Origin of the sequence: Nocardia sp. NPDC047648 (genome assembly GCF_040642815.1) — a bacterium.
Lineage (GTDB): Bacteria > Actinomycetota > Actinomycetes > Mycobacteriales > Mycobacteriaceae > Nocardia > Nocardia gamkensis.
The window spans coordinates 133814-191484 of record NZ_JBEYSX010000010.1; the positions used below are offsets into that span (position 1 = coordinate 133814).

Here is a 57671-nt window from a genome sequence, read left to right on the forward strand (position 1 = left end):
GATCAGCGGAGTGCACGGATCAGCGGAGTGCACGGATCAGCGGAGTGCACGGATCAGCGGAGTGCACGGATCAGCGGAGTGCACGGATCAGCGGAGTGCACGGATCAGCGGAGCACACAGATCAGCGGAGCACACAGATCAGCGGAGCACACAGACCAGCGGAGCACACGGACGAGCGCGCACGAGCAGAGATCGCAGAAGGTGAAGAGCGCGCCCGGGTGAAGGGCACGTACGAACGAAAGTCGCGAAAGGGGCAGGGCGCGAGAGGGCGAGGGTGCGAATGGGCGCAGGGGCAGCGATGGCGGGCAGTGGGGTGGGCATACAACACGAGGATGCGGCTGTGCCCGCGATAAGCAAGTCTTCTGAATGGACAGGCAGTCGGGCCCGAAGTGGTTGCCCTCCCCCGGAGCAAACGCCACGCTGGAGAATGGTTGTTTGCCGGCGGCGCAACCAGCGCACCCAGTCGCGAACGGTAGGCCATCTGCGGGCGCTGCGTGCGCAAGCTTGGAGACTGCGGCACACGATGATTCACGTGAAACATCGGCTGTGTGGTGATGAGCAGACGGCGGAACCGTAGTGGCTGATACCTCCCTTCAACTCGGATCGTCGACGGCCGATCTTCCGTTGGCGATGCGGCTGCGTATGCTCCAGCCTTCCCGGCGTAGCACTTCTCCGCCTCTGCCACACTCGATCGCTGCCGCATCCCAAGCGGAACGCCGATGGCTTAGTACAGCGCGCAATGGAGCACTCGCCCGTTTCCGCTCAGCAGCCCCAGCACGACGCGAGCACGATTCAGGCACCCGACACCGGTGCACTCCCAGGCATAGTGGAATCCCCTGTCCGTGATCGCCATCGGCCGCTGCAACGTTCATCGCTTCGTCGTCCGCCACCTTCGTGACCTGGCGGCGGCCCATCCCGCAGAACGAAGAAGCATCCGCTGGAGGGGAGAACGCTCGTCGAGGCGGCCGCAAGCAGGCTGGCCAAACCGTCGCTGCATCCCAGCTGTCCGGACTTCGATGCTCAGTCCGCCGCGTCGGGTCGAACCGCCCCGCCCCTGATTCGCGGCCAATGTTTCATGTGAAACAGCGCGCGTGGCGGAGTGAATTCGTGCGGATTCGCGTGTCGCTTTGCGCCTCGCCGCGATTCAGCTTTCTTAAACCGCTCAGTGCTGGCAAGCTAGTGACCGTCGGGCGTGAGCGTAGGTGCCACGGAGGGATCTGGTTGTCACAGCGGCGAGGAGCTCCGCTCGGTCGATCGGGCGCCGCGGACCCGGTTGTGCATCGTGTTCGATCCGACAAAGGCTGTTGCTGGCACGGCGCCGATCTGTCCTATCGCGCGTACGTGTTCTGAAGTTTCTCGGGTTAGGAGCTGTCTATGTCGAGCGGTCCGGCGAATGTTTCACGGGAAACAACGTCGCGCGTGCCGGGGATGCTGGACTCCAGCAATTTCGACGCGGAGGCATTCGGAAATACGCCGTTCGGGCACATCTCCCCCAGTGAGACCCCGATCGCTGCCGAAGCGCAACGTGCAAGTCAGGTCCTCCATCCAGGAAAGGTGACTGTGCCGAAACCGCACGAGCAACGCATCATCACGATCGCCAATCAGAAGGGCGGGGTCGGGAAGACGACCACCACCGTGAATCTGGCGGCTGCCCTGGCGCATCAGGGGATGACGGTTCTCGTGATCGATCTCGACCCGCAGGGCAATGCCAGCACCGCCCTGGGTATCGAGCACCATTCGGGCGTCCCCTCCAGCTACGAGTTGCTCATCGGCGAGGTCTCGGTGAGAGACGCGATCCAGACGAGCCCGCACAGTGAGCGTCTCCTGTGCATCCCCGCGACCATCGATCTGGCGGGCGCCGAGATCGAACTCGTGTCGATGGTGGCCAGGGAGGGTCGGCTGAAAGCCGCGATCCAAGAGGCGAACATCGCCGGATACGACATCGATTACGTGATGATCGACTGCCCGCCTTCCTTGGGTCTGCTGACCGTGAACGCGCTCGTCGCGGCGAAGGAGGTGCTGATCCCGATCCAGTGCGAGTACTACGCGCTGGAGGGCGTCGGTCAGTTGCTCCGCAATATCGGACTGGTGCAGGCGCACCTGAATCCGGAACTCCACGTCTCGACCGTGATCCTCACGATGTACGACGGTCGCACCAAGTTGGCCGACCAGGTCGCCGAGGAGGTCCGCGGGCACTTCGGCGATGTCGTGCTGCGGTCGGTGATCCCGCGCAGTGTGAAGGTGTCGGAGGCGCCGGGTTACGGCATGACGGTGCTCGATTATGATCCAGGCTCCCGGGGCGCGATGAGCTACCTGGATGCCGGACGCGAGATGGCGGCCCGCGCGGTCCCGCGCGTCGCCGCGACGAAGTCGGCGGAGTGACTCGCCGGGCCGGGTCGGCACCCGGCACAGTCCGGTTTGGTGGCGGAACGAGGAAGGGGTCGGTAGACCTATGAGTCAGGCGAAGAAGGGTGGGCTCGGGCGCGGTCTCGCCGCGCTGATTCCGACGACACCGACGGCCGCTCCAGGCCTCAGCAGCGCCGCTGCGAGTGTCATCGGTCTGGATCCGGTCGGGCCGCAGCCCCCTTCCACCTATCTGCATCGGGTACCGGATCCGGCCGACGACGCCGAACTCGAGGCCGGCGGAGCCATCTACCGGGAGATCCCGCCGGACCAGATCGAGCCGAATCCGAAGCAGCCGCGCACGGTCTTCGAAGAAGACGCCCTGGCCGAGCTGGTGCATTCGATCCGCGAATTCGGTCTGATGCAGCCGATCGTGGTGCGCCGGACCGAGCCGGGCGTGGACCGCTATCAGCTGGTCATGGGCGAGCGGCGCTGGCGAGCATGCCAGGAAGCGGGCCTGGCCGCCATTCCCGCGATCGTCCGGGAGACCGCGGACGAGTCGATGTTGCGTGACGCCCTGCTGGAGAACATCCACCGGGTGCAGCTGAACCCGCTCGAAGAGGCGGCGGCCTACCAGCAGCTGCTGGAGGAATTCGACGTCACCCACGAGGAATTGGCATCGCGAATCGGCCGCTCTCGACCGGTTGTGACGAATATGATCCGTCTACTGAAGTTGCCGATCCCGGTGCAGCGCCGGGTCGCGGCGGGCGTACTGTCCGCCGGGCACGCGCGAGCACTGCTCGGACTCGAAGCGGGTGCGGACGCTCAGGAGGTGCTCGCCGCCCGAATCGTCGCCGAGGGACTCTCGGTCCGGGCCACCGAGGAAGCTGTCATGCTGGCGAACCGAGAGCAGGACGCGGCCGCGCCCTCTCCCGTCGTCCGTCGCAAGCCGATCGAGATGCCAGGCCTACAAGCCGTGGCCGATCGGCTGTCCGGCTCCTTCGACACCCGGGTCCTCGTGAGTATGGGCAAGCGCAAAGGCAAGATCGTCGTCGAGTTCGGGTCGGTCGAAGACCTCGAAAGGATCGTCGCCCTGATGGAGCAGAGCGCGCCCCAGGTGTGACAGAAGTGACGAAATTAAACTTGTGTTTTCGATAGGTAGCGGGTTCCCGGCCGAAACGTCACTGTGACGGCGGGGTTTCGCGCGGTCGTGGAGCGCGGGTCGCTCCCGGCGAAGCGACACAAGTTCTTTTGACCAACAGCACAGCGACATGGAATGAGGCGGGTTCCCCTTGATCGCTTATTCTTGCTGGCGAGCAGACTTTGATGCGACGTGAGCGTGGATGAATCGGACAGCTGGAGGCTGAGCAGAGCGGTGTCGACCAGCGTCACAGCACTAACCCTCGGCGGACTGGAAAAGCTTCCCGCGCATGCGCGGCGCTGTGTCTTCTGGGAAATGGACCCCGCGGTGGCGGAGGACTCGCGTAATTTCAGCGATCCGGTGTTCGAGAAGGAAGCCTGGCTGTCCACGGTCATGCTGGAGTGGGGTTCGTGCGGACAGGTGGCGAACGTCGACGGCAGCGTCGCCGGCTGTGCCTTCTACGCACCGCCGAGGGTGGTACCTCGGGCCGCGCTCTTCCCCACCTCCCCCGTAAGCCCGGACGCGGTCCTGCTGACCACGCTGCGGGCCGAATTTCCGTATCAGGGCGTCGATGTAGCCCACCGCCTGGTCCAGGCCGTGGTAGCCGATCTGGTGCGCCGTGGCGTGCGCGCTCTGGAAGCGTTCGGTATCCGTACCGACCCTGCGACGCAGGCACTCGCGGAGCGATCCGGCTCGATGACCTTGCTCGAGCGGATCGTCGCGCCGATCAAAGGGGCGGGCGCGACGACCGAGTGCTCGCCCGAGAGCTGCATGATCGATGCCGACTTCCTGGAGGATGTCGGCTTCGAGGTCGTGGCCCAGCACCACCGATTCCCCCGCTTGCGGTTGGAACTCGACTCCGACCACGGCTGGAAGGAAGACGTCGAACGGGCGCTGGATCAGCTGCTCGCGGCGGCATCGATGACCGCGCCGACCCGCATCGGGGCGCGCTGACACAAACGCCGAAACGCCCCCTGCCGAGGAGTCGGAAGGGGGCGTTTCGTTGCGAGAAAGCCGAGGCTACATACGGTCGGCGGCGGCCAGTTCTTCGGCCAGCAGCTCGGCGAACGTGTAGGTACCGGTCGGCTGGTCGTCCTGTCCGAGCAGGTACAGCCGCTTCACCGAGATCAAGATGGCTTCGGCGATCACGTCGCGCATACGCGGGTTGGTGAGCACCGAGGCATCGTATTCGTTGGTCAGATAACCGATGTCGACCTGCACGGTGGGCATCTTGGTGAGACGCAGCAGATCCCAGGTTCGCGCATGGGTTCGGCAGTCCTGCAGAGAGGTTCGGGCGACGACCTCCCGCTGGATGAACCCGGCCAGCACCTGCCCGATCATGGACACCGAGCCGTGCGAGTTGCCGAAGTAGAACCCGGCCACACCGTTGGCCAGCGGGCTCGGGTTGGTGGCGCAGCGCAGCGAGATCATCAAGTCGGCGTCGAAGGCGTTGGACGTGTCCGCGCGTTCGGCGTCGGTGGGATTGGCGCCCCACGGACGCGACAGGAAGGTCTCCATGCCCGTGGCCGCCATCCGCCCTTCCAGACGGCTGGCCAGGTCCCACAGGATTTCCGACTCGTAGACCTCACCGTATTCGGAGGGCACGGCGCAACCCTTGTCGGGACCACCGAGACCCGGATCGATGACGATCCGCTTGCCCGTCAGCTGGGGCCCCGCCCGGTGCACCACCTCTTCCTCGGCGATCCGGTGCGGATTGCCTCCGGTGACCCTGGCGCCGAGCAGATCCAGCGAGCGCAGGGTGTCCGGACCGCAGATGCCGTCGGCGGACAGCCCGATCTCCCGCTGGAAAGCGGTCAAGCCGTCATGGGTGTGCGGACCGAAGTAGCCGTCGACACGGTGCACGTAGAAGCCGAGGTCCTGCAGCCTGCGCTGAAGCGTGGCCACATCGTCGCCGTACAGCGGCGCGGACAACTGGTAGATCAGCGTGCGCGCGCCGAGCCGGTAGGACGCTTCCTTCAGTGCCCGGTAGGTAGCCGGGCCGACCACGCCGTCCACGAGCAAGCCGCGATGCTGCTGGAATGCGCGAACCGCGGAGTCGAGGTGGTGGTCGAAGGAGACCTCGGTGTCCTTCCAATACTCGCGCGTGTCCGCGTGGTCGGTAGCGATATGCGCGTGTAGGAACCCGAGGCTTGCCAGGGTGCTCCGAACCTCTGCTACGGCTGGACCGGAATCGCCGTGACGAAGTCGGTGCATGCGTGAGAGCCCTTTCCTTCCGTCAAACCCGCGGGTACCCACTCATGCGATGGGATACACCTTCGCACGACCGGAACGTCGGTCGATTGTCTCAGACCCGGACCGGGTTTCGACAATCCCCGGGTCCAGGCATCGTACGGCGCGTCGTCGGATCGCGCCGTCAGATGACGTCTTCGAGTTCGCGCAGAAGAGCCGCTTTGCCCTTCGCCCCGACGATCTGCTTGACCGGCTTACCGCCGCGGAACAGCATCATAGTGGGCAGCGAGAGGATCTGATAATCGCGGGCGGTGCTCGGGTTGGCGTCCACGTCCACCTTCGCGACGGTCAGCTTGTCCGCGTACGCGGCCGCGATCTCCTCCAGGACGGGCGCGACCATCTTGCACGGTCCGCACCAGTCCGCCCAGAAATCGACGAGGACGGGCTTCTCACTCAACAGCACATCGTCGGCGAAGGACGCGTCGGTGACGGTGACCGTGTTGGCGGACTCGGGCATGGGTGTTCTCCTTGCGATACAGCGAGATGAAAGGTGTTGCTCGTTCGCGCGAGCTCAGTTGGCGGGGACGGTTACCGACTCACCCGCGTGGGCGAGGGTGTTCGCGGTGATGTCGCCCTGGTCGGCCAACCAGCGCTCGGCGTCGATGGCCGCCCGGCAGCCCGTGCCCGCGGCGGTGATCGCCTGGCGGTAGGTGTGGTCGACGAGATCGCCTGCGGCGAAGACGCCGGGAATCTCGGTGGCGGTGGTCGGGTGCTGCACCAGTACATAGCCCTCGTCGTCCAAGGCGACCTGGCCCTTGACGAGTTCGCTGCGCGGGTCGTGGCCGATCGCGACGAACAGGCCGGTGGCGGCCAACTCGGAGGTCTCGCCGGTCCTGGTGTCGCGCAGGGTCAGGTGGGTGACGCTGGTCTCACCGTGCACCTCGACCACTTCGGCGTTGAGCGCGAACTTGATCTTCTCGTTCGCCTTCGCCCGCTCCAGCATGATGCGGGAGGCGCGGAACTCCTCGCGGCGGTGCACGATGGTGACGCTGGCGGCGAACTTGGTGAGGAAGGTCGCCTCTTCCATCGCGGAATCGCCGCCGCCGACCACCACGATGTCCTGGCCCTTGAAGAAGAAACCGTCGCAGGTGGCGCAGGCGCTGACACCGCGGCCGAGCAAGCGCTGTTCCCCCGGAACGTTCAGGTAGCGTGCGGCCGAGCCCATGGCGAGGATAACGGCGTAGGCCTCGAAGGTTTCCCCGCCGACCACGACCTTCTTGATCGGGCCGGTCAAGTCGACGGCATCCACGTCCTCGGTGCGGATATCCGCGCCGAACCGCTTGGCCTGCTCGCGCATCTCCTCCATGAGATCAGGGCCCATGATGCCGCCGCGGAAGCCGGGGAAGTTCTCGACTTCGGTGGTGGTCATCAGCGCGCCGCCGAACTGGGTCCCCTCGAACTGCAGCGGTTGGAGCTCGGCACGGCCCGCGTAGACGGCGGCCGTGTAACCGGCGGGTCCGGAGCCGATGATGATCAGGTCGCGAACTGGCGTGCCGGTGTCGTTTCTTTGCTCGCTACGCTCGCTCATGGGGCCCTTCCGGGAAGATTCGATCGGACGTGTCGGTCAACAACAGGGTAATGGCTGTTGTTCCCGGCTTGTCCGGGTCACACCCGTGTGCGTGGCGCAGATCGCAAGGTCAGCCGATGTCCTGCAATGCCTTGCGCTGTGGGTCGCCGGTGCCGCAGCCGGTGCCGACCACCAGCGCGGTGATCTTGGGCGGCTGCGGGCCGTTGAGCAGGATGAGCACCGCGTTGCCGCCCTGGAATCTGATGTCGGTCGAACCGAGCACGGTGCGGTCGAGACCGTTCGCCCGGACACAACGTTCGAGCGCTTCCGGGCCCGCCAGCGATCCGGTGACATTGTTCCTGCCGAGCGCGCTGAGGGCCATGGTGGCGCTGAGATCGTCACCCCAGTCGTCGTTCACCGGCGTCGGTTGTGCCGTGGGCGCGGGGGCATCGCCGTCGAAGGACGTCGAGAACCAGGCACCGGCGCCCGCCACCGTGACGATCGCCGCGGCCGCCGCCGCGAGCCAGCGGGATCTGCCGCGCCGATGCTCATCGAGAACCACCGGCGCGGTATCGGAAACCTCTGCTGCCGCAGCGGATTCGCGCGCCCGGGCGGGGGAAAGCTCGTGAACCGTGGCGTTCTCCGCGGGCGGTTCCAGTTCATCGATGAACAGAGCGAGCCGGGCCGCCACGTCCTCCGGCATCGAATGGATGATGTGCTCATCCCGGCCGAGAGCACGCAACTCGGTGGTGACCTCGTCCAACGCGTCCAGGTACCGCACTGCCTCCGGGTCGCGCGAGACCGCGGGCCACAGCTGCTCTTGCTGCGCCGATGTCACATTGTCGGCATGCAGGTCGGCCAGCAATTCGGGCGTGAACGGAGGCTGCGGCACCGACCGGGTAGCCATCGCACCTCCGTTGTTCGCATCTGACATCGCGGGGATCCCCTCGCCGACGGGACCTGCCTCTGAATCGTTCAGTGGTTCGTCACTATTAATGACGCATCCCAACTACCTCCGGTTCCCCGGATCACGCAGATAATCCAATTGCTCTTTCAGCCGCTGCCGCCCGCGCGCGCACCTGCTTTTGATCGTTCCCTCCGGTACACCCAGCAACGCGGCCGCCTCGGCCACGCTATACCCCTCCATATCCACCGCGACCAACGCCGTCCGCTGCTCCGGCGGCAACGAGAACAACGCACGATCGACGACCATCGACATCTCTACCGCCGCCATCTCATCGCGCTCATCCCTCGGCTCGGGCATCGACTCCGGCGACAAAGACAACGCGCGCCTGGTCTTGTTGCGACGAATCCGATCCAGGCACGCGTTCACAACGATCGCATGCAACCAACTCCGCACCTGGGACTCTGCCCGAAACGCCCCCGCGGTGCGATGCGCCGACAACAACGCGTCCTGCAACGAATCAGCAGCGTCCTCACGCGTATACGACGTGCGCAACGCCGTCTGCCACAGATGATCGTTATGCCTGCGCAGCAACTCGGCGAACGCATGCCGCCGACCACTCACATGCGCCTGCAACAACTCCACATCGGTGCACTCACCGAGCACGAGGGAACGCTCGTGACACATCACCGGCCGCGACGCCCCCCTGCCCAGCTCCTCGTTCACTTCGGACGACAATGCCAACCCCTTGGACGGCCCTCACGGCGGCAACGGGCATGGTTGACCATCACCGAGATCTCGCAGCATCCAGGGCTGAAACGCCCGCACCTGGAACTCCCCTGCTGAGAGCGCTCCAAGATCATATCGTCCGTAACGTTTTGGCAGCAACCAGATGAGCGGCCGGCGTACGGCGGAATACGCGACGATCGACGTCGCGCAACGAGTGGCCCGCACGAAGGAATGTGCGGCAGAGGTGGAGCCGGGCTAGGGCGCGGCGTCGAAACGGATGTCGGCGATAGCCGTCTGGAACTGTCCTCCGGAATTCCCCAGTCCGGTGATCCAGACGAGAACGTAACGTGCGGCTTGGTCGGCGCGCACCGGGATGTCGGTGACGCCGTTGTCCAGCCGGGCGGAACCGATCAGCTGGGTCTGATCCAGCGTCGGCGAGCCGGTGGGCGAGGTGCGGATCTCCACCGACGTGCCCGCGCTGGGCGAGTTGATCGAGACATTCGTGAGCTTGGCGGGGGCGGGCAGCGTGGCCAGCAGCCCGACCCCCTTCTTGAGCGCCGGGAACTGCTGGAAGTACTGATCGGTGCGCCACTGGGTGCCCGGATCGTTGTCCAGCACCGCCTGGACGTTGGCCACGCCGTCGGCGGTGCCCTCCGGGGAGAACACCGACACCCCGGTCACCGGAACCGGCACACCGGTCGACGTGAGGTTCGGGCCCGCGGCCGCCGGCGTCGGAACCGGTTGATTGTTCGTGGTCAGGCCGATATTGCGCTGTTCGTTCAGCGGCGCATCCGAAGCGGTCGGCGCGAAGAAGCTGACCATCCACCAGATGACGACGCCGACCACCAGCGCGGCGAGGATGCCGAGACCGACCATGATCCACATCATCCGCTGCGAGCGCTCGCGTTCGGCCGCGAGCAGTTCGGGATCGGCGAGCGAGTCGTCCATGTTCGCGGGCGCGCGTTGGCCGAGCCGGAGCACCGGAATGAAATCGGTCTTCTGATCGACCACCGACGCCTGTTCCAGGACATGCTGGACCGTCGCCGCCGTCCGCACGCCCTTGTTCGACTCCAGGGAGCGCACGGCGACCGCGGAGATCTCGAACGGCACCTCGGGACGGATCTGGCGCGGCTCCACCGGAGTGCCGTCCGGGCCGAAGTCGGCGAACCGGAGCCCGCCGACGGTCGCCGCGGATCCGCTGACGCCGCCCGAGCGGATCGGCCAGCGGGCGGTGATCAGCGCATACAGCATCGCGCCGAGACCGCGCACGTCGGACTGCGCGTCGGAGTCGGACAGAGTGCCGGGGAAGGCGAGCACCGCATCACCCGAGGCGCTGATGCGCACCCGGTCGGGATGATCGATGGACAGCGAGCCACCGCCGCGGTGAGCCAGCTCGGCCGCCGAGGCGAGGGCGCGGATGGCCCGCGCCGCGCCGATCGGTGACGGCACCGTCTCGGCCATCTCGCGCAGCGAGCGACCCGGCGTCCACTCCGCCACCACGATGCCGCCGGAGCTACCGCGCACGACGTCCAGAACGCGGGCGAGGCCCGGCGAGTTGATCCGGCCGAGGCGCAACGTCCGGGACAGGATCGCCTGAGGACCGTCCTGCCCGGAGTTCTCCGTCGCCTTCTGGTCGGCGTCGACGAAGGTCAGCGCGACCTCGCGATCGAGTTTGATATCCAGCGCCTGCCAGAACTTCAAGCCGCGGGCGCCGCCGTGGCCCGCCAGCAGACGGTAACGCCCGCCTGCCACCGAAGCGCCCGGAATGAGCTTGGGGCCGCGCGGAATCCGCCGTGCACCCAAGTTCTCGCCGCCCATCGGCGGCATCTCCGGCGAGCCGACCGGGATCATCCCGGTGTCGTACATCGGATCCCTTGGCGGCAGCTGATTCTCCTGCGGTCTCGCCGCGTCCTGTTCCGGCGGAGCCGTACCCGGCTCCTTGTTCGCGTACGCGGGATCCAACGGCTCCCCCGCGGTCGGCGGTACATCGGTGGACAGTCCGCCGGGCGTGGTCGCAGAAGAATCGGCGGCCGGGACGCCGCCCACCGCGTCGTCGCTCACCCTCGGTCCTCCTTCGCCCTGATATGTCGAGGTTCCGGCGAATTCGCCACTTGTGCTTCTCTGCCGAACAGGGTACGGGAACTCACCCATGCCGGTGCGGTCAACGGCATCGGCTCGGATTACCGGCAACACCATGGTCTGGGCGTCCATGTACGGATCGAACCGCGGGTACGCCAAGTAGGGGTCGGGCCTGCGGAGCACCTGCGTGACATAAGGATCTTCGACCGGGCTCTCCAGGTCGAGATCCGGCGCGGGCGGGGTCCAGCCGAGCCGCCGGGAGATGGCCACGGTGATCGCCACGATCTCCGGGATCCCGGCGAGTCGCATCAGGCCGAAGGCCACCGCGAACATGACGACCGCCGTGATCGCCACCCGGATCAGCGATCCCGGGCCGTGGAAGGACGCGGTCAGTCGATCCAGGCCGAGTACCCGATCCACGATCCACATCACCGCGCCGCCCGCGAGTGACGCAAGCACGACACGGGTCACTGTGCGGCCGACATTGGCCATCCGGAGATCACCGAGGCTGCGGTGCAGCAGCCAACCACCCACCACGGCGCCGACCGTGAACCCGAGGCCGTTCGCGACGCCGAGCGCGATCACCACGTGCTCCGCGTCGGTGATCACCGGGGCCAGCGCGGAGAAGACGATCTTGGCGGCGGTGATGCCGAGGATGATCCAGGTCGGAATCCACGCCTGCTCCCTGGCGTAGAACACCCGCAGGTGGATCAGCACCAGCGAGTACGGGATCAGCGCGAACGCCGACCAGCTGACCGCGAGGCCGAGGCGTTCGGCGTCGGAGCCGAAGTTGCCGTAGCCATAAAGCGCTTGCCCGACCTGGGGACCGGCCAGCGTGAGGAAGGTGACCACGGGGACCAGCGCGATCATGGTCAACCGGGTGGCGGCGGAGAGATCGTCGACCACCGCGGGCGTGTCGTCGGCGGCGGCGTTGCGGCTCAGCCGCGGCATGATCGCGGTGAGCACCGTGACACCGAGCACGCCGTACGGCAATTGCAGCAGCAGCCACGCGTTGTTGTAGATGGCCGGACCCGCCGCGTCGGCATGCGACGAGATCCGCGTGGCGAACACGAAGCCGGCCTGGCTGATCAGCACGTACAGGATGATCGCCGCGCCCATGCCGCCGAACTGCTTGAGGCGAGCGTCGACCCCCCACAGCGGGCGCAGGTCGATGCCCGCCCTGCGGATGGCCGGAAGGAGGCTGACCGCCTGCACCACCACGCCGACCGTGACGCCGACGCCGAGCACCAGCAGCTTCGGGTCGCTCATGCGGACCGGATCCAGCGTGATCTCGCCGGGCATGAGGACGTACAAGCCGAGCACTGTGAGCACGACCACGTTGTTCAGCACCGGTGCCCATGCGCCGGGCTTGAACATCTGCCGGGTATTCAGGATCGCGGTGAGCAGCGCCGACATGCCGTAGAACAGGATCGCGGGCAACAGCAGGAACGCCAGCGCGGTGGTGAGCGCGGTGTTGACCTTGCCGTCGTCGGACAGGAAGACATGGGTGGTCAGCACCGGCGCCGCTGCCGTCGCCAACAGCGCGGCGGTGGCCAGGACTACGAAAGCCGCGGTAACCAGGCGCCGGACGAAGGCTGCACCACGATCCGGATCCTCCTGTTCCGCGCGCACCAGCGTGGGCACCACGATGGCGGTGAGCACGGCGCCGAGCACCAGTTCCGCGATCATGTTCGGAATCTGGCTGGCTACGGTGAACGCGCTGGCGATGGCCGGGCCGAGCACCGTCAGCAGCAGCAGTTGCTTGCCGAATCCGGTGATCCTGCTGATCAGCGTCGCGAACGCGATCGATCCCGAGTCGCTGAGCAGCCGGGAGTTCGCGCTCTGCTTGGCTTCGTCCGCCTTCGGCGGCTCCGCGGTGTCGGTGGCCGCGGGCCACTCCCTGGTCCGCGGGCGATCCGGTTCGGCGGGGTCGTGCCGGACCGGGCCGGCAGGCCGTTGCCGCGGCGGTGGCGGGAATTGCTGTGGCTGCGGCGGGGCGTAGCGCGGCGGCGGCACGCGGTCGGACTCCGGCGTGGCGACCGGGATCGGCCCGGAGCGGGGCGGGCGCGGCGCGGCGGGGATCGGACCCGACTGCGGGGGCCGAGGCACCGCCGGGATGGCGCCGGATCGAGGCGGACGCGGCACGGCCGGCATCGCGCCCGACTGCGGCGCGCGTGGTGGCGCCTGCCGAGGAGCGCCGCCGGGAGGGCCGGAAGGCGCAGGTCCCGGGCGAGCCGGACCGGGCGGAACCGGGCGCGGTTGACCGGGCCCCGCCGGTGGCGGCGGAGCGGGATACTGCCGTGGGTTCGGGTTGGGCACCGGGCCGGGGCGCGGCGGTGGCGGCACGGGCGGCCTCGGCTGCGCGCCGGGCGGTGGCGGCGGAGGCATGCGCTGACCCGGCCGCGGCTGCGGTGCGGCCGGCGGACGACTGATCCGCGGCACCAGCGGTGCCTGTTCGTCGTTGTACGGGCCGCCGTTCACGTCCGGATGGTCGGCTTCGGCCGGAGCCGGGCCGCGTTCCCACGGCGCGACCGGCGCTCGGCGCACCGGCGGACCGTCGAACCGGTCGCTTGGTCGAGGGCGATGAGCCGATATGTCATCGTCGCTCATCATGCCTCCTGTACCAGCCGGGATATCCGCACCCCCATCGGTGCGGTGAGCCGCGGCTCGCCGCAAAGTTTCGCCGTGGTCGGCGAACATTCTGTCAGTGGCTCCCGTCCGGACCGGACCGGCTCGGGAACACCGTGATTGTCCTCCACCGTGCCACACGACACCGCACTGCACCACATCAATGCAGGTAGCAGCGGTTTTCGTGACCGGATCGAAGCGGGATCGCTCACCGCGTCTCCTGCAACTGCTCCTGCTCTTGTTCCTGCGCCCGCAGCACGCGCAGGCGCGCACGCCGATAGCGGTTGACCCGGCGCCTGGTGCCCGGATCGAAACCCTCGTCGGCCGGATCCGGCTGTCCGCGGAACCGGCGCCACAAGCGGCGACCGGCCAGCAGGAGCAGCAGGAGTGCGGCGCATCCGGTAATTATCGCCAACGCCTTGCCGTAGGCATTCGAACGCACCGAGACCTGGGTGGGATTGCCGAGCGCGACGCCCTCCGGTGTGGTGAGCGAGATCGGGATGACCAGGTTGCGGCTGTCGCTCACCTCGGTCGGGACCTGGAAGGAGCGCGACCCGTTCGCCGGGAGTTGCTGCTCGCCGGGATCGGTGATCTTCGTCTCGGCCGGCGCCTCGATCCGGAATCTCACCCGGATGGCCACCGGCAGGTCGTTGCGCGCGACCAGCAGCAGTGGGCTCTGCTCGGAGGCGAGCGTGTACACCCCGCCCGGCGGTAGCACGGTGACCGAGCGATAGAGCTTGTCCATCGTCCGTGTGTTCTGGTCCAGCCGCCGCTGGGCGAACGTATCCGCCGGCGCGGCATCGCCGGCACGCCGATCGGAGAGGCTGAGCACCCGCAGCAGATCGTCGCGCAGCGGCGTGAGGAAGTCGTGCGGCGTCGGTTCGGCCTCCGGCACGTCCACCAGCGCGCGCATCATCTCGGTGATTCGACGGCTCTGCTCGCGCGCGGGCGGCAGGAACCGGTCCGGCACCGCGTCCTGCGCGGCCTGCGACAGATAGTCCAGCGCGTAGGGCTGCGGGTCCGGCGGCAACGCCACCAGATCGTGGAACGGCCGCGCGGTGGCGAGATTGCCGCGCAGCAGCTGGTCGACCTGACGCAGCAGCGCGGTCGCCTCGTCCCGGTTGGCACCCCACTGTTGTGGCGGGACCAGCAACAGCGAACGGCTCGCCTCCGGGTGCAGCGCGCTCCACGAAATCGCCCCGAGAGCGTCCTGCAGGCGGGCCGCACGCGAGTCGTTGGTGACGTCGTAGCGGACCCGGGACGGAGTGAAGGGCGGGGTGGGCGGATTGGAGCCCACCGCGGCGAGCGCCGTCGCGGACCAGATGTCGAAAGTCACCGCGTGCAGCGCCGGGTCGGCGGCGGGAGCGGGTGAACCCGCGGCCGGCGGCGCCGGACTACCGGTGACCTGCGGTGCTACCGGTGTGGCTGGCTGGATCGCGGTGATCTCGGGCAGCCGCACCACTTCGGGGGCGACCGGGTCCGCGGTGGCTCCCGCCTCGCTCGCACCGGCCGGGGTCTGGTGGCTCTCACTACTCGACTGCGCCCAGTTCACGCTGTCCTGCGCAACCGCCGCCGTCGAGGCGAGCACTGCGGTGCTGAAACCGTGGCTGCGCAACAGCCGGCCCGCGCCTTCGTCGATGCTGCCGGAATCCGGCAGGCCGACCCCGCGCACCGACCGGGTGGAAAGGATCGAGTCGATGATCTCGGCCGGTTCGCTGATCGCGCGCGCGGACAGTGCCGGATCGTTGACCGCGGCCAGCGCGGTGAGATCGACCTGCGCGAACGGTAGCGCCACGGTGCACATCGATCCGGCCAGCGCGCGCAGCCGGTCCAGCCAGGTCTGGGCCTGTTCGGCGCCCGCGCCCGCCCTGGTCGCGCCGTCCGGGTCGGACGGGCTGGCCAGCACGCGATAACCCCTGGTCATCGCGCGCACCGTGAGCAGCAGGTCTGGGTCGACGGCAAGGCACACGGCCGAAGCCAGATCGGCGTTGCGGCCCGCGCCCGGGCTCAACGTCCCCTCCAGCGCGGCAAGCAGTTGATCGAGACGTCCGCCCTTGCCGAGCGAAGCGGCCAATTCGTCGTCGGTGAGCTCCACCTTGCCGTCCACGCTGCCCGGATGGCCCCCGACCTGCCTGGGCCGGTCGGCCAGCGGCCACAGCAGCGTCGTCGCCACCGGGGCGTGGGTGGGCGCGGTCACCGACGGGGCCTCTTCACCCGCGACGGGCGGCACGCCGAGCACCGGCAGCAGGAACCTGGCGTCGTCGAGCCTGGCCTGCGTGCCGTAAGCGGGTTCGCCGTTCACGTTCAACAACAGCGGGTAGACGCCCGGTTCCGTGATGCCCAGCGACGTGGCGCCGCTCTCGGAGCGCAACGGGATGCTGAGCGTGAACTGCTTGCGCTGCCCCGGATTCAACCGCTGCGCGACATCCTCGAAATCGCCGTTCACGTCATAGTTGACCTCGTCGAGGCGCAGCGTGGCACGCAACCCGGCGGGCGCGGTGATCGCCGCCGCCCGCTGGACGCGGATGCTGACGTCGTCCACCACACGGTCGCCGATATTCGTGACCGTGCCCGAGACCGTCAGCACCGAATCGCTGCCGGTGGTCACCGTGGTCGGCGTCACCGAGTCGAGAGACAGCTTCAGGAATTTGGGATTCGTCGAGGCGCCGGACCCGGTAGGTTGCGCTGCGGCCGAGGCGGAATCGAGCAGTGGCAGCGTCGTCACCGGGCCGATGATGGTCAGGACCGCCACGAAGATCCGGAACAGTCCACGCGTCATCGCTTGCCGGTCTCCATCCGGTCGATCAGCTTGTTCGCCATCTCCGCCAGCCGCCGCTCGTCGGCGTAGGCCAGCCGAGAATCCAATTCACTCAACGGGACCCAGGCGACCTGGGTCACTTCCACGTCGGCGTCGGACAGTTCACCACCGACCGAACGCAGCAGATAATGATGCACCGTTTTGTGTACCCGCCGACCATCGGTCACGAACCAGTAATCGATGCTGCCGAGTTCGGCGACCACGACACCGTTGATGCCGGTCTCCTCGGCGACCTCGCGGATCGCGGTCTGCTCGGCGGTCTCACCTTCTTCGATATGTCCCTTCGGCAGCGACCACAGTAACCGCCCGCGGCGATCGGTGCGCCCGATGAGTGCCGCACTGCGCGACTCCCGAGGACCGTCCAAGCCGTCGACGACGAGTCCGCCCGCCGAGGTCTCCCGCACCGTACGCATCCGCGGCTTGGCGGCATTGGCGGCATTGGCGGCCGAACCGCGGCGCCGAGGCTGGCGGCGTCGACTGTTCGCACGATCGGCCGGAGACACCTGGCAATCCTACTGTGTTGAATTTGCCGCGACTGCGTCGCGGCGTGTTCGCGGCCCCCTTATGGCTCGCGTCTGCCCGACCGCCGCTGGCGACTTCGTCGCGGACGCGACGGCCGCGCAAACGCGAGCCGGGCCGCGAACGGCGCATGCTCGGTCTCGCTTCGCTCGAAACCGGGAGCTGAGGTGCGCTGGGCGCGTCGGTATCGGCGTTCGGGACTTGGGCACGGCTGGGACCGGATCGTCGAGGGCGACTGGTACTGGTGTTCGTGGGGTAGCGGTTAACCGCACGGATCGGTGGTTGTGTTGCTTCGGTCGGAATCAGTGGCGACTCGGTCTCGCTTCGCCGGGAACCGGGGGTTGAGGTGCGCTGGGGGCGTCGGAATCGGCGTTCGGGACATGGGACACATGGGTGGGAGCGGATCCTCGAGAGCGACGACCGGTACTGGTGTTCGTGGAGGAAACGGTGGCTGCTCGGATCGGGGATGTGTTGCTTCGGTCGGTGTCAGGGGTTGAGGTTCGATGTTGCTTCGCTGGAAAGACGTCGTTGGGGCGCGCTGGGGGCGTTGGTCTCGGCGTTCGGGACGTGGGTTGGGCCCGCTGCTGGGCGCGAATGGTCGAGGGCGACCGGTACTGGTGGTTCGTGGGGGAAACGGTGGCTGCTCGTATCGGTGGTTGTGTTGCTTCGGTCGGCGTCGGCGGTTGAGGTTCGGTGTTACTTCGCTCGAAAGACGTGGTTGGGGCGCGGTGGGTGCGTCTGTACTCACGTTCGGGGCACGTGGATGGGAGCGGATCGTCGAGGGTTGATCGGTACTGGTGGTTCGTGGGGTAGCGGCGCCCCGCTTACAGCTGACTGTTCCTCATGCGGACGACCTGGGATTCAGAGCGCGGACACGCTGGATGCTCGGTCATGTGTACGGCCGCTGGATGGCTCGCGGCCGGGCGCGGCGAGTTTTCGGCTTGTTCGAGATCGGCGGGTGGTACGGAGCATCGGCAGTCGGAGGTGCGCGGCGCTCACGGCGGCTGACCGTGAGTCGATCCGCGAATCGTGAATCGCTTTTGGGCGGTGACCACTGGGTGCTCTCTGTGGGGTTGGCGGCAAGCGTTGTTCTTCGGCTCTGCGTGGCGCGTGGGGGTGGATCGCGCGGCTGGTTGCGCGGTCTTCGGATGCCGCTGGCTGGGTTGATATCGGTGTCCTTATATATCTGGGCTGCTGCGTGGGCCTGCGGCGCGATAACCGTTGTCGTGGCTCGGTAAGCTGCTGCTTCGTGGTTTCGCCGAAGTCGCAGGACGCTGCGCTGGATAGACGTACCCGATTGCTGGCCGCCGCGGCGGTGACGCTCGGGGGGCTGGCGGATGTGCTGACGCCGCTGGGTGAGATGTTCGCGGCGCGGGGGCACGAGCTGTACCTGGTCGGCGGGAGCGTGCGGGACGCGGTGCTCGGCCGGTTGGGGACCGATCTGGATTTCACCACCGACGCGCGGCCGGAGGTGGTGCAGGACATCTTGCGCGGCTGGGCCGACCATCTGTGGGATACCGGCGGCCTGGCCTTCGGCACGGTCAGCGCGTCGAAGGCCGGGCAGCAGCTGGAGATCACCACGTTCCGCGCCGACAACTACGACCGGGTGTCGCGCAACCCCCAGGTGACCTTCGGCGACTCGCTCGCCGAAGACCTGGTGCGCCGGGACTTCACGGTGAACGCGATGGCCGTGAAGATCGGAGCGGACGGCGCGCTGGAGTTCGTCGATCCGCTCGACGGCATGACCGCCCTGCTCGAAGGCGTGCTGGATACGCCTGCCGCGCCGGAGGATTCGTTCAACGACGATCCGTTGCGCATGTTGCGCGCCGCGCGCTTCGTCTCCCAGCTCGGCTTCGAGCCGCATCCCCGGGTGCGGGCCGCCATCACCGCGATGGCCGGCCAGATCGACCGCATCACCGCCGAGCGGGTCCGGGTCGAGCTGGACAAGCTGATCGGCGGCGCGCATCCGATCGACGGCATCAACGTGATGTGTGAGACCGGGCTGGCGCAACGGGTGCTGCCCGAGGTGCCCGCGATGAAGCTGGAGATCGACGAGCATCACCAGCACAAGGACGTCTACTGGCATTCGCTCACCGTGCTGGAGCAAGCGATCGACCAGGAGGAGGGCGACCCCGACCTGGTGCTGCGCTGGGCCGCGCTGCTGCACGACATCGGCAAGCCCGACACCAAGCGCAACGAGCCGGGCGGCGGCGTCAGCTTCCACCACCACGAGGTGGTCGGCGCGAAGATGGTGCGCAAACGGATGCGGGCGCTGAAGTACCCGAAGCAGTTCACCGAGGACGTCGCCCGGCTGGTGTTCCTGCATCTGCGCTTCCACGGTTACGGCAAGGGGCAGTGGACCGACTCCGCCGTCCGCCGCTACGTCACCGACGCCGCGGAGCTACTCCCCCGTCTGCACAAACTCGTCCGCGCCGACTGCACCACCCGCAACAAGCGCAGGGCCGCCGCGCTGCGCGCCACCTACGACGAACTCGAGGTGCGGATCGAGCGGTTGCGCGAGCAGGAGGATCTGGCGAAGGTTCGTCCGGATCTGGACGGCAACGCGATCATGGAACTGCTCGGCCTGCCCCCGGGGCCCGAGGTGGGCCGGGCCTGGCGCCATCTGAAGGAACTGCGGCTCGACCGTGGCCCGCTCGATCGGGACGAAGCCGAGGCGGCGCTGCTCGAGTGGTGGAAGACGCAGAGCTGAACAGGTCAGAAGACGATCAGGGTGGTGCCCGCCAGGATCGCGGAGCGCATCTGGGCGAGATCGAACGACCCGGAGATCTCCGGCAGTTCGACGCGGAATCGGATCAGGTCGTCCTCGCGCTCGGCACGCGCGATCCGCGCGTCCTTGGGCAGGTGTTCGAGCGGTAGGACGGGAACGTCGATCATGCGGCGCGGAATGGGCACGCCGAACCAGGTGACCCGGCGTATCTCGATGCGCAGCCGGTTGTCCGCGACCGAGGCGTCCACCAGGGCGGTGACCAGCCGTCTGCGGTGCCTGGCTCGGATCAGCCCGCTGCGGTGCACGTCGAGGTCCCAGTCCAGCGGCTGGGTGTTGAGCCACCCGACCAGCGCCGCCGTGGTGACGGTGCCCACGAGATCGAGCCGGGCGGTGCGCACCTTGGTCGGCACGCCCGGAATCAGGCGGACGCCGTGGGCGATCACCGTGACGGACTCGATCGGATGATCGTCCCAGCTCAGCCGCGACAGCACCGTCTTGGTCTGGAAATGCGCGCCACGGCGACGCACCTTCAGCACCTGCAAGGTGGCGTGCAGGTCGTGGCCGAGCAGTGTCGCGCTGACCTCTTGGCCGCCGAACCGGCTCAGGATGCCCTCGCTGAGCATGGTCATCAGCACGTCGGGCAGCAGCGCCGTGACGGTGCCCGCGCCGAGGTCGGCGACCGGATCCATCCAAGCCGTGCTGAGCGCGACCCACTGCTCCAGCCAGGATTGATCGAACAGGCGCTTTCCGAGATCGACGGCCCGCAGCGGCGACCAAGACTTCGGATCGAAATACGTGGCCATGATTGGAACGAGCGTACTTGGCGCGGGGGCTCGAACCGGCGCGCTGTGACCCAGGTCGCGCGGAACGAGTGTCCTTGCCCGGGGCGAGGCTCGAGCACGAGAATCGAAGGGCCGTCTGTCACGCACTGCTGGGAGGACGCACATGGCGCTGGATCTGAACAGTGATCTCGGCGAGGGCTTCGGACCGTGGACGATGGGCGACGACGCCGCCATGCTCGACATCGTCACCAGCGCGAACATCGCCTGCGGATTCCACGCGGGTGATCCCGCGATCATGCGCAGGACATGCGCGCTCGCGGTGCGCAAGGGCGTGCGGATCGGCGCCCACGTCGGTTACCGCGACCTGGCCGGTTTCGGTAGGCGAGAGATCGCCGTCGCGCCCGGAGAGTTGCGCGACGAGGTGCTGTATCAGATAGGCGGCCTCGACGCTTTCGCGAAAGCCGCCGGGGATCGGGTGCGCTACGTGAAACCGCATGGCGCGCTCTATCACTCGGCAGCGCGCGATCGGGAATTGGCCGACGCCGTCCTGGCCGCGATCACAGAGTACGACCCGCGGCTGGCCCTACTCGGCCCGGCGGGCACACATTTGGAGACGGCGGCGGAGGCCGCCGGAGTGCGCTTCGTCGGCGAAGGTTTCGCCGACCGCGCCTATACGGCCGAGGGTTCGCTGGCGCCGCGCGGTACGCCCGGCGCGGTGCTGGAGCCGCGGGACGCGGTCGCCCAAGCGATTTCGATAGCCGAGTCGGGAATCGCGCGGACGGCCGACGGCACCGGTGCGGTCGCGGTGCGCGCCGCCAGCATCTGTGTGCACGGTGATTCGCCCGCGGCGGTGGAGATGGCCCGGCGCATCCGAGCCGCGCTGGACGAAGTCGGCGTGCCGGTGGAGCCGTTCGGCTGAGGCCGGGACATGAAGACGAAGGGCACGGTGACGCACGCGCAGCGGCAGGCGGCCGAGGAGGCGATCCGCGCGGCGGGTGATCGGGCGCTGTTGATCACCCCCCAGCGTCGTGCGGTGGTCGCGGAACTCGTGACCGCGCTGCGGGAGTGTCCGGTACCTGGTGTGCAGGATCTGCTTCCGGCCGCGGAAACCGTATTGCTGACACTCGATTCACCACGCGTCGCGGACTCGGTCCGCCGGGCGCTGACGACGCTTCTGATCGCATTGCACGCCGAGGGGCCGGCCGCTGTTTCCCGTGGAACATCGCACGCTTCGCGCGCGGAGCCGGTGTCGATCCCGGTGCGCTACGACGGGGCTGACCTCGACGAGGTGGCCCGGATGCTGGAAGTCACGACCGCGGAGGTGATCGCCGCGCATACCGGCACGGAGTGGCGGTGTGCCTTCGTCGGATTCGCACCGGGCTTCGGCTACCTGGAATCGCCCGACGGCCGGTTGTCCGTTCCGCGCAGAGCGCAGGCGCGTACGTCGATTCCGGCGGGTGCGGTCGCACTCGCCGGTGGATACAGCGCCGTGTACCCGCGGAGCACACCCGGCGGATGGCAGCTGATCGGCACCACCGACCTCAGGATGTGGGATGCCGAGCGCGACCCGCCCGCGCTGATCCGAGCGGGCGCCACGGTTCGCTTCGTCGACGCGAGGAACGGCCGATGATCGTCGTCGAGCAGGTCGGTCCCCTGGCGACCATCCAGGATCTCGGACGGCCGGGCTGGTTCGACTCCGGCGTCGGTCCCGCGGGGGCGGCGGATCGCGCGTCCCTGCGGCTGGCCAATCGGCTGGTCGGCAACCCGGAGGGGCACGCGGCCGTCGAAGTGCTGCTCGGGGGCCTCGCGTTGCACGCGGAAGAGCACGTCATGCTGGCGGTCACGGGCGCTCCCGCGCCCACCACCGTCGACGGCAGGCCGGTGGGTCACGCGAGTGTGCTGGAACTCGAACCGGGACAAACCCTCCGGCTGGCCTACGCGTCCGTCGGCCTGCGCAGCTATGTCGCGGTGCGCGGCGGCATCGACGTCCCGGCGACACTCGGTTCCCGCAGCCGCGACACCATGTCGGGCTTGGGGCCGGAGCCGTTGGAGAAGGGCGATCGCCTTCCGATCGGGCCGTCTCCGCACACGATTCCGGTCGTGGACGTCGCCCCGGTCGCCGAACTGCCCGCGGACGTCGTCACCGTACGGGCCGTGCTCGGTCCGCGCGACGATTGGTTCACCGACGCCACGGTCTTGTTCGAGGGCGAGTGGGAGGTCTCCACCGACACCGACCGGATCGGCGCCCGATTGGCACGCCGGCGCGGCCCACCGCTGACCCGCAAGGTCACCCGCGAACTGCCGACCGAGGGCATGGCACTCGGCTCGATCCAGGTGCCGCCGAGCGGAGAGCCGGTCGTCTTCCTCGCCGATCACCCGGTCACGGGCGGCTATCCGGTGATCGCGGTGGTCCTCGACGCCGACGTCGACGCCATCGCGCAGGCCCGGCCCGGTCAGCCCGTCCGGTTCATGCGGGTGGGCTGACCGCGGTTCGCGCCCGGCCGCAACCTGGCGTGCATGAGATACACGTTGTAGCTGTCCCACGCCGAGAGCGTGAAGTACAGGTCCTCGCCGGTCGACCACGGATGGATGAACCCGCCGTAGGACTTCGGATAGTCGGCGGTGGACACCAGCGGGATCGCGTCGGTCCACGCCCCCTGCGGGCTCGCCGCGGTACGCAGCACGATCGCGCCCCGCGCGGAATCCAGGTAGACCATCTGCCACTGCTCGGTCTCCCGGTCGTAGCGCACCGAGAGCTCACTCGCCATACCGAGGATCAGCGGGGTGGCCCGATTCTCGGCCGCGGGCGCCCAGCTACCGTCCACCCAGTACTGGTAGGCGGATTTGTTCAGGATCTGGCGCTTCGGGACCCGCGCCAGTGCGATCGTGCCGATGCGTCCGTTGGGTGTGCCGAACATGTAGACGTAGTCACCGTGCGGCACCATCGCCGCGACCTGGAACTTACCGAGACCGAACAGGTTCTCCCATTTGGCATGCTGATCTTTCTTCCAGGTGCGCCCGCGGTCGTCGGAGTAGGCGATGCCGCCGTAGTTGGTCCACCACAGGCCCGGGATGCGGCTCCACCTGTTCACCGACATATAGCTGAGGTACTGCCGGTTCCCGACGGCGAACCCGGAGGTCGGGATGGTGGTCGTCTCCCAGTTCTTGATCTTGCGGCTGCCCAGGATCTCAGCGGCGTGGCAGCGGCTGTCCTGCGCGAAGGTATCCAAGGTCAGGCCGTCGGACAGATCGCGATCGGTGCTGAAACCGATGACGTTGCTGCGCCAGTCCTGGTCGTCGTTGCCCGCGCCGCCGACGCCCCAGCCTTCGCCGAAGGTATCGCCGAAGACAACGGCGACCTCACCGGGCGCGGTCTCCCACATCAGGCCGAGATCCGTGCCGTCGACCTGCCAGCGCATATCGGTGCGGTTCGGCGAACCGTGCCCGGTCACCTGCTCGACCAGCTCGACCGACTCGACCGCAGGCACGGGCACCGGCGCCGTGAGCGGACCCGGTTCGGCCGGATGGACCACCTCCGGTGGGGCCGGTTGCGGCTCCTCGCCGGGACCACCGGGCACCGGCACCGGAATCGGCTCGACCTCCGGTTTGAACTCGATGCGCGGGAGTTTCACCGGCGCACCGGAACCCGAGCCGGAGCCGCTGCCCGAGCCGGATCCAGAGGCGGAGCCGGAACCACTGCCCGAATCGGGCCCCGAGGCGGAACCGGAGGAACCGGTTCCCTCGTCGGTGCCGGTCTCGGGCGTCGGGCTCGGATCGGGGTCGGGTTCGGGGTGCTCGGGATAGTCCCTGATGTCCGGGCACGGGTTGTCGCACGGATTCTCCGGCAGCGGGTCGGGGACGATCCGCGTGTTGTCCTGCGGCGGATCGGGCACCGGAACCGGTGTGAGTTCCGGGATCGGCACCGGGATGTCGATCTGCGGCGGCAGCGGCGGCGGAGGCGGTTGCGCGGGATCGGGCTCGCGAGCGAGCGGGTCGAACCCCACCTCACCGCAGCTGTTCACCGGCGGCGGCGCCCACGGGAACGGTGCGCTCTGCGCGGCGGGCAGCGGCACGACAAGCACGCCGACGAGCAGTGCGCCGAACAAGACCGGTGCACAGGGGGTTTTGCTTCCGCAGGTGCGCATCAGGTCGGCCCGGCCGCGGTCATCACGCGATCGCGCGCCCGGTGACGGACCGAGTTTCCCACGCGCCCAGCGGTTCTCGTACCGCGTCGGGGGTGTGCACCGGAAAACCCATGTCGTATCGACTCCTGTCGGTCGGCCGCTGACAGGTCAACTTACCGGAACAACCACCACGAACGGGGGACGGTGAATCGAAAAGGCGCCGGGCGATGGAACCCGCGCCGTACCGCGCGCGTCCAAGAACATATGAACGAGATCGAGTACGTGTTCGGTACCGGGGATGGACCCGTGCACGTCTGGGCCAGCCAGGCCGACCTGGAACTCGGCGACACGGGCGCGGCCGACGCGGTGCGGCTGGACTTCGACGGGGACGGCATCGCCGATGACGCGCTGTGGGATCCGGCGGGTTCGGGCCGCGCCGGCATCGCGGCGCTGGATCTCGACGACGACGGTGTGCCCGACCACTTCTTCACCGATCCCACCGGCCTCGGCACGTGGAATCACCAAATCACCGGCCTGCCCGGCGATGCGGCCAGCGAGCCGCTGGACTGGATCGTGCGCACGGAGGCGGACGTGCCGGATCGTGCGCTCGGCGATGCACGATTATCGGAGGGACAGGCGAATTCCGCTTCCGCGGCCGCATCGCCCGGCGACTCGGCGGCCGAGAGTATGCCCGAGCACCTGACGCACCGACTGAACCGTGGCGTGCGCAACCTCGGCGACGAACCTTTCATCAACTGATCGTGCGGCGGCGCGTGTTCAACGCGATGGCCGCGATTCCCGCGGCGTAGGCGGCGGCGCCGGTCAGCACCACGATCGCCGATCGGCCGTCGTCCGGAATGATCAGGGCAGCGGCCGCGATGGCCAGCACGAACGTGATGTTGAAAACTGTGTCCTGCAACGCGAACACCTGACCGCGGCGGGCGTCGTCGATATCGATCTGCATGGTCGCGTCGCCGGTCAGTTTGATCGTCTGCCCGGCGAGTCCGAGCAGGAAGGCGCCGGCCAAGAGGAGTTCGTGGGCGCGCTCCACCGCGGCGCCCGAATCGGCGAACGCGATCGGCGTGACCAGCGTCAGCTGCACCAGCATGGCGGTGATCAGACCGGCGACCACGGTGCGCGCCCGTCCCAGCCGGGGAATGAGCAGGGGCGCGACAACTGCGGCCACCAGCATGCCGGCAGCGGTGGCTGCGATCGCGACGCCGAAACCGACCAGCCCACCACTGAGTCCGGTGCCGTCCACCGGGGCCTGACGCAGCACCAGCACCATGATCAGCGTATTCACGCCGAAGACGATCCGGTGGGTGCCGATGCCCAGCATCGCCGTCGTGACCGCTCTCGATTCCCATACCGCCGTGGCACCGGTACGCAGGCCGGTGGCGATCGCGTGCACGGTGTTCTCGCCCTTCGCCGCGTCGGGCGCCGGACCGAGCACCCTCGGCCGGAAACCCGTTGCCAGCGCCGCGCCGATCAGCGATCCTGTCCCGCTGATCGCGACCGCGACCGCCGAGGCGAAGTCACCCGCCCCGATCAGCCCGATCACCCCCACCGCCACGGCCGCACCCGCACCGGCACACCCGGAGGCGATCGTGGCCAGCACCGAGTTCATCGGCACCAGCCAGGCCTGCGCCAGCACCCGTGGCAGCGCGGCCGAGACGCCCGCCAGGACGAATCTGCTGACGCCCACCACCGCCAAGGCCAGCAACAGCAGCGGTGTCTCGCCGACTCCGGCGAGCAACCCCACGCCGACCAGCGCGATCAGCACTGCGCGCAGCACGTTGGCCACCAGCAGCACGGCCCGCCGGTCCCAGCGATCCAGCAGTGCGCCCGCGTACGGTCCGATCAGCGAATACGGCAGCAGCAGCACCGCGAAGCCCGCCGCGATGGCCAGCGGATCGGTCTGCCGCTCGGGGTTGAACAGGATCGCGCCCGACAACGCCGCCTGGAACATCCCGTCGCCGAACTGCCCGGCGAAACGCACCACGGCCAGACGCGACACGCCCGGGCTTTCCCGAAGTGTGGCGCGCAGTCCACCCGGCCGTTGCTCCGCGGGAGTGAGGCCTTCGGCGTGACCAGTCGACACGTCCGCGAGCGTACTGCGTTCGCCGACGACGCCGCACCACCGCGGGCCGGAGGCGAACGACACGGCGCGCGAGTCAGACCCGGTCGACCAGCGCGCTCACCGTCGCACGCATATCGGGCGCCATCGGCAGCTCGTCGAGCGCGCCCGCGTCGATCCAGGCGAACGCGTCGTGCTCCCCAGGCGCGAGGACGACATCGCCCGGCTCGGCCTCCACCACGAAGCTGTATTTGCGCACTTTCGACTTGGTGCGGGTGGCGTAATCGAATCCACCGAGGAAGTCGAGCACGGCGCGCAGCCGAAGCCCCGTTTCCTCCAGCAATTCCCGCTCGACGCAGTCGGCGAAAGTCTCCCCCGATTCGACTCCTCCGCCGGGCAGTTCGTACATACCGCCGTGATAGTCGTCGGCGACCCGGCGCACCACCAGGAGCCGCCCTTCGCGGAACACCGCGACGCCGACCACGAAATGCGCGATGCCGTCGCGGCGCGCTTCGCTGCGGAGTTGCTGCTCGATCCGGGGCAGGTCATCGGATTCCAGCACGTCGTTCCCTCCGGTCGGCGGTGTGGCGCTTGGCAATCGGGGCCGGACGGCGATATCCGGCGAGGTCGCCCGACGTTTCGACGTACCGGTTGGTTCTGCTCGCCTCCCGTTCACCTTCCGGTCGCTCGCGTAAAATGCCGAGTGCGGCACAATTTACTAGGAATGCGGAGTACCGCGGCGAAAGTGCTCCTACCCTGAATGGCGATCGGTGCACGGTCCCGAGAGGAGGACCATGATGTCCACACTCACGACACCACACATCGATGTCCACCGTGGCGGCGACCGGATGAAGACGCGGGTCTCCTGGCTGGATTCGAAGCATTCGTTCTCCTTCGGGGAGCATTACGATCCCGACAACACCCACCACGGCTTGCTGCTGGTCAACAACGAGGACGTCGTCTCGCCCGGGCAGGGTTTCGACACCCATCCGCACCGGGACATGGAGATCGTCACCTGGGTGCTCGGTGGCAGTCTGGTGCATCAGGACTCCCTGGGCCACAGCGGTGTCATCTACCCCGGGCTGGCCCAGCGGATGAGCGCGGGCACCGGCATCCTGCATTCGGAGAAGAACGACTCGTGGCGGCTGGACGGCCGCGTCTCCGAACACGAGGAACCCGTGCATTTCGTGCAGATGTGGGTCGTGCCCGACGAGCCGGGTCTTACTCCGGGCTACGAGCAGCTCGAGATCGATGACGAACTCGCGGGAGGCGGCCTGGTCACGGTTGCCTCGGGCCTGCCCCGATACCGGGATCGCACCGCCATCGCCATCAACAGCAGCCATTCGGCTCTGCACGTGGCGCGCATGGCAGGCGCGGAGCCGGATGCCGAGCCGGTCATCGATCTGCCCGATGCGCCGTACCTGCACTTGTTCGTGGCGCGCGGGGAGGTGGACATGGAAGGAGTCGGCCCGCTCTATGAGGGCGACGCGGTGCGTTTGACCAGGTCGGGCGGCCAGCGTGTGGTGGCGCGACGGCCTTCGGAAATCCTGGTCTGGGAGATGCACGCGCGGCTGGGCGCCCAGTAGCCGGTTCGCATTAACATCCGTCCGCGGGGTGCGCGATCAGTAGGCGACGGCCGCGCCGCCCCGGACCACCTCGTCCGGACCGAGCACCGCGAGGCACCGACGGAGAGGAAGTCCATGTCGCAATATCCGCCCCCGCCGCCCGGCCAGTACCCGCCGCCGGGTCAGTACCCGCAGCCACCCGGCGGCCAGTACCCCGGTCAGCCCGCCTACTGGCAGGAATCGCCGAAGGGCCGAGGTCTGGCGATCACCGCGCTGGTGCTCGGCATCCTCGCGTTGCTGTTCTTCTGGACGATCATCGGCGGCTATGTCTGCGGCATCTTCGCCGTCATCCTCGGCATCGTCGCGATTTTCAAGGCCCGCGCCGGCACCGCGGGTGGCATGGGGATGGCGATCGCCGGTGTCGTCCTCGGTGTGCTGGGCATCGTGGGCGCCGTCCTGCTCACCATCGTGGGTTACAGCTTCTTCGTGAACTCGGGTGGCAAGGACTTCGTGGACTGCGTGAACAAAGCGGGCGACGATCAGTCCAAGATCGAACAGTGCGAGCGCGACTGGAACGAGAAGCTGCAGGACAAGTACAGCATCACGCTCACTCCGCCGCCCGCGCCGACACCCCGGTAGCCGCGGCGCACGCCCGGGTCGTGGCGATCACCTCGGCGAAGTCGCGGCGGAAGTCGCGCTCGGGCGCCACGACCCAGGTTCGGTAGCCGCCGTGCTCGTCGGCGGGTGACGGCAGCACGAGGTGGCTGCCCGGCAGTGCGATCGCGGCGCAGATCCGGAACAGGTCGGCGAACAGTCCGGTGTCCAGGTACGAGTTGTCGGTGGGGCCGGTCAGAAAGGTCCATCGGTTCGCGCGCGGATGCGCGATGATCGGTCCCGGCCGGGGCTCGGGCCCGGCGGTCAAACGTTCGCGCACCCGGCGACCGAACTCGGCGGGCATCACGACCGCCCCGACCGAGCCGACTTCCAGCATGATGCGGCCGAGCATCGGGTCCACGAGACCGTACAACCCGTTGTTCTCGCGATAGATACGGCAGCGAGCGAACGCGTCCTGGATCGACGGGAAGTCCGTGGACGCGAGATGCCTGCCCGATTCGATGCGCGATGTACTCATGTCGAACAACCTCGCCTCGCTGTGGTGGACGCGTGCTCGGAAGAAACGATCGCTGCCATGACCCTAGCCCTGGGCAAGTCGCTTGACAATAGTCACCGGGGGCGCGCGTCGGCGTGGGCGTAGCATCCTGCCCATGGCACCCCTCTCGCCCACCGTCGCCCGCTGGGAACTGGTGCTGCGGTTGCGTGAGCTGCGGGAACAGCGCGGGTTCGACTCGGCGGGCTTCGCGAGGCGAGTGGGGTTCACGCCGGCGAACTGGTCGCACGTGGAGAAGGGCAGACGGGTACTCACCACCGAGACCATCGGCCCGGTGCTCGAACTGCTCGAGGTGGAAGCCGAGGAGCGTGCCGAGCTGCTGACCCTGTTGGAGGCCAGCAAGCAGCGCGGCTGGTGGGCGAAGTCCTCGGCGTTGATCGGACCGGAACTGCAGCGGCTCTACGGCATGGAATACGGCGCGCAGAGCATTCGCAGCTACGACAGCCTCGTCGTGCCGGGCCTGTTGCAGACCGAGGACTACGCCCGCGCGCTGATCAGCGCCGATGTGATGATCCGTCCGGTCCAGGTCGAGCAGTTGGTGGCGATCCGGATGCGGCGCCAAGAGCGGCTGCGCGGCGCGGATCCGGTGGAACTCACCGCGGTGTTCGGTGAGGGCACACTGCTCCAGCAGACCGGGGGGCCGGATGTGCTGCGCGGACAGCTGAACTACCTCGCCGCGTTGATCGAGGAAGTGGACACCGTGGAGGTGCGCGTGATCCCGTTCGCGGCCTCCGCGGGCGCGGTGCTCGGCGGCTCCAGCTTCCACCTCATCGACTTCGCCGGGGAACAGCTGCCCACGTTCGGCTGGGTGGAGAGCGCGGTGTTCGGCGGGGCTGTCGAAGACCCGGATCTGGTCCGCGATCTACGCTTCGCCTACCTGCGCGCGGTGGACCAGTCGCTCTCACGAGCGGAGTCATTAGCGCTGATCAGACGCTATTCTCGCGTGTAAAATCCTGCCCATGGCCATCACCGCACGGCCGGCACGCACCGGCTGGTTCACATCGACCAGATCGAACAATGGCAACCAATGCGTCGAGGTCAGGTTCGATGGTGATGCGGTGCTCATCCGTGACAGCAAATATCGCCGCGACCCGGCGAACCGCCCCGGCGACGAGCCCGTCATCACCGTGACCGCGGCCGAGTGGACCGCTTTCCTCGACGCCGTGCGCACCCGCGGGCGATCGAACGGCGAACTGCGCGCGCACCCCGTCGCCGACGGTCACACCGCACTGCGTCACGGCGGAATCACCCTCACCTACACCCCTGAGGAGTGGGACGCCTTCCTGCTCGGCGCACACGACGGCGAATTCGACCGCGTCGTCGTGCCCGCGTGATCTCCCCTGCTCGCCACCCCGGGCCCGCCGTGCCCGGGGGCCTACTCACGCTCTTGTCGGCATACTGGACACCGTGACTTCCGAACTGACCCGTCCTTCCGGTATCGACCTGTCCCACCTCGACGAGGACGTGCGGGTGCAGGACGATTTGTTCGCGCACGTCAACGGCAAATGGCTGGCCGACTATCAGATCCCCGCCGACCGGGCGGTGGACGGCGCCTTCCGCGCGCTGTACGACCAGGCGGAGCTGGACGTGCAGGCAATCATCCAGAACGCCGCGGCCACCGACGCCGAGCCGGGCAGCGAAGCCCGCAAGATCGGGGACCTGTACTCCAGCTTCATGAACACCGACGCGGTGGCCGCCGCCGGGCTCGCGCCGATCGCGGCCGAACTCGCGGCGATCGCCGAGGTCGGTGACAAGGGGACTTTCGCGTCGCTGCTCGGCCGGTTGCAGCGCACCGGGGTCGGGGGCGCCGTCGGCGTTTTCGTCGACACCGATGACAAGGACTCCAACCGCTATCTGGCGCACGCCACCCAGTCCGGCATCGGCCTGCCCGACGAGTCGTACTACCGGCAGGACGAGTTCGCCGAGATCCGTGCGAAGTACATCGCGCACATCAACCGCATGTTCGCCCTGGCCGCCGCCGACCCGCAGGTCGCCGGGCTGCTGCCGGAGGACCTCGACACCGTCGGAGAACGTGTCTTCGAGCTGGAGCGGAAACTGGCCGCCGGGCACTGGGACGTGGTGCGCCGCCGGGACGCCGAACTCAGATACAACCTGACCACCTTCGACGCGCTGGTCGCCGACAATCCCGAGTTCGACTGGGCCGCCTGGACTTCCGCGCTGGCCGAAGGCACGGACACGGCAGGCCCCGAGCTGTTCGCCGAGTCGGTGGTGCATCAGCCGGATTATCTGCGTACGTTCGCGCGGCTGTGGGCCGACGAGCCGCTCGCGGACTGGCAGGCATGGGCGGCGTGGCGGGTGCTGCGCGCGCGGGCGCCGTATCTGACCGACGAGGTGGTCGAGGAGAACTTCGACTTCTACGGTCGCACGCTCACCGGCGCCGAGGAGAACCGGGAACGCTGGAAGCGCGGGGTCGCGCTGGTGCAAAGTCTGCTCGGCGAGGCGGTCGGCAAACTATATGTGGCCGAACATTTTCCGCCCGAAGCGAAAGCGCGCATGGTCGGACTGGTGGCCAACCTGCAGGAGGCCTATCGCCGCAATATCGCCGAGCTGGAGTGGATGGGCGAGGGCACCAGGCTCGCCGCGCTGGCGAAACTGGAGAAGTTCACTCCGAAGATCGGCTACCCGGACAAGTGGCGGGACTACTCGGGCGTGGTGATCGACCCGGCCGATCTGGTGGGCAACTACCGCAGAGGCTATGCGGCCGAACACGATCGGGATCTGAAGAAGCTCGGCGGTCCGGTCGACCGGGACGAGTGGTTCATGACCCCGCAGACGGTGAACGCCTACTACAACCCCGGCATGAACGAGATCGTCTTCCCGGCCGCCATCCTCCAGCCGCCGTTCTTCGACATGGACGCCGACGACGCGGCCAACTACGGCGGTATCGGCGCGGTGATCGGCCACGAGATCGGGCACGGCTTCGACGACCAGGGCTCGAAGTACGACGGTGACGGCAACATGGTGGACTGGTGGACCGACGAGGATCGTGCCGAATTCGGCAAGCGGACAAGGGCGCTGATCGATCAGTACGACGTGCTGTCTCCGAAGGACCTGCCGGACGAGCACACGGTGAACGGCCGGTTCACCATCGGCGAGAACATCGGCGACCTCGGCGGCCTCTCCATCGCGCTGGAGGCGTACAAGATCTCGCTGGGCGGCGCCCCCGCACCGGAGATCGACGGGCTCACCGGCCTGCAACGGGTGTTCTTCGGCTGGGCGCAAGTGTGGCGCACAAAAGCCCGTGCGGAGGAAGCCGTGCGCAGGCTCGCCACCGATCCGCACTCCCCTGCGGAGTTCCGCTGCAACGCGGTCGTGCGCAACATCGACAGCTTCCACGAGGCGTTCGACCTGAAACCCGGTGATGCGCTGTACTTGGATCCCGCTGAGCGTGTGAAGATCTGGTGATTCGCCGAGCCGAGGCGGTCGTGAGCGGCCGTCTCGGCTCGGACGGTCCTGTGCCGCGGGACAACCGGTCACCGAGCCGCACCTGAAAGCCGCGGTCGACGCTCGCGACCATCCTCCGAATACAGCGAAAGCCGAACATCACGATCGACTACTTCGAGGAGTCGATCGTAATGTTCGGCTTCGCGCCGATCCGGGCTACCGAATCGTCAGTTCCAGTCGCCCAGGCCGTCGCTCGCGCTGAGCGTGCCGCCCTGGGTGTTCTGCACCACGACCGGATCGCCACGGCGCGCGTTCTCGAAGAACCACTTGGCGTCCTCGGTGCTGACGTTCAGGCAGCCGTGGCTGGCGTTGGACACGCCCTGCTGCGCGACCGACCAGGGAGCCGCGTGCACGAAGATGCCGCTGTTGGAGATGCGGGTGGCGTACTCGACCTCGAGCTTGTAGCCCTCCGGGTCGGTGACCGGCACGCCGTAGGTCGACGAGTCCATGGTCATCTTGCGCAGCTGCTCGCCCACGATGTAGGTGCCGTTCGGCGTCTCGTGCTTGGGCTTGCCCATCGAGGTGGGCATCTCCTTCACCACCTCGCCGTTGCGGGTGATGGTGATGGTGTGGGTCTCGTCGTCGGCGGTGGTCACGAAGGCGTCGCCGATGCGGAAGGAGCTGGTGGTCCCGCCCGCCTGGACCTGCACGTCGGTGTTGTCCGGCCAGAACTCGTCCGGACGCCAGCGCACCTGCTTGTCACCGCGCCAGTAGAAGTGGCCGGGGGCGGCCTTCGACGAGGTGATCTGGATGGCCTTCTCGGCGGTGGCGTGGTCGGTCACCGGCTCCTTGAAGGTGATGATGATCGGCTGCGCGACGCCGACGACCTCGCCGTCGGCGATATTGATCGAGGGCGGGGCGAAGTTCGCCTGCGGCGCGGGCTCGGTGGCCGCGGCGGCGGATCCGGTGCCGAGACCCGGGATCGGTTCGGCGTGAGCAGGCGCGACGAGCAGAACACCGGCCGCCGCGATCGCGGCGGACAGCAGGGCGCCCTCACGCATCCGGCGGGTCAGCCGCGCTCCCTTGCGGCGAGCAGGCAACGATCCGGTGTGCAAAGCGGCATGCATAGGTTTCTCGTCCATTCCATCTCTCGCGCGCACGCGTAAGCGCGCGTGGCGAGATCTTTCATTTCAGCGCGGAGCCAGAAGAGCGCCCCACTGGTATCGACGGCCCGACCCGTCGTCCATTCCTACCGTCCCGGCGCGCCCCCTAGCCACCGACGTTTCAGAGTGATACAGCAACCGTGCTCGTTGTGGTGTCGGTCACAATCACTTCACTTGGGTATCGTTGCGGGCAAACCTCCCGGTCACACCGGATAGGACAGCATCGGGCCGGAGTCGACGGGAACGTGAAAGATGGTTCACCGCAAACTAGTTAGTGACCAAGCTCACTGATCACTTCGAACGAAATCGGGCGATGCGGACCGGTCGCGATGTTGTGCGGCACCGAGCGCGGCACCCTCCCGTGCGCATATCGCGGAGGCAGCCGCAGGCTTACCCGCCCGAGGATGGTGGCCAGCGCGATCCGCAACTCGTAGTCCGCGAGGGCCGCGCCGACGCAGCGCCGGTGGCCGCCGCCGAACGGGGCGAACTCGAACGGCCGGTAGCGGCGCTCGGTGAAGCGACCCGGGTCGAAGCGCCGCGGGTCCGGCCACACCTCCGGATCGGAGTGCAGCAACGGCACCGCGATCCCCACGGTGTCCCCGGGGGCGAGCGACACGCCGCGCAGCGCGAAAGGCTCGATCAGGCGGCGCAGGACGATCGGAACCGGCGGGTGCAGCCGCAGCGTCTCCTGGCAGACGGCATCCAGGTAGGGCAGTGCGGCCAGCTCCGCCGGGCTCGCCTCCGGGCCCGCGTCGCGTAGCTCCCGCCGCAGCCGGGTCAAGGCCTCCGGCGCGCGGTGCATCCGCAACAGCGCCCAGACCAGGGTGGTCGCGGTGGTCTCGTGCCCGGCCACCAGCAAGGTGCGTACCTGCTCGCAGAGCTCGTCATCCGCGGCGGCGTCCGGGTGCGCGGCCAGCAGCACGTCGAGCACGCCGCCGGGTTGCGCGGCGACGTGCCCGCGCCTGCGCGCGATATCGGCCCGGATCAAACGATCCAGTCGTTCGCGCGCGGCGCGAAACCGGTCCCAGGGTCCGTGCCCGCGCAGTCCGTGCCGCAGCGCGGGGACCAGGAGTAACGGCCCGGAGAACGCGGCGAGGAAGTCCGTCACCGCGGCGGCGTACTCCGCTTGCCGACGCGGGTCGCGCACCCCGAACACCGCCGTCGCGATCACCCGAAGCGTGAGCGCACGCGCCGCCGCCCGAGCGTCGACCCGCGCGCCCGCCGCCCACACCTGACCGCTCTCCCCCTCCCCGGCCATCTCGCGCAAGGTGGCTTCCCGGATGAGCGCGCCGTACTCCCGTATCCGTGCGCTGTGGAAGGCGGGGGCGAGCAGCGCGCGGTCGCGGCGGTGGCGCGGACCCGAGGCCAGGATCAGCGACGCTGCGCCGACCATCGGTTCGATCGGGTTCGGCCGCGGTGGCTCGGAGAAATCCGCCGGCGAGCGAAAGATCTCCTGGGCGCCGGCGGCCGTCCCGGTGAACAGCGCGGCGCCGAATCCCGGAAAACGGACATAGAACGGGTCGCCTTCGCGCGCTCTGCGCCACCGGAAGTACCGGTCGAAATCGATCCCCGCGGCCACGGCGTGCAGTGCGGTCGAGCGCGGCACGCGCGGTCGGGCACGCTGGTCACCCGCGTCGGCTCGACGCATGCGCACATCCATACCGAGAACTACGAAGCCGCCGCCGGAGCGGTTCGACGCTAGCTTCGGGCCTGCTTGTGCTTGCGCACCGTGGTCTGCGCCGTCGCCGCCAGCCGCGCGAGCCTGGCGTCGCCGAGCGCGGTCACCATGCTGCCGAGCCCGTTGGTCACGAACGCGATCGACATGCCGAGATCCGGGTCCGCGTACGCGCCGGAGCCGCCCACGCCGTAGTGGCCGAACGCATGCCGCGGCTGCTGCTTGGACATCAATACCGGGCGGTGATAGCCGAGGGTGAAGGTGATCGGCAGACCGAGCACGTAATCGCGGCTGTGGGCCGACTGCGCGCGGCCGATGGTCGCGATCGTCTCCGGGGCCAGGAATCGCACGACCTGCCCGGATCCGGTCGCACCGACACCATGGACGCCCGGCCCCGAGATGCCGGCGTAGACCACACCGCCGTTGGCCAGCGCGCCGTACATCCGCGCCAGTGCGCGCGCCGAGAAGACGCCGTTCCAGCCCGGCATCACCGCGTCGTGCACCCGGGGGTCGCGGACCAGCTCGTCGAAACTCTCCGGCATGCCCGCCTCGGCGAGTCCGCGCACCGGCCGCACCCAGGACAGCACCGAGGAGGCGGTGTTCCAGCGGATGCCCGGCGGGCCGAGCGGCCGGAAGATCTTGGCGATCCGGTGTCGCTCGGACTCCGGGACGCGGAACCAGTACTCGTCCAACCCGAGCGGCTCGGCGATCTCGGTGCGCAACACCTCGGTGAACGGTGTGCCCGTCGCCCGCTGCACGAGTTCGGCGACCAGCCAGCCGAAGGTGATCGCGTGGTAGCCGGAAGTGCGGATGCGCCGGGGGTCCGGCGGGCTGTCGGCCAGCGCCCGGACCACGGCGTCGTAGTTCAGGATGCCTTCGCGGCCGGGCACCAGGCCGCGCACCCGGTGCAGGCCGGCGCGGTGACAGAGCACGTCGCGAACCGTGATGTCGTCTTTGCCGTGCGCGGCGAACTCCGGCCAGTACTCGGCCACCGGGATGTCGTAACCGATCAGGCCCCGTTCGGCCAGTCGGTGGACGACGGTCGAGGCGACGCCCTTACCGGTGGAGAAGGTCAGCGCGACGGTATCGCCGTTCCAGCGCCGCTCCTTGTCCGCCCAGCCGGCCCAGATGTCGACCACGGGCCTGCCGTCGAGGTAGACCGCCAGTGCACCGCCGCCGCGCGCGGGTTGGGCGAACAGGCCGAAGAATTGATCGGCCAGCCGGATGAAACGCGGGTCGACCAGCATCTCGCGCGGTGCCGCCAGCTTGTCGCGGGCCGAATCGGCGGGCTCGAAGTCGTCCGCCGCCATTGCCGAAACCATGGGGTCACCTCCTGACCGCCGTTATCCGGGCTGGTCAACCAGGGTAACCCGTTCAGTGGGTCTGCCAGAGCCCAAAAGGGGTGGCAAGGCACGCGTCGCCGCTGTCGGCGTTCCACGCGAAGGCCGCGACGCCCAGACAGACCACCGACTGCTCGGCGGTTTCCACCCCCGCACGCGATCCTTCGAGTGCGATGGAGATCGCGAACGTCCGTGCCGCCGGGTCGTCGTTGGTCGAGGTCAGTGCGACCGCGTCCGGGCCGAGGCCGACCGCGACCGGAACTCCGCCCGCGCCTTCGCTGGCACCGACGCCGCCCGCCGCACCGATGCCGATGGCCGTGGCGCCGAGGGTCGCATTGGCGTAGCCGACCCCATCGATCCCGCTGGCCCTTGCCGAGCCGTAACTGTCGGTCGCCGCGCGGCAGGCCGTCTCCCCATCGATGACGGTGATGTCGGTCCCGTGGTCCGATCGGCAGTGCACGTCGGCAGCGGCCGCCACCCCCGGAACGACGAGGGAGCCTCCGATCGCGGCGGTCGAACACACGATTGCGCTGATCAGCTTCACCCGGGGACTCCTCTCGGACCAGAAATCCCACCATACCCAGACTTGTTGGCAGCGGTTCGTTTCCGCCTTCGGCTCGACGCGCGCTCGGTCCATGGTGTATTCATGGCGTGGTATTTCAAGCACAGCCAAGGCAACTTCGGATCACGGGGGCGTGAGTTCGCCGGCGTTACAGCTCGGGAGGACTGTACGTGTCTCGTCAACTGACCTGGGGGCGTCTCGCCTTCGCCGGATTCGCCATCGCGGCGGGATTGTCGCTGGTCGGCTGTAGTTCCACGATCAGCGGTACCGCCCAGCCCGCCGTGGACAACGGGACGATCGACGCGGTGTCGGTGACCAGCACGCCGAAACCGTCCTCTGGCAAGCCCACTCCGAGCAGCGGCAAGCCGACGACGAGCAAGCCGAGCGGCGACACCGACTTCGACGCGAACGTCAACGACTGTGTGAAACTCGGCGGCACCACCACCAACGCCACCATCGAGAAGGCGTCGTGCGGCAGCCGTGAATCGAACTACAAGGTGATCGACAAGAAGGCGAAGAGTTCGCAGTGCAGCAGCGACGCCGACAACTACTACGCCGAGACCATCAACGGCATCGAGCAGGGCGCGCTGTGCCTGGACATCGACTGGGTGGTCGGCGGCTGCATGGACGTCGGTGGTGACGACCCCAAGCGCATCGACTGCACCGGCTCGTCGCCGTCGAAGGGCGTGAAGGTGGTCAAGATCCAGCAGGGCGCCGATGACGTCAGCGTCTGCGGCAGCGGCACCGGGTACGTCTACGACAAGCGCCGCTTCGTCGTCTGCGTCCAGGAACTCTGACCGGGGCTTCCCACCGCCTGCGGGCCGCTAGGTTGGGTAGGTGAGCACCACCGAGCTACCGCGGCTGCAATCCGGCACGGGTCGCTGGATTCTGCTGGCCACCATCCTCGGCTCGTCGGTCGCCTCGCTCGACGCGACGGTCGTGAACATCGCGCTGCCGCGGATCGGCGAATCGCTGGATACCGATGTCGCCGGGCTGCAGTGGACGTTGAACGGGTACACCCTGACCCTCGCCTCGTTCATCCTGTTGGGCGGCTCGCTCGGCGACAAGCTCGGCCGGCGGCGGGTCTTCGTGTGGGGAACCGTCGCGTTCGCGCTCGCGTCGGTGTTGTGCGGCGTCGCGACGACCATCGAGATGCTGGTCGCGGCCCGGATCCTGCAGGGTGTCGCGGGCGCGATGCTCACGCCGGGCAGCCTGGCGCTGATCTCCTCGTCCATCGATCGGCGCGATCAAGGCGCGGCGATCGGACTGTGGTCGGGATTCGGCGGCGTGGCGGGCGCGCTCGGGCCGTTCCTCGGCGGCTGGCTCATCGAGGTCGCGGGCTGGCGGTCCATCTTCTTCCTCAACGTTCCGTTGACCCTCGTCGTCGTCCTGGTCGCGCTGCGGCACGTGCCCGAGAGCCGCGATCCCGGCGCCGCCGCCGAACTCGACGTGCCCGGCGCACTGGTGGTGGCCCTGGCGCTCGGTGCGCTGACCCTCGGACTGATCGAAACCATGCCGTCGCTCATCGTGGCCGGTGTCGTGCTGCTCGGGGCCTTCGTCCTGATCGAACTGCGCAGCGATCATCCGCTGGTGCCGCCGGCCCTGTTCGGCTCGCGGGTGTTCACCGCGGCGAATCTCGTGACGCTCGCGGTCTACGCCGCCCTCGGTGGCGTGTTCTTCCTGCTGGTGCTGGAACTGCAACTGGTGGCCGGATACTCGCCGCTGATGTCCGGGGTCGCGACCGTGCCGGTCACGGTGATAATGCTGGCGCTCTCCGCCCCCGCGGGACGTTGGGCGCAAGTGCACGGGCCGCGCATCCCGATGACCGCCGGACCGCTGCTGGCCGCGGCCGGGCTGGTGCTTCTGCTGCGCATCGGACCCGAGACCAGGTACTTCATCGATGTGCTTCCGGGCGTCCTCGTGTTCGGGCTCGGGCTCGCGGTGCTGGTCGCGCCGCTGACCGGCGCCGTGCTGGGCGCGGTGCCCGCGAGCGAGGCCGGCATCGCCTCGGGGGTGAACAACGCCGTCGCGCGCACCGCGCAACTGCTCGCCGTGGCGGCGCTGCCCGGGGTCGCGGGCATCTCTGGTGCGCTGGGCGACCCGGCCGCCTTCGACGACGGCTTCGCCACCGCGATGTGGCTGTGCGCCGGGCTGCTGGTGACCGGCGCGGTGCTCGCCGCCGTGCTGTTGCGTCCCGAGCGGCACGCGCCCGCGTTGGACAGCGTCGACTGCATGCCGCAGTGCGCCGTCGCGGGTCCGGCGGTGGCGCCGGCTCCGAGCGAAAAATAAGCGGCCCGAACGGATCGCTCCGCTCGGGCCGCAAGTCGAAAGGGTGGTCCGCTAGATCGGGACGTAACCCGTGCCGACGCCGCCGCGTGCGTTGATGTCGGCCACGATGGCGCTCATGTTGGTACCTACCTCAGGACCGAAGCACGCGAGGGCCAGATAGGCGTTCACCATGCCCACCAGCGTCGTCCCGACGACCACCGGCGCACCGGAGTCGCCTTCCACCACGCACATCTGACTCCAGGTCTCGACGTTCGTCCGGAAGACGTCACCCCAGGCGATACCACAGGTGTTGCCGGTGGTGCGCCCTTCCTTGCATACGATCTGCGGGAAGTTGGCGGGTGCGCCCAGCCCGGTGATGGTGACATTGCCGATCCGGTTCACCGGGGTGATCTTGCCCGGCTCGAACTGGATGACGGCGTAGTCCAGGTCGTGGTTGGAGTAGGCGAACCGGCCGATCACGCCCGCCTCCCGATCGGCTTCGGCGTAGACCTGCGCGCCCGGGTCGCCGCAGTGGCCCGCGGTCAAGCCGACCAGACGTCCCGCGTTGTCATGGCCGACAGTCGTGACCGTGCACTCGAACTGGTTGTCGATGATGATGCCGGATCCACCGCCCAACACCGGCGGGCCCGTTTGGGCGTTCGCGGCCCCTGTGCCCGTGCCGAGCAGCGCCGCGCCAAGGGCGACGGCGAAGGCGGCGTTGGCCACCTTGGCGAGTTTGCTGAACATGTCCCTCCAGACGTCGGAAGCCCGCACGATATCAATCTGTCGCACCCATCGTGTCAGTAAACGATCTCGGGCGCGTCACCACTACCGGGGTTGTCCCCACTGCTCCGGGCTTCAACCCTATTTCGTACAACTGAGATGGAATGTATCTTACGCGCCTAATAGCATTCGGCTATCACAATTGTGAAAAGCCTGTGAACGTTAGTGTCCGAGTGATAGTAAGGAGTCGTTGTGTTGGTCTCCGGAAACAAATCTGATTTTCGATGAGAATTATCCAAAGAAATTAGCCGAATCGCCGTTGCGGATCTCGGATTCGTGCAGCTGGGCTGTAGCTTGTGCCAGAGCTCGGGCCGCCGTCTTTGGGGTCGTTCCCAATGTTCCACGGCTTAACCATTGCTTTCCGGCAGCGGTGAGCGACATCTATGACTGCGATCACAAGGGGATGGTGTGTTCTGCACTACTCCGTAGTAAGGTGCGTCAAGCAAACGAGTCGCCGGGGCAGCCAACCGGCGTCGAGGAGGATTAGCCAGTGCAGTCGACCGAGAGTCCACCATCAGGGTCACGGTTCAGTGGTGCGGCCGATTGGACGAGGTCTTACTGGCAGGATCATCCGAAGCGTTCGCTGGAGACCTTCGGCAGGCAGATCACGATGGGCTTCGCGGCTGTCGCCGAACTGTTCGTCTCGATTTTCCGCAGGCGCTTCCCCTTCGCCGAGTTCGTCCGGCAGTGCGCGTTCATGGCCAGCGTTTCCGCGGCGCCGACGCTGCTTGTCGCCATCCCGATCGGCGTCATCGTCTCCATCCAGGTCGGATCGGTCGCCGGCCAGGTCGGCGCCACCTCGTTCATCGGCGCGGCCAACGGCCTCGGCATCATCCAGCAGGGCGCCCCGCTGGTCACCTCGTTGATGATCGCGGGCGCCGTCGGCTCCGCGGTCTGCGCCGATCTCGGCTCGCGCACCATCCGCGAGGAGATCGACGCCATGAAGGTCATGGGCGTCGACCCCATGCGCAGGCTGGTCGCTCCGCGGCTCGGCGCGGCGATGCTGGTGAGCGTGCTGCTGTGCGGCTTCGTCGTCTTCGTGGGATTCCTGACCGGCTACATCTTCAATATATTCGCGCAGAACGGCACGCCGGGCTCCTATGTCGGCACCTTCTCGTCGTTCGCCGTGACCACCGATCTTCTTGTCGCGCTGGTGAAATCGCTGATTTTCGGTCTGCTGGCGGCAATCATCGCCTGCGATACCGGATTGAACACCCGCGGCGGTCCCGGCGGTGTCGCGAACTCGGTGAATTCCGCGGTGGTGGGCTCCACCATCATGCTGTTCGGGGTGAACCTCATCATCACCCAGGTTTACAACGCACTATTCCCGTCACAGGTGGTCTGAGCCGGTGTCATCAACCTATGTACCGCCGCTGCTGCGGCCTCTCCAGACGATCCGGAAATCGGCCCAGGCGCCGGTCGATTGGCTCGCCAGGCTCGGCCACCAGGTGTTCTTCCTGTTGCGCTCGATCGGCTCGATTCCACTGGCGCTCAAGCACTACCCCAAGGAAGTGTGGCGCCTGCTCTCCGACGTCACCTGGGGCAACGGCAATCTCGTCGTCGGCGGCGGCACCATCGGCGTCGTCGTCATTCTGAGCGCCTTCGGCGGCATGACCGTCGGCATCCAGGGCTACAACTCGCTGAACCTGCTCGGCCTGAGCCCGATCACCGGCGCGATCTCGGCGTTCGCCACGACTCGCGAACTCGGCCCGCTGCTCGCCACGCTGGCCTTCGCCGCTCAGGCGGGCTGCCGGTTCACCGCGCAGCTCGGCGCCATGCGCATCTCCGAGGAGATCGACGCGCTGGAGTCCATCGCCATCCGGCCGCTGCCCTACCTGATCAGCACCAGGATGTTCGCGGCGATGATCGCCATCATCCCGCTCTACTGCCTGGGCCTGACGATGGCCTACGTGTCGTGCTCGCTGACCGTGCAGCTGATCGGCGGTACCGCCGTGGGCACCTACCAGCACTATTTCTATCAGTTCCTCGTCCCGGCCGACGTCGTCTATTCGCTGATCAAGGCGATCCTGTTCGTCGCGATCACCACGTTCATCCAGTGCTACTACGGCTTCTTCGCCTCCGGTGGCCCCGAGGGCGTCGGCGTGGCCGCGGGCCGCGCGATCAAGATGTGCATCATCGCGGTCGTTTTCGCGAATCTGTTCATGACATTGGCGATCTGGGGCGTCAACCCCGGCATCCGGATCTCGGGGTAGACACCAGATGATCATCGATCCCAGTGGGCGCGGGCCCACGATGCGGCAGTTGTTCATCGCGGGCGTGTGCGGTCTGGTCGTGTTCGCGCTGGTGCTCAGCTTCCTGATGCTGCGCTACAAAGGGTTCTTCCAGGAGAAGGTCAACGTCACCGCGAACCTGACCACCACGGGTGACGGTCTGCCCGAGCAGGCCGACGTCAAGTTCCGCGGCGTGCTCGTCGGCGCGGTGAAGACCGTCGACGTCGCGGCCAAGGGCGAACTGCAGAAGGTCCGGATCGAGATGAAGCCGGAGTTCGCCGACGACATCCCGGCCAACGTGACCGCTCGCGTGGTGCCGAGCAATCTGTTCGCCGTCACCTCCGTCGAACTCGTCTTCAACGGGCCCGCCGACCAGTACCTGCACGAGGGTTCGGTCATCGAGGAAGACCGCAGCAAGGGCACCATCGCGTTGCAGGACACGCTCACCACGGTCCGCAACATCCTCGACAAGATCGATCCGGTGCAGTTCGGCCGGGTGCTGGGCACCCTGTCGCAGGCGCTGGACGGCAGCGGCCGGGTGCCCGGCTCCACCGTCGAGCGGCTGGACCGCTGGCTGCTGGCCGTGGACGAGTCGATTCCCGATCTCGGTGCGCTGCTGGGTGACTTCTCCGCCTCGTTCAACGCGCTCAACCAGTCCGCACCCGAGCTGGTCGACGTGCTCGGCACCTCGGTGCAGACCGCGCGCACCATCGCCGACCGCCGCGGCGAGCTGGTCGCGTTGATCACCGGTACCTCGGGCACCATCGACACGGTCAACGACCTGTTCGCACGCAACCCGAACGTGGGCATCGAGGTCACCGCGGGCACGAACGACATGTTCGGCGCACTCGCCGCGGACCCGGACGCGATCACCAGGAGCCTGCTGAACCTCAGCGAGACCATGCGCCGGATGGACACCACGTTCAAGTGGGGCCCGCAGAAGCAGCAGGTCTGGGACGCGGGCATCACCCTCACGCCGTACCGGCCCTACACCGTGGCCGACTGCCCGCGCTACGGCGACATGGTCGGGCCGAGCTGCTTCACCGCTCCCGCCGTCGCCGACGTCGGCGAGCTGCCCGAACAGCTGAAGCCGCGCGCGCTCGCCTCGGCCGCCGGGCTTCCCCCGGTCGTGCCGATGCCGGGCCTGCCGCTGATCCCCGGCGTCACCACACCGGACCCGAGCCGCGCCACCGCGGCCGCCCCCACCGGCGGTGCACCCGCTCCGTTCGCGGGCACTCCGCTCGAAGGCCTGTTCCCGATGCTGCCGCCGGGTCTGCTCCCGCCTGCCGCGGCTCCGGCGCCCGTCGCGCCGGCCGCCGCCCCCGAAGGCACCCCGTCGGCGGCGCCGATCTCCTACCGCGGTGACTCGGCGATCCCCGCGCTGCTCGGCCGCAAGCCGACCACCGCCGAATATCTGCTGCTGAGCTCGATTCTGAAGGGCGGAACCATGCAGGTGTCCGACAACGGTGCCGGACGATGAGCATTCGCAAGCCGCTCATCGGCTTCACCATCTTCGCCATCGTGTCGATTCTGGTCACGGTGGTGGTGTGGAACACGCTGGCGCGCATCGTCAACGGGGACACCTACACCTACTCCGCGACGTTCTCCGACGTGCTCGGTTTGCACGAGGGCGACGACGTCCGCATGGCGGGCGTGCGGGTGGGCAAGGTCGAGAAGATCGAGCGGGGCCGCGACGCGAATCTGAAGAAGTCGGTCGCGAAGGTCACCTTCGTCGTGCAGCGCGACCAGACGATCTACAACGACACCAAAGCGCTGGTCCGCTACCAGAACCTGATCGGTCAGCGGTACGTGGCCCTGGCTCCCGGCAAGGCATCGAGCCCGGCGCCGTTGAAGAACAACGGTTCCATCCCGATCGATCGGACCGAGCCGTCGTTCGATGTGTCCGGTCTGCTCAACGGATTCCAGCCGCTGTTCCAGGTGTTGCAGCCCGAACAGGTCAACCGGTTGTCGGAGACCTTCATCCAGGCATTGCAGGGCGACGGCGTCTCGTTGAGCGCGTTCATCGTGCAGGCCGCCCAGCTGGCCACCGACTTCCAGCGCAGGGACGCGATCCTGTCCGATGTGATCACCAACCTGTCGGGCGTGATGTCGGGGTTGGCGAAACGAGGTGATGAATTGGAGACCCTGGTGACCCAGACCCGGGCCCTGATCGGCGGGCTGTACGAACAAGGGCAGTCGTTGCTCGGCTCGACCGAGCAGATCGCGACCGCGACCACGTCGCTGGTGGGCATGATGGACCGGATCCAGCCGAGCCTGCGCACCGCGCAGAACTCCACCAGCGCCGCGTTGACGCTGTTGCTGGACAACGGCGCCAAGCTCGATCAAGCGGCGATCGACCTGCCGAACGTCCTGTCCGCGGCGGGCAGGCACACCTCGGAGGGCGGTTACGCCAACGCCTACCTGTGCGGGCTGGACTTGTCGCTCTACGGTGTCCTGTTCCCCCGCGGTCTGTTCTCGCAGATCGGTGGCACCTCGCACTCGGCGGTGTGCCGCCCATGATGACGAAGCTCAGGTCCAGGTTCGAAAGCAACCGGTTCTTCTGGTTGGGCGTCATCGGCGGTGCCCTCATCGTGGTGCTGCTGGTGGTGTCCAGCGTCTACAAGCTCCTCGGCGTCGGCGAGCAGTCGATCAAGGCCGAGTTCGTGCAGGCCGCAGGTATCAGAGTCGGCGACAAGGTGAACATCGCGGGGGTGTCCTCCGGGCGGGTGGTCGACGCCGAACTCGAGGGCAGTCACGTGCTGCTCACGCTGAGCGTCAGCGACGACGTGAAACTCGGCCCGGACGCGCGCGCATCGATCAAGATGGCCACGCTGCTCGGCGCCAGGTACGTCGACCTGGAACCGGGCGACGGTTCGGGCCTGAAGGGCAAGCGGATCCCGGTGTCCAACACCACGGTGCCGTACAACCTGGCCGACGTCGTGCAGGTCGGCACGCCGAAGTTCGAAGCGCTCGACACCAAGAAGCTGGCCGACTCGCTGAACCTGATCAACGAGCAGATGAACGGCTCGCCCCAGCTCACCGCCCAGGCGCTGGACAGCGTCGGTGCGCTGGCCAAGGTGATCGACAGCCGCAAGGCCGAGGTGGACACCCTGCTGAAGGACTTGGACCGGGTCACCCGGATCCTCGGCGACAACCGCAACAGCATCCTGCTGGTGATCACCCAGGGTGAGGCCATCGCGAATCGGGTGATGGAGCGCCAGGCGCTGCTGCGCCAGTTGCTGGACAACGTCGCCGCGCTGACCAAGCAGCTGGAGGCGATCGGCGCGGAGAACAACGATCAGCTCGGCCCGACCATCCAGCAGCTGAACACCATGGCCGAGGGCCTGCAGAAGAACAAGGACAACCTGGATCGGATGCTGTCGATCATGCCGCCGACCCTGCGTTACCTGGCGAACTCCTGGGGCGGCAGCGGTCCGTACGGCGATGTCGGCCTGCCGTGGCTGTTCCCGGACAACTGGTTGTGCTTCGCCCAAGTCATCGAGGGGTGCCAGGGATGAGATTCCGCACGGGCTTTCCGCTGAGGACCGTCGCGAAGGCGTTCATGATCAGCGCCGCCGCGCTCACGATCGGCAGCTGTTCGCTGCTGCCGAGTTCGGTGAACAACGCGCTGGGCACCACCCTGCAGTTCACCGCGGATTTCGACAACATCGCGGGTATCTACGAGGGCAATCCGATCACGGTGCTCGGGCTCGACGTCGGCAAGGTCGACAAGATCGTGCCCAAAGGCACCCTCATCGAGGTGCACATGTCCATCGACAAGGACGTGAAGATCCCGAAGGACGCCATCGCCGCGATCATCTCGCCGTCCATCGTGACCGACCGGCACATCGAACTCACCCCGGTCTACACCGGCGGCGCGACTTTGGCCGACGGCGCGCACCTGCCCAAGGCCAGGACCAAGACGCCCGTCGAGCTGGACACGATGATCAAGACCATCGATCAGTTCGCCGCCGCGCTGAAGCCGGAGCCGGGCCAGGAGGGCATCGGCCCGCTGTCGGGCCGGGTGCTCTACCCGATGCTCAACGGCAACGGCGAGAAGATCCGTGACACCCTCAACGCGCTGTCCAGTGCGCTGAAGGTCGGTGTGGACAACAAGGACGCGATCTCCAGCATCATCATCAAGCTGAACGACCTCACCACCATGCTGGCCGAGAACGACCAGTCGGTGCGCGATTTCAGCAACCGGGTAACCCAGATGACCGGCCTGCTCGCCGATCAAGCGCCCGGTCTGCAGGCCACGCTCGATCAACTCCTCGCCTTCCTGCGCAACACCAGCACCACGCTGACGCAGTACGAGAGCCAGTTGTCCGGCACGATGACCGGCCTGACCAACGTGACCCAGCAGTTGCGCGACAACGCCTACGGCCTCACCGAAGTCGCCGACCTGGCGCCGATGGTCATGCAGAACGTCGACAACATCATCAACCGCGAGCACGGGTACGTCCGGCTGCACGCGGTGATCGGCACCGCGCTGTCGGGTGAGATCGTCAGCCTGTTCTGTGAGCGCATCCAGATGAAGGCCGACGGCTGCCGTACCGGAAACATGCAGGACTTCGGACCCGACTACGGGCTCACCGCCGCACTGCTCGGACTGACGAAATGACGTACCGAATGACGATCAAGGCACGCAGGACGCTGGTCGCCGTCGCCGCGGTAGCCGGTGTGGCGGTCAGCTCCGGCTGCGGGCTCACGGTGGAGAAACTGCCGTTGCCGAAACCGGGTCAGGGCGGGGAGACCTACACGATCCACGCGGTCTTCGAGAACGCGCTGAACCTGCCCGACCAGGCGAAGGTGAAGATCGGTGGCTCGGATGTCGGCGTTGTCACCGACATCAAGACCAAGAACTTCCAGGCCGTCGTGGACTTGACCATCCGCAAGGACATCGAGTTGCCCAAGGGCAGCACGGCGGAACTGCGTCAGGCCACCCCGCTGGGTGATGTGTTCGTCGCGGTGTCCAAGCCCAGGACCGAGCCCGGCGCGGACATGCTGCACGACGGTGACACGCTCACCCTCGACAGCACCTCCGCGGGCGCGACCGTCGAGCAGCTGCTCATCTCGGTCTCCATGCTGTTCAACGGCGGCGGCATCGCCAGCCTGTCCAAGCTGGGTTCCGAGCTGGACTCCATCGTCGGCGGCCGCGGCGAGCAGCTCGCCCACCTGATCACCGAGATGACCGGCGTGGTCGGCAGTCTGAACGACAACTCCGCCCGGGTGGACAGTGTGCTCGGTGAGTTCAGCACCCTCGCCAACACCATCGAGGGCAGGCGGTCGGAACTCGGCGAGGTGGCCGACACGCTGCCGCAGATGATCGGCGCCATCGCCGAGAACAACCGGGCCCTCGGCGATCTGCTCGCCAAGTTGTCCACCGCCAGCGCCGCCCTCGGCGATTACGCGAACACCTCGACCGAGAGCTTGAACGGGCTGCTGGAGAACACCCACCAGCTGATGGACGCGATCGCCAAGACCGGCGACGGCTTCGGCGTCCTGCTCGATCGACTGCGGGTGCTGCGGCCGAAGGTCGACGCGACCTTCCGCGGCAGCAGCTTCGCGGTGTACGCGACCGCGACCAACCTGGACATCAGCGCGCTCACCGATCCGCAGCACGGCAAGCTCCAGGACCTCAACGACTTGCAGGACTTCGCGGGCAGCCTGATCCAGGTGCTGCAATTGGTGCAGGGCCGGGTGGGAGGACAGCGATGACCTCGGCGCGCAAACTGTTCGGAAGCAAGATCTTCCTGTCGAACGTGGGCCTGGTGCTCGTGCTGCTGGTCGGCGCGACATACCTGCTGCTGAACGTCATGCGGGTGAACCCGCTGCGTTCCGACTACACCGTCACGGTGAATCTGGATCGTTCCGGTGGTCTGCAACCGGGCAACGACGTGACGTTGCGCGGGTGGCGCATCGGCAAGGTGACATCGATCGAGCTGTCCGATCGCGGCCAGGCCATCGCCGCCACCGCGCAGATCGAGTCGAAGTACAAGATCCCGGTGGACACCCAGATCGCGGTGCAGGCCCTGTCGGGCGCGGGTGAGCAGTACATCGACTTCCGGCCGAATGCAGAACAGGGGCCGTTTCTGGCCAACGGCGCGGTGATCAAGTTCGATCCGGACAGGATCCACACGCCCACGCCGGTGTGGTCGGTGCTGGACAACTCCAGCGCCCTGATCGCGCAGATCAATCCGGAGCACTTCCAGGTCATCCTGAACGAGCTGGACATCGCGCTCAGCGGCGGCCCGGATCAGCTGCGCGGCCTGGTCAACGGGATCAGCCTGGCGACGGCGGGCTTGGACTCGTTGCTGCCGCAGACCACGAATCTGATCACCAATCTGCGCACCATCGCGAGTACCACGTCCAACGCACAGCCCGATCTGGCCACGCTGACCCGCAATTCCGGCGTGCTGTTCGAGCAGTTCAACAACGCGAACGCGGAATTGCAGCGCGTGCTGGACCAGGCGCCGGGCCAGCTCACCAGCCTCGGCGCGGTGGTGGACCGGACGGCCGATCCGATCACCAGCCTGGCGACCAACTTCCAGGCCATCACGAAGGCGGCGCAGCTGCGGCTGCCCGCGCTGCGCGCGCTGTTCCCCTCGCTCGCGCTCGGTGGCGAGGCGCTCGGCGTCCCGGCGCACGACGGCGAATTCCACGCGATGATCGACATCTGGCCGCGGCCGTTCTGCACCTACAACACTCCGAAGATGCGCAACGAGGTCGTGCAGGACGGCACGATCCCGATGTGGAACTACTGCGAGAACCCGCCGCCGGGTCAGCAGATCCGCGGCGCCGCCAACGCGCCGCGGCCCGACGTGCCCAACAACGGCGCGCACATGCCGCCGGGTGTGGATCCGAACGAGCGGACCCTGCCTCCGGTGCGGTGAGTCGTACCCCGCCCGGCGGTCCTCCCGCCGGGCGGGCATACTCGCCGGTGAAACGCGTAAGGTTCGCTGCCGCGGGCCGCTGAAGCCAATCGGTGCGCACCGATGCGCGCCGGGAAAGTGCAGGTTCTATCGATGTCTACCGACGACGCCGAGACCGACAAGGACGCCGAGACCACGGCCGCCACCTCCGACAAGGGCACCGACGCGGTATCCGGGAAGTCGGAGGACGCCGCCGGCGCGGCGAAGCCCGAGCTGTCCAAGGCGGAGAAGGCAGACAAGGCCGAGGCCGGCGCGAAGCCTGCCGCGAAGAGCGACTCGCCCAAGGCGGCGGCCTCCGCGGCCTCCGCACCGTCCGGCAAGTCCGCCTCGATTCCGCTGGTGGCCGCGTTCGTGGCCGGTGTGCTCGCGGTCGCCGCGATCACCGCGGTGGTGGTGTTCTTCTTGCAGGGCAAGGATCGCGGCGACAAGCTCGACGCGATCCGCGACTCCACGAGCGCCGCGTGCACATTCGGCAAGGACGTCTCGGTCTACGACTACTCGAAGAACCTGGACGACTACTTCACCACGGTGAAGGCCGGCTCGACGGGCGAGTTCCTCAAGGAGTTCGACGACGCGACCAAGGCGCTGAAAGACGCCATGGTGCAGGCACAGGTCAAGTCCTGGGCCGACGATGTGCAGTGCGGCTACCAGGCCGGTGACAAGACCTCGGCCAAGGTGCTGGTGACCCTCACGCAGTATCGGACCAACTTCACCCAGGCCAACCCCGAGCGGCAGTTCGTCGTGGTGATCGCCCAGCTGCAGAAGTCCGGCGACAAGTGGCTGGTCGAGAAGCTCGATTCGCCGATGCTGAAGGGTGCCGGTACCGGTCTGCCCGGCGCTCCCGCTCCGGGCGGGCCGCAGCAGGCGCCGTCCGGTCAGCCCGCGCCGTCTGGTCAGCCCGCACCGCAGCCGGGTAACTAGCCGAGCGCCTCCGGCGGTGGGCCGAGCCACCACCGCCGGAGGTCATTCGGGCAGCCTGCGACGATCCGGCGGATCAGAACAGCGTCAAAGCCTGTGGCGCCGACGGCGCGGCCGCCTTCCCCGCGGCCTTGTCTTTCGGCGCTTCCGGCGCCGTCGACGCTTCCTCCACAGTCACCGCGAGCATTTCCACGGTGTTCGCCTCGGCGACAGCCGCGGTGACCGCGGCCTGCCGAGCCGCTTCTCCGGCCAGCGCGTCGGCTTGCTCGTTGAAGTAGTTGCCGACATGACCACGGACCCAACGGAAGCGGACCGGCCCCGGCCTGCTCGAGATGGCCCGATCGATCTGCCGGACGAGTTCGACATTCTTCACCGCGCCACCGGTGGACGTGCGCCAGCCGTTGAGCCGCCAGCCCGACACCCATTCCGAGGCGCATTTGATCGCGTAGAGCGAATCGCTCTCGATGAGCAGGGGTTCGGACCCAGGGTGGGCGACGATCGCCTCCAGCACCGCGCGCAACTCCGCGACCTGGTTGGTTCCGGACGCGGCTCCCCCGCTGGCGGAGGAGCCCTGATGATTGACCCAAGCCCAGCCGATGGCGCCGCCGGGATTGCGGAGGCAGGATCCGTCGGTGCTCACGATGATCATGGGTGGCACCCTACGCAATCCGACCGACAAGATCGGTACCGTGGAATTCCTCTATCTCCCTCCGTAACCGGGCCTCCGTACGCCGCAGCGCCGATTTGACCGCGGCATCCACCAAGCCGGTGCTCAGGCGCCCGACCACTCCGCGAGGTGGACTGTACTCCGCCTCGGAGGTCAGCACCGAGCGTCCGTAACCGAGTGGGTCGAAGCGCAGCCGCAGCGTGCCGGAGAACCGTCCGCGCAGCGTATAGCCGATCACCGCGTTGTGGCGGTGTTCGGTGATCTCGCAGGTGGAAGTCGGTTGCCAGATCGCGAAGCGGGTGGTGGTGGCGAAGACCGCGCCGAGTCCGCGGTCCTGGTCGCCGGTCGGTACGAAGTCCGCGATGCCGAACATCCAATCCGGTACGAACAGATGGTTGTCCGTATAGCTGAAAGCGACCTCGACGGGCGCTCCGACGTCACTCGCGTACTTGATGTGGCCCATAGGCCCTCCCTGTCCCACGACTGACGTTAAAAGTACTACAGCTCTCCTCTTTATTCGAGGGCTCTGCGGGATTTTCGTCCGTTATTTCGCCAGGTTGCGACCGAATGGTTGCTTGGGAGGAAAGTCGTTCGCAGCGTCTTCAGAGCTGGTCGACGAGGTGCTCCGCGATCGGCATGGCCGAGGTCGCCGCAGGTGAGGGGGCGTTGAGCAGATGAACCGAGCGCTCGGTGCGCTCGATCATGAAGTCGTGCACCAGCGTTCCGTCCCGCAGCACCGCCTGGGCGCGAATGCCCGCCTCTCGCGGCCGCAGATCGGCGAGCGTCAGCTCCGGACAGTAGCGGCGGCACTGCTCCAGGTATCCGCGCTTGAACAGCGAGTTGCGCAGTTCCCGCACACCGGTGCGCACATTCGCCTTGGCGACGCGATGGAATCCGGTGTATCCGAGCACTTCCCGCGCGTCCCGCAGGTCGACACTGCCTTTGCGGTAGCCCTCTCGCGACAGTCCGAGCACGGCGTTCGGCCCCACGGTCAGCGCTCCGTCGATCGTCGGGCTCAAATGCACGCCGAGGAACGGCAATCTGGGATCCGGAATCGGATAGATCAATGTGCTGACCAGCCCGTTTCGCTCCTGCGGCAGCTGGTAGTACTCGCCGCGGAAGGGAACGATGCGAAAGTCGGTGCGCAGCCCGGCCGCCCGCGCCATCCGGTCGGCTTGCAGGCCCGCGCAGACCACAGCGCGGCGTGCCGTCCACGAGCCGGCCGGTCCCGCGGCGGTCACGGCATCCGAAGTCTCGGTGAGCGTGGCGACCTCGGCGCCCAGCACGAATTCACCACCCGCGCCGCGGACTTCCTCGGCGAGCGCTTCGGTCACCCGGGTGAAGTCGACGATGCCGGTGTCCGGGACGAAGAGGGCCCCAACGCCGGTGACGCGCGGTTCCCGCCGCGTGAGCTCCGCGGCGTCGATCAGTTCGACGGCCACGCCGTTGGTGATCGAGCGTTCGTGCAGCGCGAGCATGCGTTCGTATTCGGCGTCGTCCGTAGCGACCAGTAGTTTTCCGCAGACGCGGTGAGGAATGTCGTGGGCTGCCGCGAATTCCTTGGTCCAGCGAGCGCCCCGGCGGCACAGCGTGGCCTTCAGGCTGTCGGGCGGATAGTAGATACCGGAGTGGATGACTCCGCTGTTGTGGCCGGTCTGATGGGCGGCCAGCCGCTCGGCTTTCTCCAGCAGCACCAGGCTCGCACCGGGATTGCGCGCCAGGATCCGGTGCGCGGTCGCGACGCCGACGATGCCGCCGCCGATGACGCAGAAGTCGTAGGCGCTCATGCCGAGCAGGGTAAGCGGTAGCTCACACGGCGGTGGAATCCGCTCCGCCGTGCGCGGGCGCGCGTTCGGTGGTCCGCTGTCCGAGGTCACCGCTGGGTGCCGGCGTGGCGTGCCGGTTCAAGCGCAGGTCGTGCTCGCCCAGTCGCGGATCGGAGAACGCCATTCGCACTTCACCGCTGTGGGTATCGAGGTCGGTGCGCATTGTGGTCACGGCCGGCGTCTCCGACGCGGGGCCGGAGCGGAGATAACCCGGCAGCATGATCAAAGCGTTGGTATCCACGGTGACCGAGACGGTGTCGTCCTCGACCTGTGCGACCTGGGCGCCGACATAGGCGTCGCCGAATCGCACCTTGCCGCCGACAGGTGTGGGGGCGGGTGGCGCGGAGGGCGAATCCACGTGCGGCGCGGTGCTTTCCGGCCTGGCGGTTTCCGGCTCGGCGGCACGCGGAACCGAAGTAGCCGCGGGCAGGACGAAACTGGTACCGGTCAGCACCGGATAGGGGGTGTACCGGCGGCCATGGTCGGGCTCGTCCGGGGTGGCCGGAGTGACCGGCGCGGCGATCCGCGTGGCCGGGCGCTGCATATCGGCGATCTGCTGCACGACATACGCGCCCGCCACGACGGTCAGGCTCAAGCTGGCGGCACCGGCGAGCACGATGGCGGCATGCCGCGCGACCTGGGCAGGTCGATGTGCTGTCACGATGCGTTCCTTTCGCTGCGACGCTGCTCCCCACAGCGACCAGCACCCGGGGAAGCTGTACGCCCGTTCAGATTACCCGTGGGGTCGGGCGGGTTGCCGCATCGAAGAGAGCAGGATCACAGCCGGCGTGGCGAAAGACGGCGTGGTCGCGATGGGATGACCAGGCGTCACCGCGCCGTAGATGGCGTCGATGTTTCCGTGAACGCACCGACGGGTAAATAGTCGGGTAGCTGGCGAGCGCCATTCTCGACTGCCACTCGAGACACCCGGCCAACGGCGTCCGGCCGTCGACATGAACACGGCGCACCCAAGTGTGGCGCTCGCCCGCTCCGAAGCGTCGTCGACGGGCCGGGTGTAGACGAGTCAGGCGAACTGGCCCGCTGCCCTTCCCGCACCGGTCGGGCCAGCGAAAGCCTGTGCGAGAGTGAGCCATTCCGCGGCGTCGTCGCCGTGCGTCACGAGCGCCAGATCGTCGGGATGGCGGCGTTGGGTCACCAGCATGCAGAAATCGAGCGCCGGTCCGGTCACGCGCTGTTCGGCGTCCTCGGGCCCCCACCTCCAGATCGTGCGATCCGGCGCGGTCAATTCGACCCGGAATTCCGCTGCGGGCGGCGTCTTTCCGTGCACGGTGTAGGCGAAGTTCCTGGTGCGCACGCCGATATGGGCAACGGTGCGCAGCCGCGCCGTGGGCGTGCGGTGTACACCGAGCGCATCGGCCACATCCTGCCCGTGCGCCCAGGTCTCCATGATGCGGGCGCTGATCATCGACGCGGCGCTCATCGGCGGACCGAACCACGGCAACTTGACGCCCGCGGGCGCGGCGCGCAGCGCGGCGATGAGCGAGGCGCGTCCGCGCCGCCATCGATCCAGCAGATCGGCGGGCGGTTCGGTCGCGGCCTTCTCGGCGGCCTCGTCGACGAACGTGAGCGCACGTGGCCCCGCTTCGGTCAGCAACTCCCCGAAGCGCGCGGCATCCGCGGTGGCGATCGTCGCGATCTCGTCGGTCCAGGCCAGATGGCCGATCTGATGGGCGATGGTCCAACCGGGCGCGGGTGTGGCGCGTGCCCACTCCTCGGGGGCCAACGGGCCGACGAGTCGTTCGAGGTCCGCGCATTCGTCGGCGAAGTCGCCGAGCAGCGCCTCCAGATCAGCCATCAGTTCCCCTGCCGCTACCGGGCGCACCGCCTCGTGCGCCACCGGGTCCAGCATCGCAGCGAGACCAAAAAAAGGCAAGCATGCTTGTTTTATATTGCTCGGCGTGGGCCCGCTACCAGCCGAAAATCAGCAGGTGGGCGGCTCCCACCGCGAGCCCGAGGACCGCACCGTGCAGATACAACAGCCACGCGTCCTGTTCCACGGACGCGTAGAACATCTCCATGAACTCCCCCGGCGTGAGCCGCCGCAACTTGCGCGCCGCGAATTCATCGATGGTCTTGGCCTGCTCCCGGTTGAACTCCTCGTCCTCGACCAGGGTCGGAGCCAAGCCGACCGCCGCGCCCGCCGCGCCCACCGTGAGGTTGTCGAACTGGCGGCGTCCCAGGGCGGCCCGCACCAGTGTGGTGGTCGGACCGAGCTGACGATTGATCTCGTCGGCGATCAAGCGCTCCAGCAGCTGCCTGGTCTTGTCCCCGTTCGGGCCCTCCAGCAGTTCCTTGGACAAGTTGGGCAGCGTCAGCACCTGGTAGGCCAGGATGTGCGCCAGATCGGTGGCCGCCTGCGGCTGCCGTTTCGCCAGCAGCGCTTGCTTCCACAGGTACTTGTACCTCGGTTGCGGATCGCCCGGCTCGAACACCATCTTCACCGCGATGACGTTCACGATCACACCGATCGCCGCGGAGGCGAGCAGTACGATCACCCAGCCCGGCACCCAGCCCAGCACCGGAATGTTCTGGTGCACATGCATGTACAGCGCCAGCAGCACGCCGAAGGGCGCGCCGAGCAAACCGACACGGACCATGAACCGCAGCTCGGGTGCCGCGATGGTGGTGGTGAGGTCCTTCAGGATGGTCGGGTTGTCCTCCAGGTAACGGATCACGAAGCCCTTGATGCCGATCAGCTGGTCGACGTTGTCGCCGAGCGAGGCGAACGCGCGACGCGACAGGGCGGGCAGTTCGCGATCCACCCGCTGGTAGATCAGCTGCTTGGCGGCGCGCGGCACGGTGCGCCACAGGTCCGGGTTGTCCCGGTACATCAGCTCGTCCACAAGCGGCCGCACCTGCTCCCGCGCCAGCACCGCGATGTAGTCGGCGATACCGTCGAGATCGAGTTCGTGGATGAAGTCCTTCGGACTGCCGATCCGCATCAGCGCCTTGTCCACGCAGATGCTGGCCATCTTCTCCGCGCGTGCCGGGATGAAGCCCTGGAAGCCGAGGCGGCGGCCGTCGCCGGAAAAGGTCGGCAGCACCTGGACCCGCCGCGGGAAGTACGGGTAGAGCACGTGCAGGCCGGGAATGCGAACGCCGCGAAACCGGATCGGCCAGAAGAGCATCAGCACGCCGGTCCAGTTGGTCAGCCAGCCCGCCAGCGCGCTGAAGATCGGAAACGTGATCAGGTCGACCACGAACTTCGGCTGCCCGGTCAAGCTCTCCCAGTCGATGAACACGCCAGCGGCGAGCGACGACATCGATGGGACTCCCTAAGCCGATCCGGCGGTACCGCCGGTATGAGATACCAAGGCCCCCACGTTCTCATTGCCTTGGACGAGGTGTCAACGCGAAGCGGGACTTCGCCGTCAGCGAACGGACCGGTCGGGGCGGAACAAACCCGGATACCCCGGGGTTGAGTAGGCATCGCTCAACTTTTGGAAGGGTCGAAGACGTGACTACACCACAGAACCTGCCGGTGCTGTTCCTGACCGATCCGATCGTGCTGCCGGGCATGGTCGTGCCCATCGAACTGGACGAATCGGCGCAGGCCGCGATCGATGCCGCACGGGCCGCGAAGACCGAAGCCGTGCTGCTCGCGCCGCGGTTGAACGAGGGCTACGCCACCTACGGTGTGGTCGCCACCATCGAACAAGTCGGCCGTATGCGCGGCGGAGCCCCGGCGGCCGTCCTCAAGGCCGAACGGCGCGCCAAGATCGGGCACGGGGTCACCGGCCCGGGCGCCGCGCTGTGGGTCGAGGCCGAGCCGGTCGAGACGCCCGCCCCCGACGGCCGCACCAAGGAACTGGCCGCGGAGTACAAGAAGCTGGTCGTCTCGGTGCTGCAACGCCGCGAGGCCTGGCAGATCATCGACGCGGTCAATCAGCTGACCGATCCGTCGGCCATCGCCGACACCGCGGGCTACGCCCCGTACCTGACCGCTGACCAGAAGCGGGAGCTGCTCGAGACCCCCGACGTGGCCGAGCGGCTCACCACGCTGATCGAGTGGACCAAAGCGCACATCGCCGAGGCCGAGATCAGCGAGAAGATCAGCGAGGACGTTCGCGAGGGGATGGAGAAGAGCCAGCGCGAATTCCTGCTGCGCCAGCAACTCAACGCCATCCGCAAGGAACTCGGCGAGGACGAGCCGGACGGCGCGGACGACTACCGCACCCGCGTCGAGCAGGCCGATCTGCCCGGCAGCGTTCGTGAGGCGGCGCTGCGCGAAGTCGGCAGACTGGAGCGCGCCAGCGATCAGAGCCCGGAATCGGGCTGGATCCGGACCTGGCTGGACACCGTGCTGGAGTTGCCGTGGACGGTGAAGACCACCGACAGCACCGACGTCTCGGCCGCCCGCGCCGTCCTGGACGCCGACCACCACGGCTTGGACGAGGTGAAGGACCGCATGGTCGAGTACCTGGCCGTCCGTGCTCGCCGCGCCGCCCGCGGCCTGGAGGTCGTCGGCGGACGCGGGTCCGGCGCGGTGCTGGTGCTGGTCGGTCCGCCCGGCGT

49 protein-coding genes (1 of these 49 cut by a window edge) are annotated in these 57671 nt (G+C 67.9%); 25 read left to right on the top strand and 24 right to left on the bottom strand.

Annotation, left to right across the window (positions count from 1 at the left end):
- Positions 1 to 1374 precede the first annotated feature (1374 nt).
- From ABZ803_RS21680 to ABZ803_RS21690, 3 genes are all read left to right on the top strand, one after another.
- Entirely contained in the window at positions 1375 to 2382 is a 1008-nt protein-coding gene (locus tag ABZ803_RS21680; RefSeq protein WP_083864147.1) for a ParA family protein, read from the top strand.
- A 70-nt stretch (positions 2383 to 2452) separates the two neighbouring features.
- Complete coding sequence (locus ABZ803_RS21685; RefSeq protein WP_357041013.1) at positions 2453 to 3466, top strand: ParB/RepB/Spo0J family partition protein; 1014 nt, start codon at positions 2453 to 2455, stop codon at positions 3464 to 3466.
- Between the two features lie 252 nt (positions 3467 to 3718).
- The gene (locus ABZ803_RS21690) at positions 3719 to 4438 is read left to right on the top strand and encodes a GNAT family N-acetyltransferase (protein ID WP_357041326.1); all 720 of its coding nucleotides are present in this window, start codon (positions 3719 to 3721) and stop codon (positions 4436 to 4438) included.
- Positions 4439 to 4504: 66 nt separating this feature from the next.
- Here ABZ803_RS21690 and ABZ803_RS21695 read toward each other — a convergent pair whose 3' ends face one another.
- The 8 genes from ABZ803_RS21695 to ABZ803_RS21730 all read right to left on the bottom strand — a co-directional run bounded on the left by ABZ803_RS21695 (position 4505) and on the right by ABZ803_RS21730 (position 16902).
- The gene (locus ABZ803_RS21695; RefSeq protein WP_357041016.1) at positions 4505 to 5698 is read right to left on the bottom strand and encodes an N-acetylmuramoyl-L-alanine amidase; all 1194 of its coding nucleotides are present in this window, start codon (positions 5696 to 5698) and stop codon (positions 4505 to 4507) included.
- 160 nt (positions 5699 to 5858) lie between these two features.
- Positions 5859 to 6191 (bottom strand): thioredoxin, encoded by a 333-nt coding sequence (gene trxA, locus ABZ803_RS21700; protein ID WP_040871372.1) that lies wholly within the window; start codon positions 6189 to 6191, stop codon positions 5859 to 5861.
- 54 nt (positions 6192 to 6245) lie between these two features.
- On the bottom strand, positions 6246 to 7262 hold the full coding sequence (gene trxB / locus ABZ803_RS21705) for a thioredoxin-disulfide reductase (RefSeq protein ID WP_357041019.1): 1017 nt from the start codon (positions 7260 to 7262) through the stop codon (positions 6246 to 6248).
- Positions 7263 to 7371: 109 nt separating this feature from the next.
- Entirely contained in the window at positions 7372 to 8148 is a 777-nt protein-coding gene (locus tag ABZ803_RS21710; protein WP_357041022.1) for a hypothetical protein, read from the bottom strand.
- A 102-nt stretch (positions 8149 to 8250) separates the two neighbouring features.
- Complete coding sequence (gene sigM, locus ABZ803_RS21715; RefSeq protein WP_357041329.1) at positions 8251 to 8832, bottom strand: RNA polymerase sigma factor SigM; 582 nt, start codon at positions 8830 to 8832, stop codon at positions 8251 to 8253.
- 297 nt (positions 8833 to 9129) lie between these two features.
- Positions 9130 to 13563 (bottom strand): lipid II flippase MurJ, encoded by a 4434-nt coding sequence (locus ABZ803_RS21720; RefSeq protein WP_357041025.1) that lies wholly within the window; start codon positions 13561 to 13563, stop codon positions 9130 to 9132.
- A gap of 226 nt (positions 13564 to 13789) precedes the next feature.
- Entirely contained in the window at positions 13790 to 16360 is a 2571-nt protein-coding gene (locus ABZ803_RS21725) for a DUF6049 family protein (protein ID WP_357041028.1), read from the bottom strand.
- Positions 16357 to 16902, bottom strand: a complete 546-nt coding sequence (locus ABZ803_RS21730; RefSeq protein ID WP_357041030.1) for an NUDIX hydrolase — start codon at positions 16900 to 16902, stop codon at positions 16357 to 16359. Before ABZ803_RS21730 ends, ABZ803_RS21725 begins: the two co-directional genes overlap by 4 nt.
- A gap of 1265 nt (positions 16903 to 18167) precedes the next feature.
- Here ABZ803_RS21730 and ABZ803_RS21735 point away from each other — a divergent pair.
- The gene (locus ABZ803_RS21735; RefSeq protein WP_357041033.1) at positions 18168 to 19628 is read left to right on the top strand and encodes a CCA tRNA nucleotidyltransferase; all 1461 of its coding nucleotides are present in this window, start codon (positions 18168 to 18170) and stop codon (positions 19626 to 19628) included.
- A gap of 5 nt (positions 19629 to 19633) precedes the next feature.
- On the opposite strand, the gene ABZ803_RS21740 is transcribed toward ABZ803_RS21735, so the two are convergent.
- Positions 19634 to 20449 carry a hypothetical protein gene (locus tag ABZ803_RS21740; RefSeq protein WP_062966861.1) on the bottom strand — a complete coding sequence of 272 codons (816 nt, stop codon included), beginning with the start codon at positions 20447 to 20449 and terminating at the stop codon, positions 19634 to 19636.
- A gap of 142 nt (positions 20450 to 20591) precedes the next feature.
- Between ABZ803_RS21740 and ABZ803_RS21745 the strand changes: the two genes are divergently transcribed.
- From ABZ803_RS21745 to ABZ803_RS21755, 3 genes are read left to right on the top strand one after another with little or no spacing between them, the layout of a single operon-like run.
- Entirely contained in the window at positions 20592 to 21347 is a 756-nt protein-coding gene (locus ABZ803_RS21745; protein WP_357041036.1) for a 5-oxoprolinase subunit PxpA, read from the top strand.
- A 9-nt stretch (positions 21348 to 21356) separates the two neighbouring features.
- Positions 21357 to 22058, top strand: coding sequence for an allophanate hydrolase subunit 1 (locus tag ABZ803_RS21750; protein WP_357041039.1), 702 nt, complete (start codon positions 21357 to 21359; stop codon positions 22056 to 22058).
- Positions 22055 to 22912, top strand: a complete 858-nt coding sequence (locus ABZ803_RS21755; protein WP_357041042.1) for a biotin-dependent carboxyltransferase family protein — start codon at positions 22055 to 22057, stop codon at positions 22910 to 22912. Before ABZ803_RS21750 ends, ABZ803_RS21755 begins: the two co-directional genes overlap by 4 nt.
- On the opposite strand, the gene ABZ803_RS21760 is transcribed toward ABZ803_RS21755, so the two are convergent.
- Positions 22882 to 24573, bottom strand: a complete 1692-nt coding sequence (locus ABZ803_RS21760) for a DUF4185 domain-containing protein (protein ID WP_357041045.1) — start codon at positions 24571 to 24573, stop codon at positions 22882 to 22884. The two genes, ABZ803_RS21755 and ABZ803_RS21760, sit on opposite strands and share 31 nt — an antisense overlap.
- Positions 24574 to 24816: 243 nt before the next feature.
- Between ABZ803_RS21760 and ABZ803_RS21765 the strand changes: the two genes are divergently transcribed.
- A complete protein-coding gene (locus ABZ803_RS21765; RefSeq protein ID WP_357041048.1) occupies positions 24817 to 25311 on the top strand; it encodes a hypothetical protein in 495 nt (164 codons plus the stop codon).
- Here ABZ803_RS21765 and ABZ803_RS21770 read toward each other — a convergent pair.
- Together ABZ803_RS21770 and ABZ803_RS21775 are read right to left on the bottom strand one after the other, a co-directional pair.
- Entirely contained in the window at positions 25304 to 26599 is a 1296-nt protein-coding gene (locus tag ABZ803_RS21770; RefSeq protein WP_357041331.1) for a hypothetical protein, read from the bottom strand. The genes ABZ803_RS21765 and ABZ803_RS21770 overlap by 8 nt on opposite strands.
- Before the next feature lie 127 nt (positions 26600 to 26726).
- Positions 26727 to 27191: an NUDIX domain-containing protein gene (locus tag ABZ803_RS21775; RefSeq protein ID WP_357041051.1), complete on the bottom strand. Its 465-nt coding sequence runs from the start codon at positions 27189 to 27191 to the stop codon at positions 26727 to 26729.
- A gap of 235 nt (positions 27192 to 27426) precedes the next feature.
- Between ABZ803_RS21775 and ABZ803_RS21780 the strand changes: the two genes are divergently transcribed.
- Entirely contained in the window at positions 27427 to 28215 is a 789-nt protein-coding gene (locus ABZ803_RS21780; RefSeq protein WP_357041054.1) for a pirin family protein, read from the top strand.
- A 114-nt stretch (positions 28216 to 28329) separates the two neighbouring features.
- A complete protein-coding gene (locus tag ABZ803_RS21785) occupies positions 28330 to 28833 on the top strand; it encodes a DUF4190 domain-containing protein (protein ID WP_357041057.1) in 504 nt (167 codons plus the stop codon).
- On the opposite strand, the gene ABZ803_RS21790 is transcribed toward ABZ803_RS21785, so the two are convergent.
- Positions 28802 to 29326: a hypothetical protein gene (locus ABZ803_RS21790; protein WP_357041060.1), complete on the bottom strand. Its 525-nt coding sequence runs from the start codon at positions 29324 to 29326 to the stop codon at positions 28802 to 28804. The two genes, ABZ803_RS21785 and ABZ803_RS21790, sit on opposite strands and share 32 nt — an antisense overlap.
- Positions 29327 to 29459: 133 nt before the next feature.
- Here ABZ803_RS21790 and ABZ803_RS21795 point away from each other — a divergent pair, with 133 nt between their 5' ends.
- The 3 genes from ABZ803_RS21795 to ABZ803_RS21805 all read left to right on the top strand — a co-directional run bounded on the left by ABZ803_RS21795 (position 29460) and on the right by ABZ803_RS21805 (position 32788).
- Positions 29460 to 30311, top strand: a complete 852-nt coding sequence (locus tag ABZ803_RS21795) for a Scr1 family TA system antitoxin-like transcriptional regulator (RefSeq protein ID WP_062966852.1) — start codon at positions 29460 to 29462, stop codon at positions 30309 to 30311.
- Positions 30312 to 30321: 10 nt separating this feature from the next.
- A complete protein-coding gene (locus ABZ803_RS21800) occupies positions 30322 to 30696 on the top strand; it encodes a DUF397 domain-containing protein (protein ID WP_062966850.1) in 375 nt (124 codons plus the stop codon).
- A 73-nt stretch (positions 30697 to 30769) separates the two neighbouring features.
- On the top strand, positions 30770 to 32788 hold the full coding sequence (locus ABZ803_RS21805; protein WP_357041065.1) for a M13-type metalloendopeptidase: 2019 nt from the start codon (positions 30770 to 30772) through the stop codon (positions 32786 to 32788).
- A gap of 206 nt (positions 32789 to 32994) precedes the next feature.
- Here the strand turns inward: ABZ803_RS21805 and ABZ803_RS21810 are convergent, their stop codons facing one another.
- The 4 genes from ABZ803_RS21810 to ABZ803_RS21825 all read right to left on the bottom strand — a co-directional run bounded on the left by ABZ803_RS21810 (position 32995) and on the right by ABZ803_RS21825 (position 37489).
- Positions 32995 to 33894 carry a L,D-transpeptidase gene (locus tag ABZ803_RS21810; RefSeq protein ID WP_169332613.1) on the bottom strand — a complete coding sequence of 300 codons (900 nt, stop codon included), beginning with the start codon at positions 33892 to 33894 and terminating at the stop codon, positions 32995 to 32997.
- Positions 33895 to 34201: 307 nt separating this feature from the next.
- Positions 34202 to 35578, bottom strand: coding sequence for a cytochrome P450 (locus tag ABZ803_RS21815; RefSeq protein WP_357041069.1), 1377 nt, complete (start codon positions 35576 to 35578; stop codon positions 34202 to 34204).
- A gap of 50 nt (positions 35579 to 35628) precedes the next feature.
- The gene (locus ABZ803_RS21820) at positions 35629 to 36852 is read right to left on the bottom strand and encodes a serine hydrolase domain-containing protein (protein ID WP_357041334.1); all 1224 of its coding nucleotides are present in this window, start codon (positions 36850 to 36852) and stop codon (positions 35629 to 35631) included.
- A 127-nt stretch (positions 36853 to 36979) separates the two neighbouring features.
- Positions 36980 to 37489 (bottom strand): DUF6764 family protein, encoded by a 510-nt coding sequence (locus ABZ803_RS21825; protein WP_357041072.1) that lies wholly within the window; start codon positions 37487 to 37489, stop codon positions 36980 to 36982.
- A gap of 188 nt (positions 37490 to 37677) precedes the next feature.
- Between ABZ803_RS21825 and ABZ803_RS21830 the strand changes: the two genes are divergently transcribed.
- The gene (locus ABZ803_RS21830) at positions 37678 to 38304 is read left to right on the top strand and encodes a hypothetical protein (RefSeq protein WP_357041075.1); all 627 of its coding nucleotides are present in this window, start codon (positions 37678 to 37680) and stop codon (positions 38302 to 38304) included.
- Positions 38305 to 38344: 40 nt separating this feature from the next.
- Positions 38345 to 39796 (top strand): MFS transporter, encoded by a 1452-nt coding sequence (locus ABZ803_RS21835; protein ID WP_357041078.1) that lies wholly within the window; start codon positions 38345 to 38347, stop codon positions 39794 to 39796.
- Positions 39797 to 39847: 51 nt separating this feature from the next.
- On the opposite strand, the gene ABZ803_RS21840 is transcribed toward ABZ803_RS21835, so the two are convergent.
- Positions 39848 to 40522: a S1 family peptidase gene (locus tag ABZ803_RS21840; RefSeq protein WP_357041081.1), complete on the bottom strand. Its 675-nt coding sequence runs from the start codon at positions 40520 to 40522 to the stop codon at positions 39848 to 39850.
- 526 nt (positions 40523 to 41048) lie between these two features.
- Here ABZ803_RS21840 and ABZ803_RS21845 point away from each other — a divergent pair.
- The 9 genes from ABZ803_RS21845 (at position 41049) to ABZ803_RS21885 (ending at position 50645) form a co-directional block, all read left to right on the top strand.
- A complete protein-coding gene (locus ABZ803_RS21845) occupies positions 41049 to 41903 on the top strand; it encodes an ABC transporter permease (RefSeq protein ID WP_040871285.1) in 855 nt (284 codons plus the stop codon).
- Between the two features lie 4 nt (positions 41904 to 41907).
- Entirely contained in the window at positions 41908 to 42771 is an 864-nt protein-coding gene (locus tag ABZ803_RS21850) for an ABC transporter permease (RefSeq protein WP_357041085.1), read from the top strand.
- Between the two features lie 7 nt (positions 42772 to 42778).
- A complete protein-coding gene (locus ABZ803_RS21855) occupies positions 42779 to 44269 on the top strand; it encodes an MCE family protein (protein WP_357041088.1) in 1491 nt (496 codons plus the stop codon).
- A complete protein-coding gene (locus ABZ803_RS21860) occupies positions 44266 to 45309 on the top strand; it encodes an MCE family protein (RefSeq protein WP_357041091.1) in 1044 nt (347 codons plus the stop codon). The genes ABZ803_RS21855 and ABZ803_RS21860 overlap by 4 nt, the downstream gene beginning before the upstream one ends.
- Entirely contained in the window at positions 45309 to 46307 is a 999-nt protein-coding gene (locus ABZ803_RS21865; RefSeq protein ID WP_357041094.1) for an MCE family protein, read from the top strand. Before ABZ803_RS21860 ends, ABZ803_RS21865 begins: the two co-directional genes overlap by 1 nt.
- A complete protein-coding gene (locus tag ABZ803_RS21870) occupies positions 46304 to 47413 on the top strand; it encodes an MlaD family protein (protein ID WP_357041097.1) in 1110 nt (369 codons plus the stop codon). The genes ABZ803_RS21865 and ABZ803_RS21870 overlap by 4 nt, the downstream gene beginning before the upstream one ends.
- Before the next feature lie 8 nt (positions 47414 to 47421).
- Positions 47422 to 48510: an MCE family protein gene (locus ABZ803_RS21875; protein WP_357041100.1), complete on the top strand. Its 1089-nt coding sequence runs from the start codon at positions 47422 to 47424 to the stop codon at positions 48508 to 48510.
- Positions 48507 to 49685, top strand: coding sequence for an MCE family protein (locus tag ABZ803_RS21880; protein WP_062966825.1), 1179 nt, complete (start codon positions 48507 to 48509; stop codon positions 49683 to 49685). Before ABZ803_RS21875 ends, ABZ803_RS21880 begins: the two co-directional genes overlap by 4 nt.
- 132 nt (positions 49686 to 49817) lie before the next feature.
- Complete coding sequence (locus tag ABZ803_RS21885; protein WP_357041104.1) at positions 49818 to 50645, top strand: hypothetical protein; 828 nt, start codon at positions 49818 to 49820, stop codon at positions 50643 to 50645.
- 73 nt (positions 50646 to 50718) lie between these two features.
- On the opposite strand, the gene ABZ803_RS21890 is transcribed toward ABZ803_RS21885, so the two are convergent.
- The 6 genes from ABZ803_RS21890 to ABZ803_RS21915 form a co-directional block, all read right to left on the bottom strand.
- A complete protein-coding gene (locus tag ABZ803_RS21890; protein ID WP_063050315.1) occupies positions 50719 to 51291 on the bottom strand; it encodes a ribonuclease H in 573 nt (190 codons plus the stop codon).
- Positions 51292 to 51301: 10 nt separating this feature from the next.
- Positions 51302 to 51772 carry an SRPBCC family protein gene (locus ABZ803_RS21895; RefSeq protein ID WP_040871272.1) on the bottom strand — a complete coding sequence of 157 codons (471 nt, stop codon included), beginning with the start codon at positions 51770 to 51772 and terminating at the stop codon, positions 51302 to 51304.
- Between the two features lie 139 nt (positions 51773 to 51911).
- Complete coding sequence (gene lhgO, locus ABZ803_RS21900) at positions 51912 to 53096, bottom strand: L-2-hydroxyglutarate oxidase (RefSeq protein WP_357041109.1); 1185 nt, start codon at positions 53094 to 53096, stop codon at positions 51912 to 51914.
- Between the two features lie 22 nt (positions 53097 to 53118).
- A complete protein-coding gene (locus tag ABZ803_RS21905; RefSeq protein WP_357041112.1) occupies positions 53119 to 53796 on the bottom strand; it encodes a hypothetical protein in 678 nt (225 codons plus the stop codon).
- A gap of 363 nt (positions 53797 to 54159) precedes the next feature.
- Complete coding sequence (locus ABZ803_RS21910; RefSeq protein WP_357041337.1) at positions 54160 to 54951, bottom strand: TIGR03084 family metal-binding protein; 792 nt, start codon at positions 54949 to 54951, stop codon at positions 54160 to 54162.
- A 112-nt stretch (positions 54952 to 55063) separates the two neighbouring features.
- The gene (locus tag ABZ803_RS21915; RefSeq protein WP_357041115.1) at positions 55064 to 56419 is read right to left on the bottom strand and encodes a hypothetical protein; all 1356 of its coding nucleotides are present in this window, start codon (positions 56417 to 56419) and stop codon (positions 55064 to 55066) included.
- Between the two features lie 254 nt (positions 56420 to 56673).
- On the opposite strand from ABZ803_RS21915, the gene lon reads away from it, so the two are divergent.
- On the top strand, positions 56674 to 57671 hold the 5' end (the start) of the coding sequence (lon, locus tag ABZ803_RS21920; RefSeq protein ID WP_357041341.1) for an endopeptidase La. Its footprint extends 1333 nt past the window's final position; 998 of the gene's 2331 nt are visible here — the first part of the coding sequence; its start codon is at positions 56674 to 56676; the stop codon falls past the right edge of the window.

Bases quoted from the DNA above. Each gene is read 5' to 3' on its own strand.
- ABZ803_RS21865 (WP_357041094.1), top strand. From the start codon at position 45,309: ATGACGAAGCTCAGGTCCAGGTTCGAAAGCAACCGGTTCTTCTGGTTG.
- ABZ803_RS21695 (WP_357041016.1), bottom strand. From the start codon at position 5,698: ATGCACCGACTTCGTCACGGCGATTCCGGTCCAGCCGTAGCAGAGGTT.
- ABZ803_RS21720 (WP_357041025.1), bottom strand. From the start codon at position 13,563: ATGAGCGACGATGACATATCGGCTCATCGCCCTCGACCAAGCGACCGG.
- ABZ803_RS21780 (WP_357041054.1), top strand. From the start codon at position 27,427: ATGTCCACACTCACGACACCACACATCGATGTCCACCGTGGCGGCGAC.
- ABZ803_RS21710 (WP_357041022.1), bottom strand. From the start codon at position 8,148: ATGGCTACCCGGTCGGTGCCGCAGCCTCCGTTCACGCCCGAATTGCTG.
- ABZ803_RS21790 (WP_357041060.1), bottom strand. From the start codon at position 29,326: ATGAGTACATCGCGCATCGAATCGGGCAGGCATCTCGCGTCCACGGAC.
- ABZ803_RS21765 (WP_357041048.1), top strand. From the start codon at position 24,817: ATGAACGAGATCGAGTACGTGTTCGGTACCGGGGATGGACCCGTGCAC.
- ABZ803_RS21725 (WP_357041028.1), bottom strand. From the start codon at position 16,360: ATGACGCGTGGACTGTTCCGGATCTTCGTGGCGGTCCTGACCATCATC.
- ABZ803_RS21745 (WP_357041036.1), top strand. From the start codon at position 20,592: ATGGCGCTGGATCTGAACAGTGATCTCGGCGAGGGCTTCGGACCGTGG.
- ABZ803_RS21785 (WP_357041057.1), top strand. From the start codon at position 28,330: ATGTCGCAATATCCGCCCCCGCCGCCCGGCCAGTACCCGCCGCCGGGT.
- ABZ803_RS21875 (WP_357041100.1), top strand. From the start codon at position 47,422: ATGACGATCAAGGCACGCAGGACGCTGGTCGCCGTCGCCGCGGTAGCC.
- ABZ803_RS21685 (WP_357041013.1), top strand. From the start codon at position 2,453: ATGAGTCAGGCGAAGAAGGGTGGGCTCGGGCGCGGTCTCGCCGCGCTG.
- ABZ803_RS21815 (WP_357041069.1), bottom strand. From the start codon at position 35,578: ATGCGTCGAGCCGACGCGGGTGACCAGCGTGCCCGACCGCGCGTGCCG.
- ABZ803_RS21915 (WP_357041115.1), bottom strand. From the start codon at position 56,419: ATGTCGTCGCTCGCCGCTGGCGTGTTCATCGACTGGGAGAGCTTGACC.
- sigM (WP_357041329.1), bottom strand. From the start codon at position 8,832: ATGTGTCACGAGCGTTCCCTCGTGCTCGGTGAGTGCACCGATGTGGAG.
- trxA (WP_040871372.1), bottom strand. From the start codon at position 6,191: ATGCCCGAGTCCGCCAACACGGTCACCGTCACCGACGCGTCCTTCGCC.
- lhgO (WP_357041109.1), bottom strand. From the start codon at position 53,096: ATGAGCGCCTACGACTTCTGCGTCATCGGCGGCGGCATCGTCGGCGTC.
- ABZ803_RS21820 (WP_357041334.1), bottom strand. From the start codon at position 36,852: ATGCTGGTCGACCCGCGTTTCATCCGGCTGGCCGATCAATTCTTCGGC.
- ABZ803_RS21740 (WP_062966861.1), bottom strand. From the start codon at position 20,449: ATGGCCACGTATTTCGATCCGAAGTCTTGGTCGCCGCTGCGGGCCGTC.
- ABZ803_RS21880 (WP_062966825.1), top strand. From the start codon at position 48,507: ATGACCTCGGCGCGCAAACTGTTCGGAAGCAAGATCTTCCTGTCGAAC.
- ABZ803_RS21760 (WP_357041045.1), bottom strand. From the start codon at position 24,573: ATGCGCACCTGCGGAAGCAAAACCCCCTGTGCACCGGTCTTGTTCGGC.
- ABZ803_RS21795 (WP_062966852.1), top strand. From the start codon at position 29,460: ATGGCACCCCTCTCGCCCACCGTCGCCCGCTGGGAACTGGTGCTGCGG.
- ABZ803_RS21890 (WP_063050315.1), bottom strand. From the start codon at position 51,291: ATGATCATCGTGAGCACCGACGGATCCTGCCTCCGCAATCCCGGCGGC.
- ABZ803_RS21885 (WP_357041104.1), top strand. From the start codon at position 49,818: ATGTCTACCGACGACGCCGAGACCGACAAGGACGCCGAGACCACGGCC.
- ABZ803_RS21895 (WP_040871272.1), bottom strand. From the start codon at position 51,772: ATGGGCCACATCAAGTACGCGAGTGACGTCGGAGCGCCCGTCGAGGTC.
- ABZ803_RS21680 (WP_083864147.1), top strand. From the start codon at position 1,375: ATGTCGAGCGGTCCGGCGAATGTTTCACGGGAAACAACGTCGCGCGTG.
- ABZ803_RS21855 (WP_357041088.1), top strand. From the start codon at position 42,779: ATGATCATCGATCCCAGTGGGCGCGGGCCCACGATGCGGCAGTTGTTC.
- ABZ803_RS21800 (WP_062966850.1), top strand. From the start codon at position 30,322: ATGGCCATCACCGCACGGCCGGCACGCACCGGCTGGTTCACATCGACC.
- ABZ803_RS21840 (WP_357041081.1), bottom strand. From the start codon at position 40,522: ATGTTCAGCAAACTCGCCAAGGTGGCCAACGCCGCCTTCGCCGTCGCC.
- ABZ803_RS21750 (WP_357041039.1), top strand. From the start codon at position 21,357: ATGAAGACGAAGGGCACGGTGACGCACGCGCAGCGGCAGGCGGCCGAG.
- ABZ803_RS21755 (WP_357041042.1), top strand. From the start codon at position 22,055: ATGATCGTCGTCGAGCAGGTCGGTCCCCTGGCGACCATCCAGGATCTC.
- ABZ803_RS21910 (WP_357041337.1), bottom strand. From the start codon at position 54,951: ATGGCTGATCTGGAGGCGCTGCTCGGCGACTTCGCCGACGAATGCGCG.
- ABZ803_RS21810 (WP_169332613.1), bottom strand. From the start codon at position 33,894: ATGCATGCCGCTTTGCACACCGGATCGTTGCCTGCTCGCCGCAAGGGA.
- ABZ803_RS21870 (WP_357041097.1), top strand. From the start codon at position 46,304: ATGAGATTCCGCACGGGCTTTCCGCTGAGGACCGTCGCGAAGGCGTTC.
- trxB (WP_357041019.1), bottom strand. From the start codon at position 7,262: ATGAGCGAGCGTAGCGAGCAAAGAAACGACACCGGCACGCCAGTTCGC.
- ABZ803_RS21860 (WP_357041091.1), top strand. From the start codon at position 44,266: ATGAGCATTCGCAAGCCGCTCATCGGCTTCACCATCTTCGCCATCGTG.